43 protein-coding genes, 1 pseudogene and 2 riboswitches (1 of these 46 running past the window's edge) are annotated in these 57,671 nt (G+C 59.2%); of the genes and pseudogenes, 20 read left to right on the top strand and 24 right to left on the bottom strand.

Annotation, left to right across the window (positions count from 1 at the left end):
* Positions 1 to 1,551, bottom strand: the 5' portion of a protein-coding gene (locus tag ROTMU0001_RS08450) for a hypothetical protein (RefSeq protein ID WP_005509217.1). It extends 420 nt beyond the left edge of the window; the window shows 1,551 of its 1,971 coding nt (coding positions 1-1,551); it begins with the start codon at positions 1,549 to 1,551; the stop codon falls past the left edge of the window.
* Positions 1,552 to 1,898: 347 nt separating this feature from the next.
* On the opposite strand from ROTMU0001_RS08450, the gene ROTMU0001_RS08445 reads away from it, so the two are divergent.
* The 4 genes from ROTMU0001_RS08445 (at position 1,899) to ROTMU0001_RS09055 (ending at position 6,711) form a co-directional block, all read left to right on the top strand.
* On the top strand, positions 1,899 to 3,365 hold the full coding sequence (locus ROTMU0001_RS08445; RefSeq protein ID WP_005509216.1) for an NCS2 family permease: 1,467 nt from the start codon (positions 1,899 to 1,901) through the stop codon (positions 3,363 to 3,365).
* Between the two features lie 321 nt (positions 3,366 to 3,686).
* Positions 3,687 to 5,135, top strand: coding sequence for an NCS2 family permease (locus ROTMU0001_RS08440; protein WP_005509215.1), 1,449 nt, complete (start codon positions 3,687 to 3,689; stop codon positions 5,133 to 5,135).
* A gap of 140 nt (positions 5,136 to 5,275) precedes the next feature.
* The gene (locus tag ROTMU0001_RS08435; protein WP_044143869.1) at positions 5,276 to 5,959 is read left to right on the top strand and encodes a hypothetical protein; all 684 of its coding nucleotides are present in this window, start codon (positions 5,276 to 5,278) and stop codon (positions 5,957 to 5,959) included.
* Between the two features lie 2 nt (positions 5,960 to 5,961).
* Entirely contained in the window at positions 5,962 to 6,711 is a 750-nt protein-coding gene (locus ROTMU0001_RS09055; RefSeq protein WP_005509213.1) for a hypothetical protein, read from the top strand.
* Between the two features lie 91 nt (positions 6,712 to 6,802).
* On the opposite strand, the gene ROTMU0001_RS08425 is transcribed toward ROTMU0001_RS09055, so the two are convergent.
* The gene (locus ROTMU0001_RS08425) at positions 6,803 to 7,231 is read right to left on the bottom strand and encodes a YchJ family protein (protein ID WP_044143867.1); all 429 of its coding nucleotides are present in this window, start codon (positions 7,229 to 7,231) and stop codon (positions 6,803 to 6,805) included.
* Between the two features lie 121 nt (positions 7,232 to 7,352).
* Entirely contained in the window at positions 7,353 to 8,780 is a 1,428-nt protein-coding gene (locus ROTMU0001_RS08420; protein ID WP_005509210.1) for an LLM class flavin-dependent oxidoreductase, read from the bottom strand.
* A 114-nt stretch (positions 8,781 to 8,894) separates the two neighbouring features.
* Positions 8,895 to 9,003: riboswitch (SAM riboswitch) on the bottom strand.
* A gap of 175 nt (positions 9,004 to 9,178) precedes the next feature.
* A riboswitch (SAM riboswitch) is annotated at positions 9,179 to 9,275 on the top strand.
* A 4-nt stretch (positions 9,276 to 9,279) separates the two neighbouring features.
* Here ROTMU0001_RS08420 and ROTMU0001_RS08415 point away from each other — a divergent pair.
* The 4 genes and pseudogenes from ROTMU0001_RS08415 (at position 9,280) to ROTMU0001_RS08400 (ending at position 14,654) form a co-directional block, all read left to right on the top strand.
* Positions 9,280 to 10,116 (top strand): annotated as a pseudogene (locus ROTMU0001_RS08415) (ABC transporter ATP-binding protein).
* 64 nt (positions 10,117 to 10,180) lie between these two features.
* Positions 10,181 to 11,245 carry an aliphatic sulfonate ABC transporter substrate-binding protein gene (locus ROTMU0001_RS08410; protein WP_005509207.1) on the top strand — a complete coding sequence of 355 codons (1,065 nt, stop codon included), beginning with the start codon at positions 10,181 to 10,183 and terminating at the stop codon, positions 11,243 to 11,245.
* Positions 11,245 to 12,087 carry an ABC transporter permease gene (locus ROTMU0001_RS08405; RefSeq protein WP_005509206.1) on the top strand — a complete coding sequence of 281 codons (843 nt, stop codon included), beginning with the start codon at positions 11,245 to 11,247 and terminating at the stop codon, positions 12,085 to 12,087. The genes ROTMU0001_RS08410 and ROTMU0001_RS08405 overlap by 1 nt, the downstream gene beginning before the upstream one ends.
* A gap of 443 nt (positions 12,088 to 12,530) precedes the next feature.
* The gene (locus ROTMU0001_RS08400) at positions 12,531 to 14,654 is read left to right on the top strand and encodes an AMP-binding protein (RefSeq protein ID WP_005509205.1); all 2,124 of its coding nucleotides are present in this window, start codon (positions 12,531 to 12,533) and stop codon (positions 14,652 to 14,654) included.
* Positions 14,655 to 14,808: 154 nt separating this feature from the next.
* On the opposite strand, the gene ROTMU0001_RS08395 is transcribed toward ROTMU0001_RS08400, so the two are convergent.
* Positions 14,809 to 15,894: a hypothetical protein gene (locus tag ROTMU0001_RS08395; protein WP_005509204.1), complete on the bottom strand. Its 1,086-nt coding sequence runs from the start codon at positions 15,892 to 15,894 to the stop codon at positions 14,809 to 14,811.
* 233 nt (positions 15,895 to 16,127) lie between these two features.
* On the opposite strand from ROTMU0001_RS08395, the gene ROTMU0001_RS08390 reads away from it, so the two are divergent.
* On the top strand, positions 16,128 to 16,979 hold the full coding sequence (locus ROTMU0001_RS08390; protein ID WP_005509202.1) for a hypothetical protein: 852 nt from the start codon (positions 16,128 to 16,130) through the stop codon (positions 16,977 to 16,979).
* 103 nt (positions 16,980 to 17,082) lie between these two features.
* On the opposite strand, the gene ROTMU0001_RS08385 is transcribed toward ROTMU0001_RS08390, so the two are convergent.
* Entirely contained in the window at positions 17,083 to 18,210 is a 1,128-nt protein-coding gene (locus tag ROTMU0001_RS08385) for a zinc-dependent metalloprotease family protein (protein ID WP_005509195.1), read from the bottom strand.
* A 336-nt stretch (positions 18,211 to 18,546) separates the two neighbouring features.
* Positions 18,547 to 20,130, bottom strand: a complete 1,584-nt coding sequence (locus ROTMU0001_RS08380; RefSeq protein ID WP_005509194.1) for a DHA2 family efflux MFS transporter permease subunit — start codon at positions 20,128 to 20,130, stop codon at positions 18,547 to 18,549.
* Between the two features lie 265 nt (positions 20,131 to 20,395).
* Between ROTMU0001_RS08380 and ROTMU0001_RS08375 the strand changes: the two genes are divergently transcribed.
* Entirely contained in the window at positions 20,396 to 20,713 is a 318-nt protein-coding gene (locus tag ROTMU0001_RS08375) for an acylphosphatase (protein WP_005509193.1), read from the top strand.
* Positions 20,714 to 20,778: 65 nt separating this feature from the next.
* Here the strand turns inward: ROTMU0001_RS08375 and ROTMU0001_RS08370 are convergent, their stop codons facing one another.
* Positions 20,779 to 21,411 (bottom strand): GNAT family N-acetyltransferase, encoded by a 633-nt coding sequence (locus ROTMU0001_RS08370; protein WP_005509192.1) that lies wholly within the window; start codon positions 21,409 to 21,411, stop codon positions 20,779 to 20,781.
* Positions 21,412 to 21,637: 226 nt separating this feature from the next.
* On the opposite strand from ROTMU0001_RS08370, the gene ROTMU0001_RS08365 reads away from it, so the two are divergent.
* From ROTMU0001_RS08365 to ROTMU0001_RS08355, 3 genes are all read left to right on the top strand, one after another.
* A complete protein-coding gene (locus tag ROTMU0001_RS08365; protein WP_005509190.1) occupies positions 21,638 to 22,219 on the top strand; it encodes a peroxiredoxin in 582 nt (193 codons plus the stop codon).
* A 3-nt stretch (positions 22,220 to 22,222) separates the two neighbouring features.
* Positions 22,223 to 22,753 (top strand): alkylhydroperoxidase, AhpD family, encoded by a 531-nt coding sequence (gene ahpD, locus ROTMU0001_RS08360; RefSeq protein WP_005507263.1) that lies wholly within the window; start codon positions 22,223 to 22,225, stop codon positions 22,751 to 22,753.
* A gap of 159 nt (positions 22,754 to 22,912) precedes the next feature.
* On the top strand, positions 22,913 to 23,353 hold the full coding sequence (locus ROTMU0001_RS08355) for a GNAT family N-acetyltransferase (RefSeq protein WP_044143866.1): 441 nt from the start codon (positions 22,913 to 22,915) through the stop codon (positions 23,351 to 23,353).
* Positions 23,354 to 23,493: 140 nt separating this feature from the next.
* Here the strand turns inward: ROTMU0001_RS08355 and ROTMU0001_RS08350 are convergent, their stop codons facing one another.
* Together ROTMU0001_RS08350 and ROTMU0001_RS09160 are read right to left on the bottom strand one after the other, a co-directional pair.
* Positions 23,494 to 24,144, bottom strand: a complete 651-nt coding sequence (locus ROTMU0001_RS08350; protein ID WP_005509189.1) for a hypothetical protein — start codon at positions 24,142 to 24,144, stop codon at positions 23,494 to 23,496.
* A gap of 97 nt (positions 24,145 to 24,241) precedes the next feature.
* Positions 24,242 to 24,415 carry a hypothetical protein gene (locus ROTMU0001_RS09160; protein ID WP_005509188.1) on the bottom strand — a complete coding sequence of 58 codons (174 nt, stop codon included), beginning with the start codon at positions 24,413 to 24,415 and terminating at the stop codon, positions 24,242 to 24,244.
* Positions 24,416 to 24,685: 270 nt separating this feature from the next.
* Here ROTMU0001_RS09160 and ROTMU0001_RS08345 point away from each other — a divergent pair, with 270 nt between their 5' ends.
* Positions 24,686 to 25,477, top strand: coding sequence for a trimeric intracellular cation channel family protein (locus ROTMU0001_RS08345; protein WP_005509187.1), 792 nt, complete (start codon positions 24,686 to 24,688; stop codon positions 25,475 to 25,477).
* Between the two features lie 99 nt (positions 25,478 to 25,576).
* Here the strand turns inward: ROTMU0001_RS08345 and ROTMU0001_RS08340 are convergent, their stop codons facing one another.
* From ROTMU0001_RS08340 to ROTMU0001_RS08305, 8 genes are all read right to left on the bottom strand, one after another.
* Positions 25,577 to 26,326 (bottom strand): amino acid ABC transporter ATP-binding protein, encoded by a 750-nt coding sequence (locus ROTMU0001_RS08340; protein WP_005509186.1) that lies wholly within the window; start codon positions 26,324 to 26,326, stop codon positions 25,577 to 25,579.
* Positions 26,319 to 26,993, bottom strand: a complete 675-nt coding sequence (locus tag ROTMU0001_RS08335; RefSeq protein WP_005509185.1) for an amino acid ABC transporter permease — start codon at positions 26,991 to 26,993, stop codon at positions 26,319 to 26,321. The genes ROTMU0001_RS08340 and ROTMU0001_RS08335 overlap by 8 nt, the downstream gene beginning before the upstream one ends.
* Before the next feature lie 22 nt (positions 26,994 to 27,015).
* Positions 27,016 to 27,834 (bottom strand): transporter substrate-binding domain-containing protein, encoded by an 819-nt coding sequence (locus ROTMU0001_RS08330; RefSeq protein WP_005509184.1) that lies wholly within the window; start codon positions 27,832 to 27,834, stop codon positions 27,016 to 27,018.
* A 493-nt stretch (positions 27,835 to 28,327) separates the two neighbouring features.
* Positions 28,328 to 28,834 carry a CoA-binding protein gene (locus tag ROTMU0001_RS08325; protein ID WP_005509183.1) on the bottom strand — a complete coding sequence of 169 codons (507 nt, stop codon included), beginning with the start codon at positions 28,832 to 28,834 and terminating at the stop codon, positions 28,328 to 28,330.
* Entirely contained in the window at positions 28,834 to 30,294 is a 1,461-nt protein-coding gene (locus ROTMU0001_RS08320) for an O-acetylhomoserine aminocarboxypropyltransferase/cysteine synthase family protein (protein WP_005509182.1), read from the bottom strand. The genes ROTMU0001_RS08325 and ROTMU0001_RS08320 overlap by 1 nt, the downstream gene beginning before the upstream one ends.
* Positions 30,295 to 30,483: 189 nt before the next feature.
* A complete protein-coding gene (locus tag ROTMU0001_RS08315) occupies positions 30,484 to 31,953 on the bottom strand; it encodes an ApeA N-terminal domain 1-containing protein (protein ID WP_005509181.1) in 1,470 nt (489 codons plus the stop codon).
* A 349-nt stretch (positions 31,954 to 32,302) separates the two neighbouring features.
* Positions 32,303 to 33,223, bottom strand: coding sequence for a YwqG family protein (locus ROTMU0001_RS08310; protein WP_005509180.1), 921 nt, complete (start codon positions 33,221 to 33,223; stop codon positions 32,303 to 32,305).
* A 49-nt stretch (positions 33,224 to 33,272) separates the two neighbouring features.
* Positions 33,273 to 34,184, bottom strand: a complete 912-nt coding sequence (locus tag ROTMU0001_RS08305) for a YwqG family protein (RefSeq protein WP_005509179.1) — start codon at positions 34,182 to 34,184, stop codon at positions 33,273 to 33,275.
* Positions 34,185 to 34,605: 421 nt separating this feature from the next.
* Here ROTMU0001_RS08305 and ROTMU0001_RS08300 point away from each other — a divergent pair, with 421 nt between their 5' ends.
* Positions 34,606 to 35,289 (top strand): hypothetical protein, encoded by a 684-nt coding sequence (locus ROTMU0001_RS08300; protein ID WP_005509177.1) that lies wholly within the window; start codon positions 34,606 to 34,608, stop codon positions 35,287 to 35,289.
* 37 nt (positions 35,290 to 35,326) lie between these two features.
* Here ROTMU0001_RS08300 and ROTMU0001_RS08295 read toward each other — a convergent pair whose 3' ends face one another.
* The 7 genes from ROTMU0001_RS08295 to ROTMU0001_RS08265 form a co-directional block, all read right to left on the bottom strand.
* Positions 35,327 to 36,364, bottom strand: coding sequence for a magnesium and cobalt transport protein CorA (locus ROTMU0001_RS08295; RefSeq protein ID WP_005509176.1), 1,038 nt, complete (start codon positions 36,362 to 36,364; stop codon positions 35,327 to 35,329).
* A gap of 171 nt (positions 36,365 to 36,535) precedes the next feature.
* Entirely contained in the window at positions 36,536 to 37,828 is a 1,293-nt protein-coding gene (locus ROTMU0001_RS08290) for an adenylosuccinate synthase (RefSeq protein WP_005509175.1), read from the bottom strand.
* 235 nt (positions 37,829 to 38,063) lie between these two features.
* Positions 38,064 to 38,534 carry a DUF4870 domain-containing protein gene (locus ROTMU0001_RS08285; RefSeq protein WP_005509174.1) on the bottom strand — a complete coding sequence of 157 codons (471 nt, stop codon included), beginning with the start codon at positions 38,532 to 38,534 and terminating at the stop codon, positions 38,064 to 38,066.
* 277 nt (positions 38,535 to 38,811) lie between these two features.
* The gene (locus ROTMU0001_RS08280; RefSeq protein ID WP_005509173.1) at positions 38,812 to 40,017 is read right to left on the bottom strand and encodes a hypothetical protein; all 1,206 of its coding nucleotides are present in this window, start codon (positions 40,015 to 40,017) and stop codon (positions 38,812 to 38,814) included.
* A gap of 183 nt (positions 40,018 to 40,200) precedes the next feature.
* Positions 40,201 to 41,172, bottom strand: coding sequence for a magnesium transporter (locus tag ROTMU0001_RS08275; protein ID WP_005509172.1), 972 nt, complete (start codon positions 41,170 to 41,172; stop codon positions 40,201 to 40,203).
* Between the two features lie 116 nt (positions 41,173 to 41,288).
* On the bottom strand, positions 41,289 to 42,122 hold the full coding sequence (locus ROTMU0001_RS08270; protein WP_005509171.1) for a hypothetical protein: 834 nt from the start codon (positions 42,120 to 42,122) through the stop codon (positions 41,289 to 41,291).
* Positions 42,119 to 42,757 (bottom strand): hypothetical protein, encoded by a 639-nt coding sequence (locus ROTMU0001_RS08265; RefSeq protein WP_005509170.1) that lies wholly within the window; start codon positions 42,755 to 42,757, stop codon positions 42,119 to 42,121. The genes ROTMU0001_RS08270 and ROTMU0001_RS08265 overlap by 4 nt, the downstream gene beginning before the upstream one ends.
* A 363-nt stretch (positions 42,758 to 43,120) precedes the next feature.
* On the opposite strand from ROTMU0001_RS08265, the gene ROTMU0001_RS08260 reads away from it, so the two are divergent.
* From ROTMU0001_RS08260 to nadE, 5 genes are all read left to right on the top strand, one after another.
* Complete coding sequence (locus tag ROTMU0001_RS08260; RefSeq protein WP_005509169.1) at positions 43,121 to 47,068, top strand: S8 family serine peptidase; 3,948 nt, start codon at positions 43,121 to 43,123, stop codon at positions 47,066 to 47,068.
* A 234-nt stretch (positions 47,069 to 47,302) separates the two neighbouring features.
* Positions 47,303 to 51,289, top strand: coding sequence for a S8 family serine peptidase (locus ROTMU0001_RS08255; protein WP_044143864.1), 3,987 nt, complete (start codon positions 47,303 to 47,305; stop codon positions 51,287 to 51,289).
* Between the two features lie 386 nt (positions 51,290 to 51,675).
* Entirely contained in the window at positions 51,676 to 55,716 is a 4,041-nt protein-coding gene (locus ROTMU0001_RS08250; protein ID WP_005509166.1) for a S8 family serine peptidase, read from the top strand.
* A 521-nt stretch (positions 55,717 to 56,237) separates the two neighbouring features.
* The gene (locus ROTMU0001_RS08245; protein ID WP_005507293.1) at positions 56,238 to 56,543 is read left to right on the top strand and encodes a hypothetical protein; all 306 of its coding nucleotides are present in this window, start codon (positions 56,238 to 56,240) and stop codon (positions 56,541 to 56,543) included.
* Between the two features lie 237 nt (positions 56,544 to 56,780).
* On the top strand, positions 56,781 to 57,614 hold the full coding sequence (nadE, locus tag ROTMU0001_RS08240) for an ammonia-dependent NAD(+) synthetase (protein WP_005509164.1): 834 nt from the start codon (positions 56,781 to 56,783) through the stop codon (positions 57,612 to 57,614).
* The last annotated feature ends 57 nt before the right edge of the window (positions 57,615 to 57,671 follow it).

The raw sequence follows: 57,671 nt of genomic DNA, 5'->3' as shown, positions 1-57,671 counted from the left end.
CTCAGCGTTGTAGGCTGCCCGTACAGACGCAGGCTGAGAAACCATGACGTTACCGGTAGTCAAGGCCGCAGAAATAAAGGCAGGTTGTAGATTCTGAGTCGCCGATTCGGTCACCACAAGAACGGGCTTTTTATAGTTCAGAAGCCGTGAATCCTGAGAGCTCAAAGCAGGCACCGTTACCCCCGACGAGTTGGTTTTATCCTCCACAGTGAGCAGAGTAAATCCTCGATCCTCCCGGTCTTTCTGGTGGAAAGAATACTCTGCACGCAAAGACTGAGATCCAGGGAAGTTGCTATCCTCAACGTTCTTGAACGACAATCCAAGACGTTGCTGAAGAAGGTCCACATAGGCGCGGTTCACCATAAGAGCGCCATCGTATCCGCTACCCTCCAAACCCTTAACGTTTTCCAACGCATAGGACAGGAGGACACCGTTCCGTGATTCAAGAGAACCTAAAGCACGCACTGTAGCCTGGTCGTAGGAGGCGAGCGCCTGTTCATCCCGTATCGTCGCTTCAGGCACGTTCACCCGTAAGGTGTACTGGTCAGAAAGAAGAGACCAGCCAGCCGCCGAATCGCTCCTACCTAAACTCACTTGAGCACTTGAGACCAGACCCGGAATAGTGCACGCCACTAAAACCACCACAGCATACTTAGCGATTGCACTCGGAACTGTAAAACGTCGATACGCCGGTTCCCTACGTCCCACAGCATTAATGCTTGGCCAAGTCATGAGGTTGATAAGCAGTAGAGCAACCAGCATGAGAACGGTAAACACGGCAAAAATCAGCGCCGTAACCCCCATCAGTTGAGGAAGATGCGCCACGCCGTACACGAACCCCTCTACGCATCCCATGCACAATGCTGTTACCGCTGCAGGAGGTAGCGCCAGGAGCAGGAGGTCTTGTGCATCCCTTAGCTGCAGGCGCTGCGGGGAGTATCCGTTCAGAAGCAGAATATTCTGAGTTCGCGAACGGACCGACAACCACCCCATGATTGCGGTACAGAAGAGCACAGCCAGGCAGATAAGGCTCGTCAGAGAGCCCGAAGAAGTAACTGCCCCGTATACAACACGCACCGGGTTAACGGAGGTAACTTTAACATCCATGCCTTGTTCACGAGCAAGGTTTTCAAAAGCACGCACAAATTCTTGGCTACCCGCTAGCGCGTATTGGCCGTCAAGCGAAGAATCCCCAAGTGCTCGTGACGGATATTTTTTCCCGTGCTTATCCGGGTCGAACCAATCGATAGTTTCACCGTCAGAACTCAGTGAATTTGCCCCAAAAACGTAGATGGATTTTCCGTGCCAGAAATCTTCGGGGTCGGCGACCACCTTGAGCAGCTGGGCGCCATCGGCGGCGTAGCGATCCACCAGAGTATCAAAGTTCTGAATCAGCTCAGACTTAGACTGTTGCGAAGCACGGAGAGAAAGCTGTGCCTGCGCATTGGTACCCAGAGGAGTCTGCGTCTCCAGGACAGAGATGAGGGCGCTACCCAGCAGAAAGGTCAGAACCGTGCACAATACTGCGCACACTCTCAGAGCATTTTTCATCGTTGAATCCCCGTCTGTAGCGGGCGGGTATAAAACTTCACCGCCCCAGGCCTGGTGCTAGAAGACTACCACCTTCATAACCTAAATGGTATAGATTTTCGAATTATTTAGATTCATGACATATATTTTTTTACTAGTCAGCGGATTTTAGAGTTTTTACCGTGCCTTATTAGGCCTCCTGAACGAAAGCTGGGAATTTCCTGGATTAACGCTTAGAGAAACTTTAACCGTAGAATATTTCGGTACAACAGTGTCACCTCCCCAACACACCGGGAAGTGGCACTTTTTTATGCGGGCTCGGAACCCCGAACCCCGCCCCGACTATGAGTATCTACGGATTTTCACGAATGTCTTCTGAGAACACCGCGGCTCCCCAGACCCCCAAGGCAGAAGCCAAGGGCGCACTGGACCGTTACTTCAAGATCACTGAGCGAGGCTCCACCATCGCCGCAGAATTCCGCGGCGGCCTCGCCACCTTCTTCGCGATGAGCTACATCGTCGTGCTGAACCCCCTCATCATCGGCCTCGGCAAGGACGCATCCGGCAACGCCCTCGGTGTACCGCAGGTCGCAGCAATGACCGCACTGGTCGCAGGCGTCATGACCATCCTCATGGGCGTCGTCGCCAAGCAGCCCTTCGCCATGGCGGCAGGCCTCGGCGTGAACGCACTGCTGGCAACCACCATCGCCTCCACCCCCGGACTGACCTGGCCCGCCATCATGGGCCTCGTCGTATGGGCTGGTGTGCTGATGACCATCCTCGTGCTGACCGGCTTCCGCACCGCAGTGTTCAACGCGGTCCCCGAATCGCTCAAGGTCGCAATCGTCGTCGGTATCGGCTTCTTCATTGCCTTCATCGGCCTCGTCAACGCAGGTATCATCCGCCGCATGCCTGACGCAGCAGGCACCACCGTGCCCGTCTCCTTCGGCGTGAGCGGCCACCTGCTCGGCTGGCCCACCCTGGTCTTCCTCTTCGGCCTGTTCCTCACCATTGCGCTGTTCATTCGCAACGTGAAGGGTGCAATCCTCTACGGTGTGCTCGCCTCCACCGCCCTCTCCATCATCCTGGAGAAGGTCGTGCCCTCCGGCAGCTCGGTTAAGTCCCCCACCGGCTGGTCCCTGAACGTCCCCGTCTGGGACTCCAACACCAGCAAGCTGCCCAATTTCTCCCTGTTCGGCTCCGCTGACCTGTTCGCTGCCTTCGGCACCCTCGGTGGCATGGCAGCTATTCTGCTGATCTTCACCATCCTCATCTCCGCGTTCTTCGACGCAATGGGCACCTCCGTCGGTCTCGCAACCGAAGCAGGCACCATCAAGGACGGCCAGATCGAGAACGTCGACAAGGTCCTGCTCGTGGACGCCCTCGGCTCCGTAGCCGGCGGTGGCACCTCCTCCTCCGCAAGCCAGATCTTCGTGGAGTCCGCAACCGGTATCGGCGCGGGCGCACGCACCGGCTTCGCGAACGTCGTCACCGGCGCACTGTTCCTCGTCGCGATCTTCCTGTCCCCGCTGGTCACCATCGTGCCCTTCGAAGCTGTTGCACCCGCAATGGTGTTCGTTGGCTTCCTGATGATCCGCCAGGCAGTGAACATCGACTGGAACGACTGGGGTCTGGGTATCCCCGCGTTCATGACCATCATCTTCATGCCGCTGGCATACTCCATCGCGGACGGTATCGGCGCAGGCTTCCTGTCCTACGTCTTCATCCGCCTGGTGCAGGGTCGCGGCAAGGAAGTTCACTGGCTCATGTACGTGGTTTCCGCAGTGTTCCTCATCTTCTTCGCTAACGGCCTGATTACCGGCTGGATGCACTAAATACATCAGGTGCCCCACCCTCCCACGTGGAGGCGCGGGCGCCATCAGGGCGGGGTATCGGCACCTTTGGGGGTTGCCGGTACCCCGCCCTGCGCTATTCTTCCCTCTACCCCAACTGCCCAATTCTGGTTGCAGGGGTCGGGGAAACACCACATCACCGACTGGACCGCCGCACACAACGCGTTTCAACGGCACAAGCTAGGAGGCGGCGCCTACAATGGTTGAACCATTGTGGCGCCCAACCCGGGACTTACCCGCGAGCTTCACCCGCGAAACCGGCGGCGCAACAGTACACACCGAACAACATCAACGGATCCTCACATGTCTGAACCCCAGAAGGCGGCAGCGCCCACCAGCGCACTCGACCGCTACTTCAAAATTTCCGAACGCGGCTCCTCCATCGCCGCAGAATTCCGCGGTGGCCTCGCCGCATTCTTCGCCATGAGCTACATCGTGGTGCTGAACCCCCTCGTCATCGGTACCGGTGCTGACGCATCCGAACGCACCCTCGGTATCGCACCCGTCGCGGCTGTGACCGCGCTGGTTGCCGGCGTGATGACCATCCTCATGGGTGTTATCGCCAAGCAGCCCTTCGCCATGGCGGCTGGCCTGGGCGTGAACGCGCTGCTCGCCTCCACCATTGCCACCACCCCGAACCTGACCTGGGCAGACATCATGGGCCTGGTCGTTCTTGCCGGTCTGATTATGACCGTTCTGGTGCTCACCGGCTTCCGCACCGCGGTGTTTGAGGCGGTCCCCGAGTCACTCAAGACCGCGATTGTGGTCGGTATCGGTTTCTTCATTTCCTTTATCGGTCTGGTCGACTCCGGTATTATCCGCCGCATGCCTGACGCAGCTGGCACCACCGTTCCGGTGAGCCTCGGCGCGGGCGGTCACCTGCTCGGCTGGCCCACCCTCGTCTTCCTCTTCGGCCTGTTCTTCACCATCGCCTTGTTTATCCGTAATGTGAAGGGCGCGATCCTGTGGGGCGTGCTCGCCTCCACCGCGCTGTCCCTGATTCTGGAGGCGGTTGTCCCCTCCGGTTCCGTGAAGGAGTCGGCAACCGGCTGGTCGCTGAACGTGCCTTCCCTGGCGGACATGAAGTTCACCACCCCGAACTTCTCCCTCATCGGTTCCGCTGACCTGTTCGGCGCATTCACCCACATCGGTCCGCTGGCTGCCTCGCTGCTGGTGTTCACCATTCTGCTGTCCGTGTTCTTCGACGCGATGGGCGTTTCGGTGGGTCTTGCCGCCGAGGCTGGCACCATGAAGGACGGCAAGGTTGAGGACATCGACAAGGTCCTGCTTGTGGACGCTTTCGGTTCCGTTGTTGGTGGTGGCGCGTCCGGTTCGGCGAACCAGATTTTCGTGGAGTCCGCCACCGGTATTGGTGCAGGCGCACGCACCGGTTTCGCGAACATTGTGACCGGTGTGCTGTTCCTGCTGGCGATTTTCATTTCGCCGCTGGTCACCATCGTTCCTTTCGAGGCGGTTGCTCCGGCGCTGGTCGTGGTCGGCTTCCTGATGATTCGCCAGGCCGTGAATATTGACTGGACCGACTGGGGTCTGGGTATTCCGGCGTTCCTGACCATTATTTTCATGCCGCTGTCGTACTCGATTGCAAACGGTATTGGTGCCGGCTTCGTGGCGTACACTTTCATTCGCCTGGTGCAGGGCCGCGGTAAGGACGTGCACTGGCTGATGTACCTGGTCTCCGCAGTATTCGTGATCTACTTCGGTATGGGCATCATTAACGGCTGGACTAGCTAAGTCCGACAGTCTACATATTTGCTGAAGGCAGGTTCCTGATGCGGCTGAGAATGTAAGTTTTCAAGCTGCCGAGGGGCCTGCCTTTGGCGTATCTGGTTCGCCCTTGCATGTTCCTTATCGCTTCCAGGTGCGAGAAAATTATGGCAGAATCGTTCCGTTTTCGGTATGATTCTGCCATGATGTCCGTTCAAGAGTATGCTCAAGAAGCTAAGGTTTCAGAGCGAAGCGTGCGCGCCCGCTTAGAACGTGGAATGCTCCAAGGTCGTAAATTGGGAAGCCGCTGGGTTGTCGATGCTCTTCCCGCTGCGCACCGCAGTAATGCTGGCCGTCCTATTTCCTTCGATGCATTCAACGCTTTGGCGCGTTACTGCGATGGTCAGTCATCTGTTCTATCTGCTGAGGAACGCCGCAGGGCAAAAGAACGCGCCTCAGCAATTCAGGTGCAAGGACCTGCGTCTGTTGAGCGATACCGAGCTCGCCGCGGCCTGAAAGTGCATCATCTGCAGGCCCCTCCCGCTGAGATTCCTGCAATTTTGGAAGACCCTGCATTGTCGCTTACCGGCATTAGTAGCGATATTTCGCAGGTGTACGGCTCAATGGTTGATGCATATGTTTCAAGCCAGGATTTAGAGAACATCATTTTTCTGTACAACCTGCTTCCGGCGTCTGTAGATTCGGCGAACATTATCTTGCGTGAATGCGATGAGCCGCCCCATATTCTGCCCTTGCATGTGGCGGTAGATCTTCTAGATTTGGGGGATCCGCGAAGCTCCGCTGAGGCAGAGCGCATTCTTCAAGATTCTGTTTTCAAGAAAGCGTCTTAGTCATGACCGCATCCCCTATTTTGATTCCTGCTATTGGGGCAGAGCGTGCCTCTTGGCTTGGTCTGGCTGATATCTCAGAGATTATGCCGCAAGGATGGTCCCTGGCAGGCGGAAGCATGATGCGTCTGTTGGCTGCAGAGCGAAGCTACGCTGGTTCTCGATCCACTCACGATATCGACGTTATTCTTGATATCCGCGCATCACGGGCGTATGTTCGTCAGTTCCATGAGGCTCTTAGCAATGCCGGATTTTCAATTGCCGGATTCAACGCATCAGGTCAAAATCACCGATGGGTTCGCGGTGAAGCTCAGATAGATATCCTCATCCCTTCGGGACAGTCGGAGGCCGCTCGCACCTATGAGTATCCGGGGTTTGGCCGCCTGTTAGAAACTCGTGGTGCCCAGTTTGGGCTTGAGCGTACCCGTAAAGCATCTGTACTCTGCGCTGACCGCCAATTTACAGTCAATGTTCCTGATGGTTTGGGCGCTCTTTACGAGAAGGTATCAGCCCTGCTCAACAATGGAGATTCCGATAAAAGTCGACATTTCCGAGATATTATTCTTTTGTCTTCGGTTCTTAATTCTCAAGAGCGTCGAGATATCCCGACGCTTTCTGGAAAACAGATATATCGCCTTCATGATGGTGTCTCCAGGTCAGTTCACGAATATACCGGCATTATTTCTGACCATGAGCTGGAGGTAGCCTCTCGTTTAGAGAACTATCTTGAAAAGCTTCTAAAAGACAGAAGCTAACTAAAACAAGGAACGGCAGAATCGTTCCGGTTTCGGAATGATTCTGCCATTTCTTTATGCGCCCTCCCCACAGGAGGCGAGAGCGGGAAAGCTAACGAACGTCGCCGTCCACGTAGAACCAGGCGCCGCCCACCTTCTCAAAGCGCGACAGCTCATGCATGCTGCCCTTCACCCGCTCCTCCGCAGGAACACCCGGCACCGAACGGTAATACGCAACGAACTCCACCGTACCGGACACATCAAACGGGCCACCCGAAGCACCCAGAATATCCAGACGATACCAGCGGATATCATCCTCCAACTCCAGCGTCGCCGGGCGAGTACTCGGATGCCAACTCGCCAGCAAGTACGCCGCATCGCCAATCGCAAAGGCGGTAAAACGCGAGCGCATCAGCTGCTCCGGCGCGGGAGCAGTCAGCGTGCCGGAGGCGGCAAACTCGCCCAGGAACCTGCCGCAGCAGGCGCCGTACACCTCGCCGCTCGAGCAGGGGCAGCGGTCATCATGGTTAAGTTCAGTCATGCCACCCAGTATAAAGAAACGCCCGCTCCGCCGAGGATACAAATCCTCCAGCAGAACGGGCGTTCTTGTTTTCAATCGTTAAGTTTGAGCGAACCTACACGGTACGCATCAGCGGCAACGCTTATTCAGCGATTGCGCGAGCCGGGGTGTCAGCAGCCGAAGGCTTGCCCACGTATGCGCCGCGGTACTTAGCGGCCGGGTGGGAGTCAGCAACCTTGGTGTGGCCCTTACCGAAGATATTCTCACGCAGGGTGTTGCCTTCGTACTCGGTGCGGTAGCGGCCGCGCTTCTGCAGCTCGGGAACAACGTACTCGATGAAGTCCTCGAAGGAACCCGGGGAGACGTGGTACGCCAGGTTGATGCCGTCCAGGCCACCCTCGTCGATCCAGCGCTCCAGCTCGTCAGCAACCTGAACCGGGTCACCAACAATGACATCGCCCATGCCGCCGAGGGTGGTGTGCTCAGCGATGGCCTTGCGGGTCCACTTCTTGTCCTTCGCCTGCAGGGTGAAGGGGGTCAGGAAGGACTGAATCGACTCGGTCTGCACGTAGTTCAGGACCTCGTCCTCGTCGAACTGGGACAGGTCAACACCGGACCAGCCGCCGATGATAGCCTGTGCAGAGTCGAGGTTGATGTACTTCTTGTACTCCTCGTATTTTGCCTTTGCCTTCTCTTCGGTCTCATCCACGATGACGGAGAGCATTGCGAGGATCTTGACGTCGTCGCGGCTACGGCCCTGCTCCTCGGCAGCGGCGCGAATACGGTCGGTCACAACGCGGGTCAGGTCCGGGCGCAGGGCGCTGATGAACACAGCCTCAGCGTGCTTACCGGAGAACTTCTGACCGCGGCTGGATGCGCCAGCCTGGAAAATCACGGGGGTGCGCTGCGGGCTCGGCTCGGTCAGGGAGATGCCGGGCACGGAGAAGTACTTACCCTTGTGACCAATCGGGTGGACCTTGGAGGGGTCAGCATAGACGCCGCGCTCACGGTCCTTGATGACTGCGCCGTCTTCCCAGGAGCCTTCCCACAGCTTGTAGCAGACGTCCAGGAACTCGTCCGCGATCTCGTAACGCTCGTCGTGCGGGATCTGGGTGGGCAGGCCCTGGTTCTCAGCAGCCGACGGCAGGTAAGAAGTCACCACATTGAAGCCGACGCGGCCCTCAGTGAGGTGGTCGAGGGAGGCGTAGCGGCGAGCCAGGGTGTAGGGCTGCTCGAAAGTAGCGGCAGCAGTCACACCGAAGCCGAGGTGCTCGGTCACTGCAGCCATTGCAGAAATCTGGGTTGCGGGGTCATTCACGGGAACCTGAGCGGCACCCTCAATGGCGGGAGCGGCAGAGTTCTTGTACACGTCGTAGATACCAACAACGTCAGCGATGAACACGGCGTCAAACAGGCCGCGCTCAAGGGTCTTAGCCAGGTCAGTCCAGTACTTGATGGTGTTGTACTCGGTTGCGCGGGAGCGCGGGTGACGCCAGAGGTCGAAGCTCTGGTGACCGATGCAGGTCATCTCGAATGCGTTGACTACGATGCGCTTCTTCTGCTCAGCCATCGATTTTCCTTTCGCGAATGATCGGGGACGATCGGGTTTGTGCCCTGCACCCCGCGCGCCGCCTCCTTCTTGCCTTCTGCGTTCGGTGGTGGCCTTCGTGCAGGTGGCGCGTTCGCGCCGTACTTGCCTCGTAACGTTGAGGCCAGATCATCATCTGGGGCACCCCGCTACGGGAGAGGGTTGCCGCCCGGCTAGCCAGAGCTTAGCGCCGGGACTCATGATCTCGTGGTTTGAGTGTACGGGGCGCGCGGGAGGGAGGTCACGTTTGTGACGAAAAAATATTTTTGTGACGTGGAACCGAAATATTTCGTGATAAATGCGAAATATACGGTCATAGAAATTCATACGCGCCCGCCGGGTTGATTGAGGCACGCCACAGCCCATAGGGTGGGAGAAGCAAACCATCCAGAGCGACTGAGAGACCTGGCTCCACGACGTCGCAGCAACCGGCACGGATTCTTCCGCCCCCGGTGCTAACGCCAGGAACGATGGAAGTGACATGACACTCAACAGTGCAGTAACTGACGTACCCACCAGTGAAAAGAACGGCCGCCGTGCCGTATCCACCGCCGCCGTCCCCTTGAGCTTTGAAGACGTCGGACAATCTTTCCCCGTGCCCGGCGGAACCCACGAAGTTCTTCGTGGAGTCTCCTTCACCGCAGCCCCCGGCGAGATTATCTCCGTCATCGGCTCCTCCGGATGCGGCAAATCCACCCTCCTGCGTGCAGCAGCAGGCCTGAACCGCATCACCGCAGGTACCGTACGTATCGGCGAGAAGGCAGTGACCGGCCTCGACCCCCGCGTAGCTATCGGCTTTCAGGAACCGCGCCTGCTCCCCTGGCGCACCGTCGCCGACAACGTGGCGCTCGGACTGCCGCAGGGCACCAAAAAATCTGAAGGCGCAGCATCCGTAGCGCGCCTGCTCGACCTGGTCGGCCTGGGCGAATAAGCAACCCACCGTCCCAAGGAAATTTCAGGCGGTATGGCTCAGCGCGTGTCCCTGGCGCGAGCGCTCGCACGCAACCCCGGCGTGCTGCTGCTCGACGAGCCCTTCGGTGCTCTGGACGCGCTGACCCGCATCAACATGCAGGATTTGCTGTTGGACGTGCACCGTCAAGACCCGACCACGATTCTGCTGGTCACCCACGATGTGGAAGAGGCGCTGTACCTCTCTGACCGGGTCATCGTCCTCGGTAAGGACACCCCGGAGGCGCCCGCCACCATCCAGCGCATTGTGACCGTTGACCGTTCTCACCCGCGTGACCGCGCCGATGCAGAGATCACGGCGCTGCGTAGCGAACTGCTGGCTGAGCTCGGCGTGGAAGATAACGCCTAAAGCCGCCACGAAACGCATTTCTTACACATCACATCATCATCTTCAGAAGCGAAAAGATTTCATCATGACTTACTCCCCGTCTCGCCGTACCGCCCTCAAGTCCCTTGCCGCAGCCGCCGCTTTTGCTACTCTGCTCAGCGCCTGCGCCGGTGAAGGTTCCGGTTCCGCTAACGCCTCCGGTGCTGCCGGTGGTGGCAATCAGAACACCGTGACCGTTGACTACGCGACCTACAACCCGCTGTCCCTGATTATCCGCAAGAAGGGTTGGCTTGAGACCGCCCTCGCCGCCGAGGGTAAGAAGGTTGAGTGGGTCAAGTCGGCCGGCTCGAACAAGGCGAATGAGGCGCTGCGTAGCGGCAATATTGATGTTGGCTCGACCGCCGGTTCGGCGGCGCTGCTGGCACGCGCTAATGGCTCCCCCATCAAGGTCATTAGCCTCTACTCGCAGCCGGAATGGTCGGCACTGGTGACCCGCAAGGATTCGGGCATCACTAAGGTTGCGGACCTGAAGGGTAAGACCGTTGCCGTGACCAAGGGTACCGACCCGTACTTCCTGCTCCTGCAGGCACTCAAGCAGGAGGGTATTTCCGCTTCGGACCTGACCATTCAGAACCTGCAGCACGCCGACGGCCGCACCGCCCTGGATAACGGTCAGGTCAACGCGTGGAGCGGCCTGGACCCGATCATGGCTGCCGCCGAGGTGGAAAGCGGCGACGTGCTCTTCTACCGCAACCTGAACTTCAACACCTACGGCTTCCTGAACGCGACCGAGAAGTTCATTCAGTCCAACCCGACTGCCGCACAGACCATCGTGGACGTGTACGAGTACGCTCGCGCCTGGGCTAAGAAGAACCCCGAAGAGGCAGTGAAGATTGTCGAAGAGGAGTCCGGCATTAAGCACGAGACCGCCCAGGTCGTCATGGAGCGCACCCACCTGGATATCGACCCGGTTCCGGGCGCTAAGCAGGTTGAGGTTCTCAAGGGTGTCGGCCCGATTCTGGTCGAGTCCGGCGACGTTCCCTCCCAGTCCGACGTGGACAAGGCACTGAACAGCATTGTGGACGACCAGTTCGCAAAGAAGGCTGACAGCGCAGCCGTTGAGAAGATCGCAAAGGTGGTTGAGAAGTAATGACCGCCGCAACGATTACCGCCGCCTCCAGCGCTCGCACTGAGCGTGCCGAGAAGCGTGTCTCTTCCGTGAAGCTGCCGTCGAACCCGTTCGCCGGTAAGCAGTACCTGGGCCTGATTCTTCCCCTGGCGCTGATTGCCCTCTGGTATATTCTGAGCACAAACGGCGTGTTCACCCAGGTTCAGCTGCCCTCCCCCGACCGTGTGGTCAGCGCCGGTGTTGAGCTGGCGCAGCGCGGCGAGTTGGGCCGCCACGTGGCGATTTCTACTCAGCGTGTGCTGATTGGTTTCGGTATTGGTGCCGTGCTCGGCCTGGTGCTGGGTGCGCTGATTGGCTTGTCTGCGCCGGTGCGTCTGATTGCCGCACCGACCATTGGTGCGCTGCGTGCCGTGCCGTCCCTGGCGTGGGTTCCGCTGCTTCTGCTGTGGATCGGTATTGGCGAGAATTCCAAGGTGACCCTGGTTGCTATTGGTGCATTCTTCCCGGTGTACACCACGGTTTCTGCGGCTCTGGCGCACGTTGACCCCAAGCTTGTGGAGGCGGCACGCGCCTTCGGTCTGAAGGGTCTGCGCCTGTTCACCACGGTTCAGCTTCCCGCGGTTCTGCCGTCGGTGGTCTCGGGTCTGCGTCTGGCGCTGGCTCAGGCGTGGCTGTTCCTGGTCGCCGCCGAGCTGCTGGGTGCATCCATGGGCCTGGGTTACCTGCTGACCGACTCGCAGAACAACGGTCGCACCGACCGCCTGCTGCTGGCTATTGTGGCGCTGGCGGTGCTCGGTAAGATTACCGACGCGCTGGTGGGTGTTTTCGAGCGCTGGGTGAAGGCGAAGTACCCCAGCAACTAACGCCACCAGCAATTAGCACCACAGCTAAACGCAACACTCAGCACGCGCTGAGTTTTAGGAGAGATGTCCGCCGCGTGGCTGCTCCCCGAAGGTGAGCTAATCATCGCTACGCTCCGGAGAAAGAAGTCGGCGGGGAAACCTGTCGCCTACTGAATGATGATGATGAATCCCGCCCCGCGCCCGACAGCAGTGAGCGCGGGGCGGGGTCTTTAAATATTTCGGAATATTACGAACCGATACACAGCATGCCGAATATGACGGTCCCCTTTGCTTCCTGGCCCGGAGCGCGCTTTACTAAGAAGGCAAACCATCCAGAGCGACCGAGAGACCTGGCTCCGTGACGTCGCAGCAACCCCCTCGCCAACGCACACACAGACCCCACGGTCACACAGACAGCGGCACGGCGAGCAAGGGTGCTAATGCCAGCAACCGATGGGAGAATAATGGGACTGCCCACCCCCTACTCGTTCACCGACCCGCTGAACCCCACCCCGAACCCCGCCCTCGAATCTGACGAGGCACGCGTCGCGTTCTGGGAGAAGCAGGCGCAGCGACTCACCTGGGCTGAGCCCTGGCACACCGCGCACCGCTTCGAGAAGCCGAAGTCCCTCGGCTTCGACGAGGACGGCATCGAACAGTTCAGCATCCCCGAAATTAAGTGGTTCGAGGACGGCAAGCTGAACGTCGCCTACAACTGCGTAGACCGCCACGTGGAGGCGGGCCGCGGCGACAAGGTAGCCCTCTACTTCGAGGGTGAGCCCGGCGACCGCGAAGCCATCACCTACGCCGAATTGCAGCGCCGCATCGCGAAGGCAGCGAACGGCCTGTTGTCCTTGGGCGTGCGCAAGGGTGACCGTGTGGTCATCTACCTACCCGTCATCCCCGAAACCATTATTTTCACCCTCGCCTGCGCGCGTATTGGCGCGATCCACTCCCTCGTCTTCGGTGGTTTCTCCGCCGAGGCGCTGAAGTTCCGTGTGGAAGACACCGGTGCGAAGGTTCTCATCACCACCGACGGCCAGAACCGCCGCGGCAAGGTCGTTCCCGTGAAGGTGAACGCCGACGAAGCTTGCTCCGGTGAGAACAACATTGAGCACGTTATCGTGGTGGACCGCACCAGCGCCTCCGACCCGGTTGCGCACGCCGCTGTGCCGTGGACTGAGGGCCGCGACGTCTGGTACCACGACCTGGTGGACGACCAGCCGGATACCCACGCCTACGAATTGCACGACGCAGAAGACCCGCTGTTCATCATTTACACCTCCGGCACCACCGGTAAGCCCAAGGGCCTGGTGCACACCATGGCTGGATACCTGGTGCAGACCGCGTACACTCACGCGCTGCTGTACGATCTGCTACCGGATTACGTGGACGAGAACGGCGTGCTGCGCCCCGACGAGCTGTCCGCCGTCAACGACCCCAAGAAGGTAGAGTCCACCGTTCACTGGTGCACCGCCGACCTGGCGTGGGTTACCGCGCACACCTACGAAATCTACGGTCCGCTGGTCAACGGCGTCTCCGAGGTGATTTACGAGGGTACCCCGAACACCCCGCACTACGGTCGCCACTTCGAGGTCATCGAACGCTACGGCGTGACCAACTACTACACCGCGCCGACCCTGATTCGCTCCCTCATGGGTGCGTTCCCGAACGGCCCGGAGCCCGGCAAGTACGACTTCTCGACCGTGCGTCTGCTCGGCTCGGTGGGTGAATCCATTAACCCGGAGGCGTGGCGCTGGCTGCGCGAGCACGTGGGCGGTGGCACCGCGGCGTTCATCGACACCTGGTGGCAGTCGGAGACCGGTTCGACCGTGTGCTCCCCGCGCCCGCACGACCCGGCATTCGCACCCGAGGGCACCTACCCGGAGGGCACCCCGCACTGCACTCCCCTGCCCGGTTGCGCTACCCGCGCCGTTCCCGGCGTGTCCACCCGCGTGGTGGATGAGCACGGCGACCCGGTGGAACCGGGTAAGCAGGGCTTCATCGTGGTCGATAAGATTGGCCCCTCGATGGCTCGTACCGTGTGGCAGAACCCGCAGCGTTACCTGGATTCCTACTGGCGCCACTACGGCGAGCGCGGCTGGTTCCTCGCTGGCGACGGCGCGAAGGAAGACGAAGAGGGTAACGTGTACATCCTCGGCCGTATTGACGACGTGATTAACATTTCGGGTCACCGCCTGTCCACGATTGAGATTGAGTCGGCTCTGGTGACTCACCCGGCTGTGGTTGAGGCTGGCGTCTGCCCCGTGGAGGATGAGCTGACCGGTCACCAGGCGGTCGCCTACGTGACGCTCACCGATGAGGGTAAGGACCTGACTGAGGATGAGCTGAAGGCGGCGCTGACCGCACACGTGCGTGAGCACATTGGCCCGATTGCTAAGCCGAAGGATGTTGTGGCGGTTGCCGATATCCCGAAGACCCGTTCGGGTAAGATTACTCGCCGTCTGCTCGGTGAGCTGTACCAGGGCCGTTCTTTGGGCGATGTTTCTTCGCTGCAGAATGAGGAGGCGCTGGGCCACATTGCGCAGGTGCTGGTGGATACCGGCCGCGTGAGCGAGGCTGTCTAGGCTCTGTTGCTGAGCTGCACGCTGCGCTGAGCACTGAGCTGAGCTAAAAGCTACATAGAGTAAAGGTGCGGATACCGAATGATGATTCGATATCCGCACCTTTTGCTATGCCATTTTACTGAGCTGACAAGGCTCTTTGTTGGCGTTGCGCCGCTTAAATCAGACCCAGCGAACGAGCGTGTTCAGCGGTAATGCCGCTCGGTTCAATGTGCTCGGGGCCCTTATCCTTCTCGGGGTGCTCGGTCGCCTGGAAGCGGATCATCTTCACATCGCTTGCCGCGCCCAGGTTCGTGATCATGCCGTCACCGTTCAGGTCCACGGACACCGGCTCGGTGTCGATCTTGCCGTTGCCGTTGAAGTCAATCGGCTGGTCGGCGGGCTTGCCCTTGTACAGGAAGCCAGCCGCGCGGGGACCGAAGCCGCGCGCCTCGTACAGCTTCGCCTCGTTGAGCATGCGGTACTCGGCGGTGGAGTAGCCGAAGTAGCGGCTACCGTCAGCCATGGGCACACCGGTGAGGGTGTACTGGTAGTTCATGACGCTGTAGTAGTTGGGCTTGTAGTTGATTTCGTCCCAGCCGCCGTGGCTCAGCGCGAGGTTGTGGCCGAGCTCGTGCACGAACACTGCCACGCGGATATTGCTGCTTGCCTCGCCCCAGAAGTGCGGGCCGACGGTGACCATAAAGTTACGACCGCCAAAGTTAGCGATACCGGAGGAGTAGCTGTTGTCGTAGTAGTCGCCCCAGATCATGTAGTGGAAGGTGCCTTCACGGGCGGGGTTGAACTTACCTTCAGTCGCCTTGATTCGGTGGAGCGCCTTGAATTCGCTGTCGAGTGCCTGGTAGCTGATTTCGTTGCCGCCGCCGAGGTTGTACTTGGCACTGCGGGCGCTACCGGCGTCCAGGTGGATGTTCACACCGGTGGTGCCGTCGGGGTTGCGCATGGGCAGGTCGGCGTAAATCTTGGTGATGCGGTCCAGTTCGTCTTCGCTGGGCAGCAGGCCTGCCATGTAGTCCATCTCTACGAAGATGTCCTTGTGCTTGGGGTCTGCACCCATTGCGGGGAAGTCGACGTCGATTTTGCCGTCGCCGTCAGCGTCGTAGCCCTTCATCTCCCAGGTGTTGGGGATGCCGTCGCCGTCGATGTCGGGGCTGTAGGCGTTTGCTGCGGGGGCTGCGATAGTGCCCAGGCAGAGCACTGCAAGGGAGGCAAGCGTGACGCGTGCACTCTTCATAAATGCCATGTTGTGTTCCTTAAGTGTGTGGTGACCGGTGGTGTTTCTGTGGAGTTTTCCGGGAGGACGTTCTCCTCGGTTTCCATGATGCTCCCGTTTCACGTGTTAGGTGAGCTGGGTGCCGTAACATTCATACTTTAAGGTAAAAGTTGAGATAATTTTGAAGATGAGCTGAATTACATTAGAGTATCAGTAATTCAACTCACATGCATCACCACATTCTTAATGACAAGAGAGATCCCATGACTTCTTCCTCGAACACCACTAACGGACTAAACCGCCGCGCCCTCATCAAGGGTGCCGCGTGGAGCACCCCCGTCATCGCAACCGCAGCGGCGGTACCCGCCTACGCGGCGTCCACCGATGCGCAGGAAACCCCGACCCTGAAGTTCGGTGTCTTCACTCAGGCGTTCAACTCGAACCCCGCCAACGACTTTGATACCCGCTACGGCCTGGACTCCTACACCGTGCAGGTACCCAACATCACCGCAACCTCCACCACCCCGCAGAGCCGCGGCGGCGGCACCTTCACCCCCGGCGGTAGCGTCGGCGCCGGCCTGTACGGTGGTGCGGGCCTGTGGATTTCCGCACCCATCAACTCCAAGGGCGAGTTCCAGGGCAGCTCCTGGCTGTACCCTCAGGCGCACCTGCAGGTGACCTTCGAATTCACCTTCCCCACCGCCGAGGACGTCACCGACCCGCTGCTGTGGGACACCGAGAACGACGTTGAGATCCCGGCACTCGCCAAGAGTGCGGGCGGCGCAAAGACCAACAACCCCGCCGTGGCGGCGTTCAACGGCATCGCATACACTGCGAAGTTCTACGAGCCGGTCATCGAAGACAACGTCTGGACCGGCGTACTGGACATCCGCACCTCCGACTACCTGGAAGCCACCGCGAAGGACGGCGTGAGCTACGCGCAGGTTCTGGCTTCGCTGGTTCCGGTGTACTTCACCGAGGTGACCTCCAGCTACACCCTGACCACCACCGCTCAGATCACCAGCGGTAACGTCGCAATGCAGCTGACCGAGGGTGGCGAGTACACCTTCCAGGACCTGGCTGGTTTGCGCGCTTCGGCAACCATCACCCGCTAAAGTACCGAGCATAAACAAGGGGGCCCGGCATCCATAACGGATGCCGGGCCCCTCGCCGTGTTTAAGGCTTATCCTACTGGGCACCGCCGGTGACTGCTACCGCTTAGTCCTTCGCGGGAACCAGGCCCTCAGCACGCGCACGGTCGGCGGTCATCTCGTTCTCTTCAATCTCTCCAGAGAACTTCTGTTCGGAAGGCATCCAGTAGTCGTCGTCATAGTTCCCAGCAGTAGCCGGTAGCTTTATATTCTTCATGTCATTCGGTGCGGTCAGGATGGTTTTCTCACCATCACGGTTAAGGTCGACCGACACCGGCTCGTCATCAATCTTGCCGTTGCCATTGAAGTCAATAGACTCCCAGGCGGGAGCTCCCTTATAGAACAGGCCGTATGCATTGCGGCCAAAGCCGGTCTTCTCATCCAGCTTGTTCTCGTCCAGGTCCTTGTAGACGCGGGTCGAGTAGCCGAAGTACTTCGTACCGTCCGGGCGTTCTATGCCCCTAAGCTGGTAACGGTAGTTCATGATGCTCATGTAGTTCGGCTTGTAGTTCACATCCTCGGTACCACCGTGACGCAAGCCGAGGTTGTGACCCAGCTCGTGCACGAAGGTCGCCACGCGCACGTCGGAGGTTGCCGACTTGCCCCAGAAGCGCGGGCCCACAGTCACGACGAACCCTGGAGCGCCTATGTAACCCAGCCCCGAGGAGCCGTATTCATCGTGAGCGTCACCCCAAATCATGTAGTGGAAGGAAGATCCACGGTCCGGGTCCATGTTAGCCCTTCGGATCTCGTGCCACTTCTCCATGGTGCTATCCAGTTGCTGATAGGGGACTTCGTTACCACCGCCGAGGTTATACTTGGCGCTGCGGGCGCTACCGGCGTCCAGGTGAATGTTGATGCCGGTGGTGCCGTTGGGGTTGCGAATCGGCATATTCGCGAAGATTTCGGTGATGCGGTCGAGCTCTTCTTCGCTAGCAAGCAGACCGGGCATGTAGTCCATCTCGACAAAGAGGTCCTTCTTCAGCGGGTTGGCGCCCATGCCTGGGTAGTCAATCTCCAGTTTGCCATCACGGTCGCCGTCATACCCCCTCATCTCCAAAATATTACCGATTCCGTCGCCATCAATATCGGGGTTATACGCCTGCGCTGCGGGGACAGCAACCAAGCTGAGCACAAGCATCGCCGCCGAGGCGAGCGCGGTACGTGCCGCGCGGGTAGAAAATGAGAAAGCCATTTGTATCTCTTCTCGTATTCGTTCGCATAAATGCGCGCGAGGACCCTCGTGATTATATGTTTGCCGGAGGCAGCGTTGAGTGAATTATTGGATCATTGGGCACAGTCTATGCGGAGAGTGTATATATGTGCGCTGCGGCGAGGCATCCCGAACACATATGGTGGTACGGGATGCCGCTTAAAGAACAGCGGATCATTGCGCCCTCACGAGGTTTTGACACCTCAGAGCAACAATAATCCGCTTCATCATACACAGAGTGCATCTAGATTTTCCCGGTATAACACCATTTTTCAGGTTTATGCACCAAATATGACGTAAAACCGTTCTGATAAGCCTCTATTTAGTGTTTTCTGCCTCAGTGTTCCGTGCAGCGTTCTGCGCGGCGCCCTTCGCCTCAGAAGTCTTCATGGAGGCGTAGAACAGGCACACGACCGCACCCACTGCCGCCGCGACCAGCGGAAGCATCATGGAATCCGCCATTGCCGCCGCGTAGGGTTCACGCAGAATCTGCGGAAGTACGCCGCCTCCAGCGCCGCCGTGAGAGCTACCGCCCGCTGCAGCAGCCGGACCCAACGCAGACAGGTGCGAAGTAATTGCAGAAGCCATAATCGTGGTAATCGCAGCCGAACCGAGCACCGACGCCATCTGGCGAGTCTCGTTGTACACGCCCGAACCGGCACCGGCACGCTGCGGCGGCAGGTTACGGGTCGCCGACACCGACAGCGGACCCCAAATGCAGGCATTCGCCGCACCCAGAATAATCATCGGGCCAACCATCAGCCACAGGTTGCCTTCCGCAACCATCGTCGGGCGCAGCAGAGCAAAACCAACAACCATCAGCGTAAAACCAATTACCGCAATCCACTTCGGGTCGTTACGGTTCAGACGCGCACCCACCACCGGCGCCAACGCGCCCGAGAACAACGCCATCGGGGCGGTCATCAGCGCAGCCTGGGTCGGGTCCAGGCCCTCCACCTGCTGCAGGTACAGGGTCAGCGGGAACGCCATACTGATAGCGACCACACCCATAGCCGAAATAGCCACATTCGACACGGAGAAGTTACGGTCACTGAACAGGCTCAGCGGAACCAGCGGCTCACGCGGGTTAATGGCCTGCCACCCGATGAACAGGCCCAGCACCAGAATGCCGGCAATAATCAGACCCCACACGCTCACCGCAATACCGGTACCCATGAACGAGTCAGTGATGGTGCCCCAGTCGTAGGTGGCACCTTCCTGAATACCGAAAACCAGCAGGAACAGACCGACCGCCGAAAGCACCACGCCCAACCAGTCGAAGCTGTGCTTCTTCTGCTCGAACACCGGCACATTACGCCACGCCAGGAACAAACCAACCAGGCCAACCGGAATGTTGATGAAGAAGATCCAGCCCCAGCTGAGGGTATCCACCAGCACGCCGCCCAGAATCGGGCCAACCAGCGAGGCGACACCCGCAGTCGCACCCCAAATACTCATGGCGACACCACGCGCATTTGGCGGGAACATCAGCGTAATCAGAGACATGGTCTGCGGGGTCATCAGCGACGCGCCAAGGCCCTGCACCACGCGGGCGGTAATCAGCGACTCAACATTCGGCGCCAGACCACACCACAGGGAGGCGAGCGTAAAAATACCCATACCAATCATGTACAGGTTCTTCTGACCGAAGCGGTCACCCATACGACCGGTAATGAGCAGCGGCACCGCATACGCCAGCAGGTAGGCGCTCGTCACCCACATACCCGCCGACAGGGATGCATCCAAATCCTGCAGCATGTGCGGCAGGGCGATGGTGACGATATTGCCATCCACCAGGATCATGAAGAAGCCAACAACCAGGGACCAGAGAGCAGGCCAGGGCTTGTAGGGTGTCTTCGCCGGGTTACCGACGAGAGGCGCTTTTTTAGGGCGTGAACTCAATGATCCTCCAGGGGATGGGTTGTATGCGGGTAGATGTCTGTGTGTTCAGCATTGCCGCTAAGTGAATGCCCCTAATGTTACTCCTTTTCAGGCCGCGGCTTCGGTTGCTTTACCCTTATTCAGCTCTTCACGGCGTGTGCGCGCGGCAACCAGGCGACAGGCACCCCGCACCCTCTAGACTGAAGCTATAGAAGCTAATCCGGGCGCCGCCACCGGCGCTCACCCCCATCAGACCACCCTCAATGAGACGACCCCGGGAGGACCCATGGGTTTCTTTGATTTCTTCACCGATCGCACCCCGGCAGAACCCGCCGAAATCCGCCTCGTCGCTTTCGTCAGCGGTAAAGTGCAGGGCGTGGGTTTCCGCTGGTGGTGCGCCGGAACCGCCAAGCCCATGGGCCTAACCGGCTACGCCGAGAACCTCGACGACGGACGCGTGAAGGTCGTTGCGGAGGGTACCGCTGCCTCCTGCGCTCGCCTGGTGGATGTGCTGCGCGGTGACGACACCGCCGGGCGCGTGGATGAGGTTCTCGTCGAGTGGGAGGAGCCGAACGGCTCGTTCCGCGGCTTCGGCATCAGGTAGCTAGATTGCGGGGCTTTCTCATGGGCTCCCGCTCAACCCCGTGCACGTTACGTCCAGAGCGCAGTTTAGTTAGCCCAGAGCGCCGCAAATTGCGCGCGGGTCATATCGGCGCGGCGCACCCGATGCTGCACCGGGTGACCGTTCTCATCGGGGCGACCGGAGTTCGGGTCAATATCGTCGTAGATGCCGGTGAAACCCGCTTTAACCGCCACACGTTCGGAGGCCTCGTTACCCGCCAGGGTGGTCCAGCGGACAGTCTCGAGACCCAGCCCGAGCGGGTCGAAAGCGTAGCCGAGGACGGCTCGCAGCGCCTCGGTCATATAGCCCTTGCCGCGCGCCTTCGGGGCGGTGTAATAGCCCAGTTCGGCGCGGGTTCCGGGGCTTTCGGGGGTGCCGTCAGCCAGACGTAATTCAATGGTTCCGGCAAACACGCCGGAGGCGTCAATCGCCCAGCGCTGGATTTGCCCGGCGGCAATCTGGCGGGCAGTGGTGAGCAGGGAGTCCTCAGCGTCGGCGCGCGTGTAGTTTAGCGGTACGCGGGTGTAGCGAATCATTTGCGGGTCGCGGCAGGCTTCTACGATGTCGGGGATATCCGCCTCGCGCAGGTGGCGCAGGGTGAGGCGTTCGGTAATGAGTTCGGGCTGGTTGGGCTCTACATATTCACTGTGTTCTGAGAAGTCACTGTGTTCGGGGGTCATGATTCGAGCTTAAACCCTCAGGTTTGTACGCCGGAAAAGCTTTTGTGAGCATCCTAGAATGCTCGGTGATGCAAATCATAGTTAAACACTTCTGTTTTAATGCGTCATCACTTGATTATTATGAATTATTCATAATAAAATAGTTATCGAGCCCGCCCAATGGGCACCACTTAGAACAAGCGCCGCGCAACGAATCCGCGCGGCACGAAGCAGAAAGAAGAACACTATGGCAGTTCTGACCATCGGCGACCAGTTCCCCGCATACGAGCTCACCGGCGTTGTCCCCGGTAAGCTGGCTGACATCGAAGCAACCAAGCCCGAAGACTACTTCACCACCGTCTCCTCCGAGGGTCTGGACGAAGACACCTGGCGCGTCGTCTTCTTCTGGCCGAAGGACTTCACCTTCGTTTGCCCCACCGAGATTGCAGCATTCGGCAAGCTCGCTGACGAGTTCGAGGCACGCGACACCCAGGTAATCGGTGTTTCCGTTGACAACGAGTACACCCACTACGCATGGCGCCGCTCCCACGAAGAGCTCGTGGACCTGCCCATCGTCATGGCATCCGACCTCAAGCGTGAACTGACCGCAGCACTGGGCATCCTGAACAAGGACGGCGTTGCAGACCGCGCAACCTTCATCATCGACCCCCACAACACCATCCAGTCGGTCTCCATTACCGCTGACTCCGTCGGCCGTAACACCGACGAGGTGCTCCGCCAGCTGGACGCACTGCAGTCCGACGAGCTGTGCGCATGCAACTGGAAGAAGGGTGCAGCAACCATCGACGCATTCAAGGAGATGAAGTAATCCATGAGCATCGATAACCTGCGTTCGGCTCTGCCTTCCTACGCGAAGGACATGAACCTCAACCTGTCCTCCCTGCCCCGCATTAGCTCTCTCACCGAGCAGCAGCTCTGGGGCGCAATCCTCGCAACCGCAGCAGCAACCAAGGTTGACTCTGTTGTTGTTGAGATTGCTGCAGAGGCTAAGGAGCACCTGAGCGACACCGCTTACGAGGCTGCTCTGGGTGCTGCATCCATCATGGGCATGAACAACATCTTCTACCGCACCCGTGGCTTCCTGAACGGTGCATACGATGACCAGCGCGCAAACCTGCGTATGCAGATCATCGGCAAGAACGGTGGCATTGAGAAGCTGGACTTCGAGATGTTCGCTCTGGCAGTGTCCGCAGTCAACGGCTGCTCCCACTGCGTTGAGGCTCACGAGCACACCCTGCGCGAAGAGGGCGCAACCAAGGAGCAGGTCAACGACCTGATCCGTATTGCCGCAACCCTCGGTGGCGTGGCACAGGGCATTCAGCTGGCTGAGGCACTGGGCTAAACCCACTAAGCGTTAGAGCTTACACAGAAGCGGCGCATCCACCCCTTTACGGGTCGGATGCGCCGCTTACTTTATGCCCAGATTATACCCTGCACTAGCTAAAAACGTGTTGGACGGTAGTTCCCTAAATCCCCCGATTTGGCGCTATACAATGCCTGTATGCGGTACTGTATTTTGGACTCCACCAGCCCCCTTCCCAGCGTAGAAGAACTTACTGAGCTTTACGATTCTGTCGGCTGGAGCGCCTATACCAAAACGCCCGAACGTCTCATCCCGATGGTGGAAGGGTCGCGGTATCTCTACACCGCACGAGAGGCAACCACAGACGGAACGGGACGGCTCGTCGGGCTAGTCCGCGCCGTCGGGGATGGACATTCTATCGCCTACATTCAGGACCTCCTAGTGCATCCGCACGTCCAACGACAGGGCATTGGTTCTGCGCTTCTAAAGCGTGTCATTGAGGACTTTGACCGAGAAAACATTCGACAGCGACTCATTACCACCGATGTCGGTACTGAACACGCCGTTGCGCTCTACAAACGCTACGGTTACGCCCCCGTAGAGGCGGCAGGATGCATCACCCTTGCATGCTATCGATAAGGCAATATCGCATGCGGCTTGATACGGCTCAACTCGTTCAAACTGGCTGAGGTACTGGGCTAAACCCACTAAGCGTCAGAGCTTACACAGAAGCGGCGCATCCTTCCCTTTTCCGGGTCGGATGCGCTGCTCTGTTTTAACTACTTTTGACTGTCCGCAGAGACAGCGCGCAGGGCGGCATCCCAGCCGCTCGCCAGGCGCGTCGCCGCGACCACCAGAGCCACCAGATCCTCGGCGTACACCGGGGTCGAGCGAACGCCCGCACACCAGTCAATCGTGCCCAAACCCAGCCAGGGCTTACCCGGAAAGAACTCGCGCCGCAGCGCCACACGGCGCTTACCCAGGGCGCGGCGACCCGGCACGTACCCGCCGCGGCTGATGAACAGCGCCTCGCGGCCCTCAAACTCCACCAGCACCTCCAGGGCCCTCAGCGCAGGAACCCAGCTCGGCTCCCCCACGCTCGCCAGGTCGGCCAGCTCGGGATACTCGCTCTCGTGCTCCGCCACGCTCACGCCCAGAATGTACTGGTAGCGCACCTGCCCGAGCTCCTGCGGCAGGCCGCGGTCGGCGGTCTGAATCGTACCGCACAGGTGCCGAACGACCGGCTCACCCTCGGCGTTCACGCCGGCCAGGGGCTCGCCGTCCCGGTAGATTGCGGGGCCGTCCAAGTAGAGCCCCACCGCGCCGGTACCCGTGATGTTGGGGCGCACCGACCAGCCGGGAAGCGCCTCCTCCAGGCGGGGCACCACGCCCCGCAGGATTTCGAAAACTTCGTCACGCGTTACCGTCACGGCGGCTCCTTTCACCTTACGCAGATAACGATTTGCGATGTGGCCCGGTCTATCAAACGACCGGGCCACATGCCTCTAGTATTCGTCTAGCTCCAGCTTAGCGAGCGCTCAGCTTACGGGAGGGTAGCCACACCATGAGCGCCGACAGCGCCGCACCGGCAAACATCATGACCGCCATGGACTCCACCGCATTCAGGGGGCTCAATGCCAACAGTAGCGAAGAAATGATGCCGCTACCGTACTGGAAAGAACCCAGCGCAAAAACAATCATGACAGAGCATTGGGGGTGGAGATTCACTCATTCTACGCCCATCTTTTAGCGCGCCCACAAGCTTCTCCGTTACGTCTCAGAGCTCGTCATGAGAACCTTTCAACTAGGAGCAGAGGCGGCGGCGGGTCTACAATAAATCGGTGCCATTTCAGGTACGCGCACAGGCAAACAGAGCCGGATGCGGTGATAACGTCGTCACCCGACCCCCCCGTTGCGCGCACTTTCCCTACCGGCACCCACAGCACACGCATCATGCACGCAGGAGAGCCCATGCACGAGTTCTTTGACCCGGATCAGGTATTCCGCATCGTCGACATTGCCGCCGTTGTCGCTAACGGCCTGCTCGGCGGTGCTGTGGCGCGCGCCTTCCGATTCGACATTGTGGGCTTCCTGCTGCTCGCGGTCGCCTGCGGCATGGGCGGCGGTATGATTCGTGACATCCTACTGAACTCCGGACTGCCCGTGGCACTCACTGACGGCGGCTACTGGGTGGGTGCTATCGTTTCTTCCATCCTTGCGTACAGCATCGATTTGAGTGCCCGTTGGGCGACCCGAACCATGCTCGTTGTCGACTTCGTGGGCATGGGATGCTGGGCTGCAACCGGCACCATTAAGTCCCTGAACTTGGGTCTGCACTGGCTGCCCGCTATCGCCCTGGGCATCACCACCGCGGTTGGTGGTGGCGTTATCCGTGACATTATGGTCAACCGCATTCCGGCGATCTTTGGCGGTAACTCCCTATACGCAACGGTCGCGTTTATGGGTGCTTCTGAAACCGCTCTGGTAACCGGCTTGTTCCACCGCCCTAACCTGGCGATGGCACTGTCTATTCTCCTGTGCCTGGTATTTGGTGTGCTCTCCCATATGAAGAATTGGCAGTTGCCGACCACCCCGGGCGGCCTGCAGGTGCACCGCCCCCGCCTGCTCACCTTCTTCAACCGTGAAGAGAACTCGGTTCAGGATGAGGGCTGGTCACCAGGTGACCCGCTCACCGACCAGCTACAGGTGGTCAGTCCTGAGCAGCTGGATGAGTATCGTCGTTCTAAGAGGCCTTCAGAGTAGAACGAATATATGCTGAATATAGAATATGGGCTGGTTTCCGCACGTCAGATGATTATCTGACCGGCAGAAACCAGCCCATATTTGCTATATGCAGTACGACTAAATCGTGTACTCGGTGCTGTCGTACACCGTCAAGAACTTACGGATACGCTCATCATCCGAAGCAAAGAAACCGGCCGGCTCACCGTTATAACGCAGGGTACCGTTCTCCAGGAACACGATACGGTCCGCAACCTTCTTCGCAAACGCCATATTGTGCGTCACGATGACCAGGGAGCGGCCCTCCTTCGCCAGCTGCATGAGCACGCGGATCACCTCCGCCTCCAGCTCGGGATCCAGCGCACTCGTCGGCTCATCAAAGAGCAGGTAGGAGGGTTCCAACGCCAAGGCGCGGGCAATCGCCACACGCTGCTGCTGACCACCCGAGAGAGCGTCCGGGTAGGAATCCACCTTGTCGGCAAGACCCACCTTCGCCAGCAGCTCGCGAGCACGCTCCTGCGCCTGCTGAGCATTCAGGGTGCCGTTGAGGGTCGGGGCGAGCGCCACGTTCTTCAGCGCCGTGTAGTTCGGGAACAGGTTGAACTGCTGGAACACCATCGCCGACCGGGAACGAATATCACGCACCTGCGCGTCGGTGAGCTTCTGGCTGTAATCCACCTGCGCGTCGTCAATGGTGAGCGTGCCAGACTGCGGGGTTTCCAGCAGGTTCAGGCAGCGCAGCAGAGTGGACTTACCGCTACCGGACGGGCCCAGAATCACCGTGGTCTCACCGTCGGGGATGTCCAGGCTGATGTTCTTGAGCACCTGCGTATCGCCAAAGCTCTTCGACAGGGAATCAACGCTAAGCATTGTTGCTCCTCACGTAACGGTTGCTGTACTTCTCCAGCGCCGACTGTGCGGCGGTCAGCAGAGTGAAAATCACCAGATAAATGATGGCGACCTCGGAGTACATTGCCAGCGGCTCGAAAGTACGCGACGCGATCTGCTTACCGGTCTGGAACAGGTCAACCATCGAAATGACCGACACCAGCGAAGTGCCCTTAATCAGGTCGATAAAGTTGTTGCCCAGGTTCGGCAGCGCAATACGCACCGCCTGCGGAATGACCACGTGGCGCAGGGTCTGCATGCGGGTGAAGTTCAGGGTTGCCGCCGCCTCAAACTGGCCGCGCGGAATAGCCGCCACCGCGGAACGGAACGTCTCCGCCACGTACGCGCCGGTGTGCAAGCTCATCGTGATGATCGCGGCACTCCACACGTCCAGGGCAATACCGACCTTCGGCAGGCCGTAAAAGACGATGAACAGCTGAACCAGCAGCGGAGTGCCGCGGAAGACCCAGATATACAGCCAGGCCAGCCAGTTCACCGGGGCGAAGCGGCTCGTACGCGCACCAGCAGACACAATGCCCACCAGCAGCGCCAGCGCGAAGGAAATCAGCGACAGCGGAATAGTCACTGCCAGGGTCGAGCCCAGCAGCTGAGGCAGGGACTCAGCCCAAAGATTCAGGTAGCGTTCCATGAACGGAACTCAGCTCCTTTAATTAGTTCTTCGGGGAGAGGTCTTCGCCCACGTACTTCTCGTAAATCGCCTTGATGTCACCGTTGCCCAGGTGCTTCTTCAGCGACTCGTCGATAGCGTTACGCAAGGCGTCCTGGCCCTTAGGCAGCAGGATGGAGGAGTTGCTACCGGTGCCCAGGTCACCGGAGAGCAGGCGCAGGTTAGCGTCCGGGTGCTCCTTGAAGTACTCAGCGAAGGACACGGAGTCGTTCGCGGTCATCTCTGCACGGCCCGAGAGGACCTGCTCGATAGCCTCGTCGAAACCGGAAACAACCACGATCGAGGCGCCCTTCGCCTCCACCATCTTACGGAAGTTCGAGGTCTCAGACTGCGCCGAGGAGTGACCGGAAATCTCGCTCACGTTCTGCAGGGAGGAGTCCTTCTTCACGGCGACCTTCGGCTCGGAGTACAGGTAGGGTACGGAGAAGTCGTACTTCTGCTTACGCTCGTCGGTTGCAGAAACGTTGTTGATGACGATGTCGTAGCGGTCAGCGTCCACGCCGGCGATCAGCGAATCCCAGGGGGTTTCGGTGAACTCTGCGGTCACACCCAGATCCTTAGCGACCAGGTCGATGATTTCCTTCTCGAAACCGACCAGGGCGCCGTTCGAGTCGTGGAAAGAGAAGGGGCGGTAGGTGCCCTCCAGGCCCACACGGATCTTGCCGGCAGACTTGATAGCCTCCAGCTTGTTGGTGCTGGATGCGGTGCTGCTGCTGGACGAACCGCACGCTGCGAGCAGTGCAGCCAGGCCGGTGAAAGCGGAGCCTGCGAGGACGGTGCGGCGGTTAATCATTGCGGACATATTGTTCTTCTTTCGTGTGGTGGTTGATGCTCTTGTAGCTGCGGGTTGTCACCCTGCGGTAACCCGGGGGCATCGTGCGGTGTGCCCCTCTCTGCGGGTGCAACGCTGGCTATCCTACAGCTATTCCCGGTGGGAAAGAATTCAACGTAATATTCCGTCACAATCTGCAAGAGAGGAAAACCCGGCGGTCGGTACACGTGTGTGCTGAGTACCGGCCGCCGGGCTCCACACTAGGATACCGGCTCAGCACCCCAGAACATAAGGGTAGGTTTACCTTAAAGCTGAACTTCCCTCCACTAGGGGCGATGCTGCGCCCTCAATCTCGCCCAAACACACCGGATGCCCTGCCGGACACTACACCCGGCACTACACCGGGTATAGAAGGAGGGGCGCACCCGGGAATCACCCCGGGTACGCCCCTTCCGCTCAAACGCTTGCAAGCGCCTGATTTTTTGTAATTACAAGCCACAACGGCTTACACAGCACAGGCTGCTTACTTCGACAGCACCTGACGCTTCGAAGAAATCACGCCCGTATTGAAACCAGCCAGGTGCAGGCCACCGTGGAAACGCGCATGCTCAATCTTCACGCACTTATCCATCACCACGTTCAGGCCGGCAGCCTCACCAATCGCAGCAGCCTCCTCGCTCCAGGAGCCCAGCTGCATCCACACGGTCTTAGCGCCCAGGTCCACAGCCTCCTGAACCACGCCCGGCAGGTCCTCATTACGGCGGAAAATCTCCACCAGATCCGGGACCTCCGGCAGGTCCTGCAGCGACGGGTACACCGGCTGACCCAGTACAAGCTTGCCCTTCGCCGCCAGAATCGGGTTCACAAAATACAGCTTGTACGGCGACGCCGACTGCAGGTACGTTGCCACAAAGTACGAGGCACGCGAAATCTTATCGCTCATACCCACAATCGCGATCGTGCGGGTATTACGCAGAATGTTCAGACGCTCAGGGGCGGAAGGACCCACCCAGGTACGCTTCTCAGTCATTACTTCTCCTCCTGAGTGGTAGTAGGCAGGGAGCAGGATGCGCCAGCAGCAGCCTCAGCGGCGGCAGCGTCCTCGGCGGCCTTAGCGGCGGCGACCGCCTCCTCAGCCTCCACAACCTTGTCTGCGCTGGACTCGCCCACACGCTCACCGGCGTGGTTCAGGCCGGTCGCGTAGGTCAGCGCCTGATCTAGGTCCCAAATGATATCTTCAACGTCTTCCAGACCCACCGAAATGCGAATCAGGTCCTCACCGACACCGCCAGCAGCCAGCTGCTCAGCGGTCAGCTGCTGGTGCGTGGTCGAACCCGGGTGCAGCACCAGAGTGCGGGCGTCACCGATGTTCGCCAGGTGACTTGCCAGCTGCAGGGCACCGATAAACTCGCCGCCAACCAGACGGCCGGAAGCCTTCTCGGTCGCCTTCACACCGAAGGAGAACACAGAACCGACGCCCAGCGGCAGAAGCTTCTTCGCACGCTCGTGGTGCGGGTGGTCTTCCAAGCCAGCGTAGTTCACGTAGGCGATACGCTGATCCTCAACCAGCCAGGCAACAACCTGCTTAGCGTTCGCCAGGTGCGCATCCATGCGCTGCGGCAGGGTCTCAACACCCTGCAGCAGGTTGAACGCGGACTGCGGGCTCAGCGACGGACCAAAGTCACGCAGCTGCTCAGAACGCAGCTTAGTCAGGAAACCGAACTCACCGAAGTTACCCCACCAGGACACGCCATTGTAGGAGGGAACCGGCTCGGTCATGGACGGGAAGTTGCCGTTACCCCAGTTGAAACGACCGGACTCGACGACGATACCGCCGAGGGTGGTGCCGTGACCGCCCAGGAACTTGGTGACCGAGTGAATGACGATGTCCGCGCCGTGCTCGATGGGGCGGATCAGGTAGGGGGTGGACAGGGTTGCGTCCACGACCAGGGGGATGCCCGCCTCGTGGGCGACCTCTGCGAGGCCTTCCAGGTCGGCAACCTCACCGGAGGGGTTCGCAACGATCTCGGTGTAAATCGCCTTGGTGTTCTCGGTCAGGGCCGCCTTGTAGTCGGCGGGGTCGGTGCCGGGCACGAAGGTGGTCTCAATGCCGAAGCGGCGCAGAGACACGTCCAGCTGGGTGACGGTGCCGCCGTACAGCTGGGAAGATGCCACAATGTGGTCGCCCTGCTGGCACAGAGCCGCGAAGGTGATGAACTCGGCAGCCATGCCGGATGCAGTCGCTACCGCACCGATGCCGCCTTCGAGGGAGGCGATGCGCTCCTCCAGCGCGGCGACGGTCGGGTTGGACAGGCGCGAGTAGATGTTGCCGTACTTCTGCAGGGAGAAGAGGTTCGCGGCGTCGTCAGCGTCTTTGAAAACGAAGGAGGAAGTCTGGTAGATAGGGACCGCGCGGGCACCGTGTTCAGCGTCGGGGGTGCCGCCCGCGTGTAGTGCGCGGGTGCGGAAGCCGAAAGTGTGTTCAGCCATTGGTTTGCTCCTGGTGTATCTGCCCGCCTGTGTGCGGGGAGTCGATAGTGGCTCGACTTTATACTGTGCCACCGGCGGCGGGGTGCACCAAGTGCGGGTACCTATATGTCGTTTATTGCGGATTATGACGGGCTGGATGTTGGTGGGGCTAAAGCTTGCAGCCTCAGCCCCACCTATCCCTATACTGCACTATTCTGCAGGCTCCGACCCCTGTTCCGGTTCCTGTTCTTCTATCACGTATCCTGCATCGTCCAGAGGGAGAAGATATTTCTCCAATTTATAATTTTTATTGAGTAGACCATTTCGTATAACTTCAGGCTTACCACCAAGCCGTGTTCCAACCCAGGAGATAATAATAATTTTTAGCTTATCAATTGACTCATAAATATTGCCATAATCAATCTCTTCATCACCATAATGTTTTACCGAATTGTAGGAATTATTAATTTTATCAGCCCATTCGGGAAGGCTATTAACAACTTTTCCATTACGTGAATTTTCAAATTTTTTCACATAGGGCAAAACACCCTTTGGAATCTGGTTAATAATATTTTGCAATGCATTATGTAGATAAATTTTACCCCCTCTACCCCCGAGTGATTTATCAGGATCCTCCTGGTATATGTATCGTCCGAGCGCTTCAACACCCAAACAGAGATTAAAGAGCTTATTCTCAACTGTCCCATTGTTCGACCTAACAGTAGACAAAATTGGATTTAGCGCACGGGGATATTTTTCAGAGATTTCAAGCCACTTTCTAACTCCAACAGATTCAATGTCTTTATAGGTAAATACGAATTCCTTGTTATCAACGTCAATATCCTTAGTCGTCTCCCACCGCTCCGAAACAACATTCCTCCACGCAATAGCACCAAAGTCTCCCCTGTCGTTATCGCGAGAGACTGCAATCGAAACAAACCGATGAACACTCCATGAAGAGATCATCAGTAAATCTCTAATAGCATTATGCTCTTTCATACCTTCAATAAACGGAATACTTTCATCACGATATGATTCTAGAACATCGTGAGATTCATATATAACTTTAGTTAAAGAGCTATTAGAAACAACCGTAAAGTTGGATTTAAATTTCAGCCCACTCGACTCATTAATTAAAATCTCACCAGCAGATGAAGCTTTTGTCTCAACCGACTTCACACGAAGCAAGCCATCCACTTCCTCGTATACAGGTCGCGTTTTTATAGTATTCATCTGAAACCACTGCGAGAGATTTTCAATTTCAGTCCTATAACCATTAAAAGAATTCGTCTTATATGCGCGGGAAGAAAAAACTGCTGCCCCTACCGAAATCTTGTGCAGAATCCCGCCAAGATTCTGAAAGACTGAAATGAATTTCTCTTTAAAACCAGAACTCCTGCATTCAATAAGAAGAACCATGCCAAGATTATCAATAAAATACATGTTTTCAGGAACTTCATACTGATATTCTGTTCGCGCTAAGTCATCATCAAAGACAATCCCTTCCGTCCCCCAACGAGCTGCAGGATTTGAAGAGCGCCGGCCTTCTACCGGAATAAGTACATGGACTCGATGCCCCTCGCGCACTAAAGTAGCGGGAATCCCCTTCCCCTCTTCTACATCCTCTGGATACAGCCACCCAACTCGGACCTGGCCTATTTCAAGAGTGTTATCAGACATTTACAACCTCTTTTTCTTGGAGATGAGTAATTGGTAACGAAATTACAGATTGAGTTTTTATGCAAAGGTTATCTATCTCAAGCTGGGTCATATCAGCTGCCATAACAGAAGTTGTTATGACAACTGATATGATGCGCGGTCGAATAGACCGATAAAAATACCCGGTTTTAGCCTGCAATTCCGGGGTTTTTAAGATTCTAGGCGCGAAGAAAATACCGCATCATAGCAACATCATCGCAGAATCATAACAACATCATGACAAGTCTTGCCATGATGTTGTTATGACGTTGTTATGACGTTGCGAAGAATAAATTCACAACATTCCTGCATAAAGTTGTACCGCTAAGTTTTAGCCGCAAGCCCACTCAAAGACGACCTGCGAGAAATCGCGGGCGGCAAGCGCCTCCGGAGTAATCAGCCAGTTCGCCGCACCGGCATCACCCCACATGATCTCAATCTCCTCGTCTTCGTTCTCCTCGTTCTCCGACTCGGAGACGATAGTCAGCAGGTTCACCGTGTGGCCGCGCAGCTCCTCGAACTCGTCACGCGGGTCATTCTGCACGAAGAACGGGTATCCGCCCACGTGGGAGTACTCTTCCTCCGATTCGAAAGGCTCCGTCAACTCGTAGAGAGCTTCGCGGCGAGGCTGGTTCTTATACGGGTTCTCGTGCGCTTCGGGCAGCAACTCATCCGGGTAGGTTTCATCCCACTTCGCACCAAAAACGTCGTAGTAGTCGTAGCCGGAGGCGGTCACACCCTGCTCACGCACCTCAAAGGTCATGCCGTACTCAATTTCGAGCGGGCCGCTCTCACAGTCGAAACCGCCAATGGGCCAACCGCCTTCGTCCCAGTCCACGTTCGAGAACGGGGCATCCGGGTTCGGCTCACCCAACGTCTCGTAGTAGACAACGCGGTGATTCTTCTGCGAAAGAGGGTTCTCGTAGTCGTAACCCCACATGCACTCTTCGTCGTTCGGGTTAATCCAGAACTGCAACATACCGGTTGCCGGATAGATGTCGTTCTCGGGCAGGTCGGCGCAGTTAATCTGCGCAATCATGCCCAGCGGCTCACCCTTCTCATTAGTCGGTGCAGACTCGCCTGCGGGCAGGTACGGTCGGCCACCAAACTTGGACGCGGTCTGCGGCAAGGGCTCGGCGGGAACGAAGGGCTTCAGGGCGATAGCCTTCTTACGGGCGCCCTCCTGGTTGAGCAGGTCAATAACGTGCTTCGCCTGCTTTTCGATCTCCTCAAACGGCTTGTTGTCAAACATTTTAGGGTCTCCTCATTGATGATGTGGCGGTATGAAAGTAGTATGGTGTCTAGCCGCAAGCCCACTCAAAGACGACCTGCGAGAAGTCGCGGGCGGCAAGCGCCTCCGGAGTAATCAGCCAGTTCGCCGCACCGGCATCACCCCACATCACATACACGCCCTCCTCAGCGTCCTCGCCCCACTCCGATTCGATGGTCAGCAGGTTCACGGTGTGGCCGCGCAGCTCCTCGAACTCGTCACGCGGGTCCTCCTGCACGAACGAGGGGTAGCCGCCGATATGCGAGTAATCCCTCTCCTCCGATTCGAAGGGCTCCAGCAGGTTGTAGGAGGCGTTATCGCGTGCGTTCGGCTCCTCGGGAAGCTTCTGGTCCGGGTACATTTCATCCCAAGCATCGGCGAACTGGTCGTAGATTTCGAAGCCGCCGTCCAGGAAGCCCTGCTCCCAGGGCTCGAAGGCAAGTGCGTACTCGGTGGTTGCCTCAGAAACGTCCTTGCCCTCAGGTCCCAGAGGCCAGCCGTAATCACCCCAGTCGATGGTCGGGAATGGAACCGGGAACTGCACATCCGGGTTCGGTTCATCCAGCGTCTCGTAGTAGACAACACGGTGATTCTTCTGCGAGAGCGGGTTCTCGTAGTCAAAGCCCCACAAGCATTCTTCGTCGTTGGGGTTAATCCAGAACTGCAGCATACCGGTCGCCGGGTAAATGTCGTTTTCAGGCAGGTCAGCGCAGTTAATCTGCGCGATCATGCCCAGCGGCTCACCCTTCTCATTGGTCGGCGCAGACTCCCCGGCGGGCAGGTACGGTCGGCCACCAAACTTGGAGGCGGTCTGCGGCAGCGGGGCGTCGGGGCGGCTCACCTTCAGGCGGGTTGCCTGCTTGCGGGCGCCACGCTCGTTAAGTGCGTCGATGACGCGGCGTACCTGCGCCAGGGTCTCTTCGGAGGGCTTGTTCCTCGGCATGTCATGCTCGTTTCGTCGGTGAATTAATCGGTGTGTCAGGCGCGGGGCTACGGCACCGCTGCGCCTTCTACCCCCATTAGACCCTATTTCGGGCGGGCGCGCACCAATTCTGGTCACGAGCGCATCCGGCGGGCAAGAAGCAGGTGCGTAGCGTGCAGAAAGCACCGATTCCGGTCACGTAGGAAGGCACCCGGTTTTCTGTGTTTCACGGGGTTTCATTGGGTTTCGCAAGGTTTTACAGGCGGTTTCAGAATTTTTCAGAATTTTCCCAGTTTTACCCCGGGGTAGATTAAAAACTGCTTATCGTGTCAGGGGTCGCTCATAGAGTGTAGGTGTTGGAAGGGACGATCCTTCCGACCGGGCACGCCGTCTCCTGCGGTGTTGCCGCTAGGTTGATTCAGCATCTACGGAAGGAACGGTCATGGAAAACACCACTCACGAGAGCCAGTACGCAAACGCAGAGATTTCCTGCACCGCCGATGAGCAGCTGTGCCGTGATGCAGAGTTCAACCTGCTGATGCAGGCGGGCACCATCATCCGTATGGAGCGTTTCAACGTGGAGGAGCTCCGCGGCGTTCTGGAGCAGCTAGTGGCTGACGGTTCGTGCTTCCGCACCGCGCCGGCGTCCTCGACTATGGACCGCGTGATGCGTCACCTGACTCAGGGTGCTTCCGGTTACGAGGCGAACCTGGCTGAGCTGCGTGCGGCGGCGCAGAACGCCCTGCTGTTCGTGTTCCCCCTGGAAAAGGACCTGGAGATGTGCCTGCGCTTTGAGCGTGTGCAGGGTACCGGCCTGGCGTTGACTCGCCTGGGCGTGAGCCCGGTCAATGGTGACCTGTGGACTCAGCACTGGGCAATGCGCGCGCTGGAGTGCACCGGCGGCGTGTTCGCGGTGGAGTCCGCTCCGGGTGCCTGCAATTTTGAGCTGCGCCGCGAGATGTTCTACGCGATGCTGTCGCTGGTTGAGCTGTCGACTTTGGGTTTGTCGGCTGAGCCGGAGGACTTCTACATGTTTGCCGATTCGGAGGCTGTGTGTAAGAAGTTCAAGCGTGAGCGTCGTGATTGCCGCCGAGCAATGCGTGCCCAGTACGACCGCGCCGCATAAGGTATATCGTGTATGCCTTATGCGGCATACGCGCATATCAGAGCCATTTGTTCTTCTTGAAGAACCAGTAGAGAAGCAGGCATGAACCCACCATGAGTAGCAGCGCGGCGGGGTAGCCGAACTCCCATTTGAGTTCAGGCATGACCTCAAAGTTCATGCCGTACACGGAACCAACGATGGTGGGCACCATGAGTAGCGCCGCGTAGGCGGAGATTTTCTTGGTGTCGTCGTTCTGCTGCTGACCGAGCAGGGTGTCGTGCACGCGCAGGGCGTTTTCGAGGGAGCTGCGAAGGTCTTCGAGGCGTTCTTTTGTTTGGGTTACGTGGTCGAGCACGTTGCGGAATTGCCGGGCGAGCTCTACCGCTTCTTCGTTCTTTTCTTCGTCGGATACGCCCGGGTAGGGTGAGGGGTCGAGCGCGCCGGTGCGCATCCCTTCGATGATGCGGCCGATCATGGATTCGAGGGGTCGGCAGGCACGCTGGAAGTCGATGACCTGGTTGAGCAGTTCGTAGATGCGCTGTGCGAGGGAGTTGGCCTCTCGCCGCTCGTTGGTGGAGAAGAGGATGTCTTCGATTTCGTCGTTGTCGTTTTCGAGGCCATCGAGCACGGGTGTGTACCCATCGACGGTGCTGTCAAGGATGCGGTGCAGCAGTCGGGCGGGGGATGCGTCGGGGGTGGCGTAGAGCAGGTTGAACTGGTCGTTGATGTTGCGGTTGCTGCGTTGTTCGTCACGGACGAGTGCGAGGGTGTAGCGGGGGCCGGTGAAGAGGTGCAGTTCGCTGAGGCGCACTTCTTCTTCTTTGTCGAGGTAGATGGCGGGGCGGATGACGGTGAAGAGGGAGTCGCCGTATCGTTCTAGTTTGGCGCGCTGGTGGCCTCGTCCGGCGTCTTCGATGGCGAGTTCGTGCAGGTTGAAGGTTTTTTGCAGGGCGTGTAGTTCGTGGATGTCGGGGTTGGCGTATCCGAGGGCTACGGCGGTGTTGGGCTGCTGGTAGGCGTTGAGGGTTTCTTCTTCGGGTGTGCCTACGCGGATGCGGTCTCCGCTGGGGTAGATGGCTCCGGTAATGTAGGTCATCGTTGTACTCCTCTGAACGCTTTGGCGCCACGTGTGCGGGGCGCTCTTTCCAGCATACGGTACGCGCCCCGCCCGGTCACATGCACCGCGCGTGCACCCGGCATACGAAAAGCCCCCGGAAGGCACCTATAAGGTAGCCTCCGGGGGCTTTCACGTATTGAGCTATTGCGCTTAGTCTTCGTTGATGAGATCGCGAACCACAATGGTCTGGTCGCGGTCCGGGCCCACACCAATCGCGGAGATACGGCAACCAGAAATCTCTTCCAGCTTCAGCACGTACTTGCGGGCGTTCTCGGGCAGCTCATCCAGGCTCTTCGCATCCGAAATGTTCTCGGTCCAGCCGTCGTAGTACTCGAAAATCGGCTTAGCGTGGTGGAACTCGGTCTGGGTCATCGGCATCTCGTCGTGGCGCACACCGTCAACGTCGTAAGCCACGCAGACCGGAATCTTATCCAGGCCGGTCAGAACGTCCAGCTTGGTGATGAACAGGTCGGTGAAACCGTTGATGCGCACAGCCTGACGCGCCAGCACGGCGTCGTACCAGCCGCAACGACGCGGGCGGCCAGTGTTCACGCCGAACTCGCCGCCGGTAGTGCGCAGGAACTCGCCCATCTCGTCGAACAGCTCGGTCGGGAAGGGGCCAGCACCCACGCGGGTGGTGTACGCCTTCTGAATACCGATCACGCGGGAGATGCGGGTCGGGCCCACACCCGAACCGACGCACGCACCGCCGGCGGTCGGGTTCGAGGAGGTCACGAACGGGTAGGTGCCGTGGTCCACGTCCAGGAAGGTGGCCTGGCCGCCCTCCATCAGCAGGGTCTTACCCTCGTCCAGTGCCTTGTTCAGCAGCTGGGTGGTGTCCACAATCATCGGCTTCAGACGCTCAGCGTAGGACATGAAGTACTCGACGATTTCCTCAACCTCAACGTGGCGGCGGTTGTAGACCTTCACCAGCAGTTCGTTCTTCTGGCGCAGTGCGCCTTCAACCTTCTGACGCAGGATCGACTCGTCCAGGATGTCCTGAACACGCACGCCGAGGCGGCCAACCTTATCCATGTAGGCGGGGCCGATACCGCGGCCGGTGGTGCCGATAGCGCGCTTGCCAAGGAAACGCTCGGTCACCTTGTCCATGGTCTGGTGGTAGGGTGCGACGAGGTGTGCGTTAGCGGAAATCTTCAGGCGGGAGGTGTCAGCGCCGCGGGCCTCAAGGCCGTCAATCTCAGCGAAAAGAGCCTCGGGGTTAACAACCACGCCGTTACCAATCACGGGGACGGCGTTATCACTCAGAATACCCGCGGGCAGCAGCTTCAGCTCAAACTTCTGACCGTTCACTACCACGGTGTGACCGGCGTTGTTACCGCCGTTGGGCTTGACCACGTAGTCTACGCGGGGGCCGAGCAGGTCGGTTGCCTTACCCTTACCCTCATCGCCCCACTGGGCGCCCACAATCACGACAGCTGACATTTTTGTGCTCCTTGAAAGCCTTGAAGATACGCACCGGATTTCACGGCGCGGCGGCGACCTACCGCCTCATGATCCGGGTAGGCATACCTCTTCTAATGATACCGTGCCCGCCCCTTTAAGTCCCGTGTGATGGGGCGGTAGGCGTGCCGGATTCGGTGCCGGTGAGCCTCACCGGGCACGGCAACGCCCCCATCCGATATTCGGACGGGGGCGCTACCGGTATGAGCCGTGAAGACTACTTGATGATCTCGATGAAGGTCATCGGGTAGGTGTACTGCTCACCGCGGTTCGCAGCCATAGCAGCCAGGCTGTGGAAGATAACCATTAGGATAGCCACAACCATCGGGACAACCCACAGGATGATGCCCAGGATGCCGAAAGACACCACCATCAGCAGCCAGGAAGCCATGCTGACGAGCCACAGGGAGAAGTTGAAGTTGAACGCGCGGCGGGATGCTTCCTTAGTGAAACCGTAACCGGGCTTGTCCTTGTAGATGAACCACATGACCAGCGGCGCGAGAATACTTGCGGATGCGAAGGACAGCAGAGACAGAATTGCAGAAGCCAGGTGCGCGAGCATCGCCATGTTCTGGTCGTCCTTGGAGGAGACTACGTAACCGTTGGGCTGCTGACCCGGCGCCTGCGAGTAGGAGGGTGCCTGCTGGGAGTACTGGTTGTACTGTTCAGGGTTCGGGTTCTGGGACATCTTTCTTTTCCTTAATCTATCGATGAGTGGATACAGCTAATCGTTGAGGTGCGGCGGCAGGCTAACTCACCGTTCTTGGTGGGTGCCTGCCTCGCTCTGCTTAGTCGCAACGCTCGTGATGGTTTCACCCTATCAAGGCAAAGTAAATGGAATATTAACCCTCGCCGGACAACAGACGAAGAAACCCGAATATGACATAAAAAAGACGCCCCTGCCCCTCCACGCGGTGTTACGTGTGTGGAGGGGCAGGGCGTTATACAGTGTGGGCTGGCCGAGGTTAGTCCTGTTTCTCTTCATCAGCGAGCGCAGGATGCGCGGCGGGCTTCTGTAGTGCGGCGGCCTCGCGTAGCGCGGCGGCCTCGTGTAGCTTTGCGCGTTCCTGCTTTTTCAGAAACTCGTACACCGAGAAAGAGTCCTCTTCTTCCTTCGTGAAGCCATTGATGCCCGTGTAGCCGTCCGGCAGGCGGTTGTACACCAGGTAGTACCAGAACTCGGTAGGCGGGGCCTGCCCCTCCTCGATGAGGTCATTTATCTGATTCCGGCGTTTGAAGGTGCGAACTATGCCCATGATCCACAGAATCGGCACCACAAAGATTGACCCCACGCCGATCACTACGAAAATGAACGCGACAATATACCCGTATTCGGGGTCTACGATGCTGGCAAGAGGCGCCAATACGAAGGGGTTCAGTATCAGCAGGGCAGCAAGCCAAATGTTCGAGAGGGCAAGTTCCTTCTTCAAGCCTTCAACGCTGTACCTTGTCGGCGGCCTATTCACTGGAACGTAGCCCACCGGTTGCAGCATTGCCGCCCGCGATATGGGGTTCTCCTCAGCCTTGACCGGGTTCAGGTGGGCGGCGCACGCCTGCATGGGTGCGGACTCGTCGTGGGAGCGGTCGAGCAGGCGCATTTCGATAAGTTTCGAGTCGGGGGTGCCGAAGAGCGGGTCGGGGATGACCGGCAGGATAGCGCCCGGGCTCAAACCGAGGGATTCTAACCGAACATATTCACCGTAGGCGTGCGTCGTCTGAGTCTGCATTGCCTGCGCCCGCTCACGGGCAGAGAGTACAGGCTGGGCGGACCCAGCGGACTGGGTGGGCTGGGTGGAGGCGAGCGCTACCGGGTGGTTCGCATCGTCGTCCTTGCGGGATTCGTGAGTGTCTTCCGGGGTATCTTCTGATGCGTCTTCCGGCTCTTCGATGTCGTCGGTGTCATTGTCATCGTTGTCATGAGAGTCTTTCCGTGCGGAGTCGTAGCGCTTGGGGGCACCCGGGTAAACGTATTCATAATCGGGGTCGGGGTGCTCTAGCTCTTCGTCATCGTTGTCGGATGCTTGGTGGAGCGTAGCGTCTTCATTTTTCTGCGTCTGCTCGCCCATGAGTAGCGTCATGTATTCCGGGACGGACTGGTCGGTGTCCCAGAGGGGCTGGTACGCCTCGTCCTTCTTTGCAATTTCCTTCTTTTCAGTGGGGCGGTCTGCCATGGTTGTCTCCTTCGCTCACCAGACATACTCCTAGTGGCACCACCGTACCAGCGTGCGCTGGGCAGTCCCTTGAAACCTGCCTGATAAAAGCTGAGAAAAAGCCCCCGACAAGCGCAAACACGCACGTGTTAACACTGCCGGGGGTTCAGCGCTACAAGAGTCCAGGGACTCACGGGAAGTCGGCTACAATGCATCCGCTGAGTTTGGAACAGGGCTTGAGGTAGGGCTCGGGGCACTCGGTGGCTGAGGGGCTGGCGCCACGGAAGACATCGAAGACGCAGCACCCAGGATCCCCTGCATCTCCTCAGCGTTCTTGGGCAGACGGTCGTACACCAGATAGAACCAGAACGACCCAAGCGGCATAGCCTCCCACTTCAGTGCCCGGTACTTTCGGCTAACTCGGACTAGCGCAAAAAACAGTGCCCCACCCCACAAGAACATGGGAAGACCCATCGTCAGCAGAGAAAGCATCAAGAAGTAGTAGAAGACATACCCACCGATCTGAGGGTCCCCTGTAACGGTAGCCAACAGAAGATAAGTCAGGGGATTAAACACCACACCCACGAAGAAGAGGGCAATGAGCTCAGGCCAGGCCTTCTTCCACAGGTCTGATCCGCGCACCTTGCCCGCAAGTGGGGTTGCTGAGAGATACCCGATAGGTCGCGGAGTACCGACTACTTTCTCATCCATCCAGGCAGGAAAAGCGGTCGGCACCTGCCGGTGTGCAGATGCAGCAGCATCCGTGCCCATGGGGGACATGCGGCGCACCGTGGGGCCCGGGCGACCGTACAGCGGTCGGTTCAGCACCGGGTGCCCTGTCGCCGACGGGAAAAAGTTTGCAGCCTGCGCAGAGGGTGCGGGAGCAGAAACCGACAGAGCGGGCGCTGCAGAATCGGGCACAGCGGGACTGGGCGCTGTCAGGGCGGGTGTAACCGTATCAGCAGCCGCGGATGCAGAACGAGCCTTCTGTATCTCCATGACCTCCTTCACCGGCTCGGGGATCTCCCCGGTCGGCGGGGGAACGGGCGTTCCATGAAGAAGCAAAGCCGAGTATTCGGGGGCGGGCTGCTCCATATCCCAGAGGGGCTGATACTCGCTATCGCTCTTCTCGGTTGGGTTCTGAGGGTTTTTCGGTGCTTCGCGATGCTCCGCCACGGTGACCTCCTCCAATGCTTGTCTGCTGTTATGTGTCTGTTGTGTTGTCTACATTGTGTGTTCGATGCGCGGGGGCTCAATCCCGCAGCTGTTCTTTGAGCCAGTGGCTCATCTGCTTACGCCTCGTCCGATTCGTTAAGCCGCACAAGGCTCAGAATCCACGCCATACACCAGATGATGCCGGGAATCCCCATGAGCCCTGCGCTCACCTGATTCACCGTTGCAAAGAGAGCTGCGACGAGTTCTCCCTGCCCGAACAGAGCGGTGACGGAGAAAATCCCCGCCGCAATATACGGATTCAGGACGGAAACGGCAAAGAACAGAAACCATGCCCCCGGCTTCTGGGACGAAGTGGGCAGAGGGCCAGGGTCCATCACCGGTTGGTCGATACCATCATCGTGCTGAGGCAAAGTGTCGCCCTCCTGGTTTGTTTTAGAGGGCGGGGTGCATTCGTACACCAGCCGGAACGTGAGTTTCTCCTCGGCCTTACGCCTCCAGATGAGCTGCACCATCACACCTAAGAAATTGATGAGAGCCCACAGGGAGAAGATGAACAGTACCAGCGGAAGAATACCGATGCTTAGCATCGAAAATCCTAGGCCTGCCATAAAAAGATTTGTCAGGGTTTCTTCGCCCAGGATAGGACCTGCCAGTATATAGGCGAATGGATTTGCCGCGATAGCCAACGCCAGGCATACCACCGCCTCCACTCCATCTTTCCCTGAATCCGGCTTACGGTAAGGAACCGGCACGGGGCTGTATCCGACCAGCTCGCCACCGTATTCCTCCGGCAATTCTCCCTGGGGGAGAGTTCCCTGAACATCATCCGCGTGGATGCGCATCAGCTGCGGGTTGGGGCGACCGTAATGCACCTGCGGCGCCACCTTCAAAACATGCTGATGAGGGGAAACGGGTTGGTCGTCGATGGGTTGGTTCTTATCGTCGGTCATGATTCCTCCTCCTGGTGCGGTTCAAGGATGCGGTGCAGCAACGCCGTGGCTGAACCACCGTCAAGCGGGGTGCACTCGTACACCAGCCGGAACTGAAAATCCTGCTGAATCTTGTGCTGTCTAACGAGCAGGCGCGTCGATTCGACAGCATCCCCAACAGCATTCAGAAACTTTCCTACGCAGAGGAGCAGCAACCAGATTTCTGCGACGAGGCCGACAAAGCCCACAAGCAAAATCAGCGGAGGGAAATAAAAGAGCGGAATCAAAAAAATGACAAGTATCATCGCCATTTCCTCGCCCACTCCCCTGAAACCCAGGCTGAAAAGTATCGGGCTCATCAGCACGATAAAGAAAGATGACCAGAACACCATCCGAAGCAGCGGCCCCAGGACATACCAGGTGAAGCCGCTCCAGTCGGTGAAGAGGCTCTTCATATCCAGGGTTTCGGGTGGTTTCTCCATGGGGGCGTAGCCTACCACCTCGCCAATCTGCCAGGCGGATGAGCTGTACTCGGTGAGGGTACCCTGCACCTCTCCCCTATGGATGCGTTCCAACCGTGGACCGGGGCGGCCGTAAATAACCTGGGGGGACATCAGCAGAACAGAATCCTCAGTGGAAATGCGTCGCTTGACCATGGTTCGGTCCTCCATATCCCAGCATTTTTGATAGATGTTCAATAGATGGTTTTACAGTAACAACCGAACCTGAAAAGAACCTGAACCCGAGTGCAAATGAAAAGCGTGAAAAAGAAAAGGGTCGAACATGTCCACAATTTGATGCATTTAGAAGTAATAAACGCTTCACAAGCCATTTTGAGGTGTATCCTAGTTCACATCTAGTGTGTTCAAGCTCAGCTGGAACCCACCAGAAAAACACACCAGCCTCCCAGAAACACCCCGGGAGCCAAGCAAAGGAGCACCGTGCAACACACCGCCTCCCCAAACCCCCGCGGCCGGTCGCATCGACGCCGAATCGGCAGCGGGCTACTCACCCTCAGCATGGCGCTGAGCCCCCTCGCAGCCCTGGGCACCACAGCCCATGCCGCGGAAGACCCCGACGCCGTCAAGCAAGTACTCAGCGAAAGCATGAAGAACGCCAGCGGCACCGTCACCGCCTTCGTCCGCTTCAAGGGTAAGGGCGCCTTTGAACAGACCCAGCCCGCAGGCGTACGCGCCGGCGTGCAGGCACCCGTCAACACCAGCTCACAGGTGCAGGCAATCGCCTCCCAGGTGCAGAGCCAGGCACAGCAGGTCAGCAGCCAGTCCGGCGCGCAGGTCCTCTACACCACCCACAACGCAGTACGCGGCGTGGCAGTGCGCGGTGACGCAGAGTCCATCAAGGCACTCGCCAACCGCCCCGACGTAGAGAAAATCTCGCCCATCCTGCCCAAGTACCGCCAGAACGCGGGCGCCGCCATTGACGCAGGTTCCCTCGCCACTTGGACCGGCACCACCAACCCCGCCGGCGCGGGCGGATACACCGGCAAGGGCGTGAAGATCGCCGTCATCGACTCCGGTATCGACTACACCCACACCGACTTCGGCGGTAGCGGCAAGCTCGAAGACTACGAGAAGGCATCCAAGCTCACCGAGTTGCCCTCCGCAGACTCCGGGCTCATCAACCGCACCAAGGTTGCTGGCGGCTACGACCTCGTTGGTGACGCCTACGACGGCAGCAACACCGCAACCCCCGACGGCAACCCGCTCGACTGCACCACCGGCGGCCACGGCACTCACGTGGCGGGCACCGCGGCAGGCTACGGCGTGAACGCCGACGGCAGCACCTTCACCGGCGACTACAGCAAGCTCACCGCAGAGCAGCTCAAGACCATGAAGATCGGCCCCGGCGTCGCCCCCGACGCTGAAATCTACGCCTTCCGCGTCTTCGGTTGCAGCGGCAGCACCAACGTCGTTATCGAGGCGCTCGACCGTGCCCTCGACCCCAACGGTGACGGCGACTTCTCCGACCGCGTGAACGTGGTCAACATGTCCCTCGGTGGCGAATTCTCCCCGCAGGACGACCCCGAAGCCTACGCCGTTGACGCGCTCACCCGCGCCGGCGTGCTCTCCGTGATCTCCGCGGGTAACGCCAACGACTACAGCCTGCGCGGTGACACCTACTCCAACTCCGGTCACCCCGCCACCGCAGCCAGCGCAATCACCGTAGCTAACGCCTACGGCTCCACCCGCGCCGTCGATGCGGCAGAGCTGACCGACCCCGCCACCGGCACCACCCGCAAGGTACGCGGCGACTACAGCGTCTCCTACCCCTGGGCACAGGCGGGCACCAAGGAATTCACCGGTGAACTCACCGCAATCTCCGAGAACAACCGCTACGCCTGCAACGCCCTCAGCGCTGACGAAGCGGCAGCTGTAAAGGGCAAGTGGGTGCTCATCGACTGGGCTAAAGATGACGGTGAGCTCGCCTGCGGCTCCAAGGTGCGCTTCGACAACCTGGAGGCGGCAGGCGCCAAGGGCGTGCTGCTTGCAGGCAATGACGAAGAACCCGGCCTGGGTATTGCCGGTAACGATACCCTGCCCGGTTTCCGCCTAGCAGCATCCGCCGCTAAGGACCTGCGTGCACAGATCACCGCAGCAGAAGCGGCAGGTAAGCCCCTGACCGTGCGCCTCGGCAACGAGCTGAAGTCCTCCCTGCGCGTGGACACCGACAAGCTGGATCAGCTGAACCCCATGAGTGCCCGCGGCTTCCACGGCAGCTACGGCTACACCAAGCCCGACATTGCGGCACCCGGCTCGTACATCACCTCCGCGGCGGTGGCAACCGGTAACAACTCCGTGACCTTCAGCGGCACCTCCATGGCGGCACCCTACGTGACCGGCTCCGCCGCCCTGGTCATGCAGAGCCACCCGACCTACACCCCCGCACAGGTCAAGTCCGCTCTCATGAACACCGCAACCCACGATGTGCGCACTGAATCCGGTGCTACATACGCGGTGGACCGTGTGGGCGCCGGACGAGTCGACACCCTCGCTGCTGTGCAGTCGAAGTCCCTCGTCTACAACGCTGACAAGAGCGGTACCGTGTCCCTGAGCTTTGGTGTGCTCGAGTACGCACCGGATGCTGGCGTTCAGACCCTCACCCGCGAGGTGACGGTCGAGAACACCGACTCTGTGGCACACACCTACGCCCTGTCCTACGCTGAAAGCACCAATATTCCCGGTGTGGAATACTCCTTCCCCTCCGCGGTCACCCTCGCACCCGGTGAAACTAAGAAGTTCGAAGTCACCGTGCGCATCGACCCGTCCAAGCTGGAGAAGACCCGCGACGCAGCAATGGACACCACCCAGAACGCAACTGACTACTACACCGGCAACGAAACCGTTCCCGAACAGTACCGTCAGTACATTGCCAGCGCATCCGGCCGACTCGTCCTCACCGAAGACGGCACCAAGGCACTGCGCCTGCCCGTTCACGTGGCACCCAAGCCCGTGAGCACCATGCACGCTGCCGAAGACACCGTCACCTTCACCCAAAAGCCCTCCAGCGACGAGGCACAGAAGGCAGACACCGGCTGGACCAAGTCCCAGATCTCGCTGCGCGGCACCGAGGTCAACCAGGGCGGCTACCGCTCCCTGCTCGGCGCTTTCGAGTACGGTGCGAGCGTGGACCGTGTGGCTCCCACCTCCCTGTCGCTGAACAGCAACGTTAAGGCGAACCTGCAGTACGTCGGTGCTTTCTCGGATGCGCCCGCGCTGAAGGCAGCCGGCGGCAATGCCGATGACGGCACCCTGCGCTTCGGTATCTCCACCTGGGCGAACTGGGATGTTGTCTCCTACGAGAACACCTTTACCGTAGAAATCGACACTGACGGCAACAACCGCGCCGACTACAAGCTGGTCACCGACCGCGCTAAGGGCCTGGACTACCCGCTGGTTCGCCTCTACGGCTACAAGAACGGCAACCTCGTCGAGCTCGGCTACTACCCGCTCAACGGCGCCTGGGGTGATGTGGACACCAACATGATGGACACCAACACCCTCATCATGAGTGCACCCCTCAAGGACCTGGGCCTGACCAGCGCAAACAACCCGGACATCCAGTACCGAGTCAGCGCAACCACCCAGTACGAGTGGGGTAACGTCAGCGAAACCGGCTGGATCAAGTACCGCCCCTTCAGCCCCAAGCTGTGGTTCAGCGGCGACTCCTCCGCCGTGGCTGGCCTTCACCCGGATGCCTCCACCACCACCCTGACGGCGCACCGCTCCGCTGACGCAATCCCCGCGCTCGGCGAATCCGGTACCCCCGCCAAGGCGCTGCTGCTGCACCTGCACAACGGCACCGGCGACCTCTCCGGTACCAACGGCGCCAAGGGCAACCGCGCCGAGGTGCTGAACATCAAGGAGCAGCAGACCGAGTACATCACTCCGTCCCGCTTCACCGATGTGAAGAACACCGACCAGTTCTACACCGAGATCTCTTGGTTGGCTCAGCGCGGCATCACCACCGGCTACCCGGACGGCACCTACCGCCCGCTGGAGTCCGTGGAACGTGGCGCAATGGCGGCGTTCTTCTACCGCATGCAGGGTTCCCCGCAGTTCACTGCCCCCTCCACTCCGAGCTTCAAGGATGTGCCCACCACGCACCCCTTCTACAAGGAGATTGAGTGGATGAAGGCTCAGGGCATCACCACCGGCTACTCGGACGGCACGTTCCGCCCCTCCGCACCGGTGAACCGTGACGCCATGGCTGCGTTCTTCTACCGTGCAGCGGGTTCCCCGCACGTGGATCTGCCCGCAACCAGCCACTTCAGCGATGTTTCCACCGATAACCAGTTCTACCGTGAAATCACGTGGCTGGCTTCGAAGGGCATCAGCACCGGCTGGCCGGACGGCACCTACCGCCCGGTGACCCCCATTGCCCGCGACGCAATGGCTGCGTTCATCTACCGCTACACCGAGAAGGTTGCTAACCAGGCCGGCCGCTAGACGGTAGCGAATGGTTCGGGTCCTCTCCCACCTCCTGCATGGGGTGGGAGGGGTACCCGGAACCGGCAGGCTCCGGGGCCTGAAGACCCCGGAACCTCTCAAGTTTTGGTGGCGGTTTCACCGGCGGATGCACTCACTCGTCGTCTGCCGGTGGGGCCGCCTCCGCACATCACCGATACACAACCACAGAGCACACAGCACCATCGAAAAATAGAAAATCCGAAGGAGGATTCCATGACAACGCCTCATGCGCCACGCCGCAGAATGAAGGCTGTCGGTGCGACCGGTTTGAGTGCAGCTCTTGCCCTTACTCTCGGCGTTCCCGCCACTTTCTCTGCAGCTCACGCTCAGAGCCCCCAGCAGGTCGAAGGAAGCACTGCGAGCGCATCCGGTGACGCTGCCTCGCGTATCAGCCCGGGCCTGCAGAAGGCTGAAGGCCAAATCACCGTGTATGTGCAGTTCAAGGGCAAGGGCGCGTATGAGCAGACCCAGTCCGCGGCTGTTCTGGCACGTAAGGAGGCGCCGGCGAACCGTCAGGCGCAGGTGCAGGCTATTGCAGCTCAGGTGCAGTCGCAGGCTCAGTCTGTGGCGGCTGCTTCTGGCGCGAAGCTGATGTACACCACGCATAATGCGATGCGTGGTGCGGCGATTACTGGTGATGCTGCGCAGATTCGTGCGTTGGCGGAGCGCCCGGATGTGGAGCGTATTTCGCCGATTATCGCGAAGGAGCGTATGAACTCCGGTAGCGAGATTGATACGAAGACTCTTGCCACGTGGACTCGTGAGAATACGGGGTACACGGGTAAGGGCGTGAAGATTGCGGTTGTTGACTCCGGTGTTGACTATACGCACGCTGATTTTGGTGGCCCCGGTACGGTGGATTCGTACCTGAAGGCTAAGGCGATGACGGAGCTTCCGTCCGCTGATTCGGGTCTGATTGATCGTAATAAGTTCATTGGCGGCATTGACTTGGTCGGTGATGACTACAATGCGTCGGTGGCTGAGAAGTCGACTCCGCAGCCGGATAATAACCCGCTGGATTGCCGCCCGGATGGTTTCGGTTCTGGCGGTCACGGCACGCACGTGGCGGGTACTGCCGCCGGTTATGGTGTGACGGCGAACGGTACGACTTACCGTGGCGATTACAAGAACCTGACGGAGGAGCAGCTGAAGGGCATGTCTATTGGCCCCGGTACTGCTCCTGATGCTCAGATTTTGGCGATTCGTGTGTTCGGTTGCTACGGCAATTCGAGTGTTGTGATGAAGGCGCTCGATACCGTGATGGACCCGAATGGTGACGGTGATTTCTCTGACCGCGCCGACATTGTGAACCTGTCGCTCGGTGGCGAGTTCGCCCCGGCTGACGACCCTGAGTCGTACATGATTAATACGATGGCGCGCCAGGGTGTGTTCACTGTGGCTGCTGCCGGTAACGCCAATAACTACAACGGTGTGGGTGACACCTACTCCGATTCGGGTAGCCCGGCGAATGCTGCTGCGGCGCTGTCGGTGGCGAACGCCTACGGTTCGACTCAGCCGATTGACCGTGCCCGCGTGACCACGAAGACTGGTTTGGAGTGGTTGCAGGGTGATTATTCGGTGAACTTCGATTATTCGAAGGCATCCGCTGATCAGCTGCGCGGCGAGGTTGTTGCCGCGCCGAAGCGTAACCGTTACGCTTGCGAGGCTTTCACCGCTGAAGAGGCGAAGGCTTTGAAGGGTAAGTGGGTTTACTTCGACTGGGATCAGGACGATTTGACGTTCCCGTGCGGTTCGAAGGTGCGTTTCGATAACGTTCAGGCTGCCGGCGGTGTTGGCGTGGTGATGGCCGGTAAGGCTGAGCGCTACACGATCGGCATTGGTGGTAATGCGACCATTCCGGGTCTGCGTCTGACTGCTTCTTCAACGAAGGACCTGGAGAAGGCTCTGGCTGCCGGTCCGGTGACCGTTGAGATGAACCTGGACTACAAGGCTTCGGGCCGCGGTCCTCACTCGCACGCTTTCGATTTGAATTCCTCGAGCGCTCGCGGTCAGCACGGTTCTGATGGCTTCATTAAGCCTGACCTTGCGGCACCGGGTACTGAGATTGTCTCTGCCGCTGTGGGCACGGGTAATAAGGGTGTTTCCTTCACCGGTACCTCCATGGCGACCCCGCATGTTGCCGGTGTTGCCGCTCTGGTGATGCAGGCGCATCAGGATTACAACCCGCAGATGATTAAGGCTGCGCTGATGAACGGCGCGTCCACCCCGATCAAGAATGAGCAGGGTGCGCAGTACGCGGTGGATCGTGTGGGTACGGGCATGGTGAATGCTCGCGCCGCCGTGGACGCGAAGGTTATCGCGTACGATGCGAAGACCCCCGAGCGTGTTTCGACCGCGTTTGGTGTGCTGGAGTACACCCCCGATTCGGGTATTCAGACTGTTCAGCGTGAAATCGTGCTGGACAACACCGATTCGCAGGCTCACACCTACACTCTGAGCTACGAGGCAAGCACGACCATCCCGGGTGTGGAGTACTCCTACCCGCAGCAGGTGAGCGTGGGTGCCGGTGAGCGTAAGAACGTGACCGTGACCGTGCGTATTGACCCGTCCAAGCTGGAGAAGACCATGGACCCGGCGATGAGCGCCGACCAGGTTGCTCAGGATTGGACGACCGGTAAGACTCTGGCCGCCGGTAAGCGCCAGTACATTGCGAGCGCTTCTGGTCGCCTGATTTTCTCTGAGAATGGTCGCGAGGCGATCCGCCAGTCGATTCACGTGGCGCCGAAGCCTGTCTCGAAGATGCGTGTTGATGCGTCCCGTATTGATTACAAGGGCATTTCCGATAAGGAGTCCACGGTGACTCTGCGCGGTACGACCCTGAACCAGGGCGGTTACCGTTCGCTGCTGGGTGCGTTTGAGCTGGGTGCGGTCAGTGACCGCATTCCGTCCGGTCAGCTGAAGCTGCCGTCGAACCAGTCTGTTGACCTGCAGTATGTGGGTGCCGCCTCGGACGCACCGGCGTTGAAGGCTGCCGGCAAGAACCCGAACGATGGTTCTCTGTTCTTCGGTATTTCGACCTGGGGCACCTGGGACAGCATGCACTGGGGCCGTCAGGTACAGGTTCAGATTGATACGAACAACGACTCCACCGCAGATTACGTTCTGGAGGTGACCCGCGAGAAGGGTCTGGACTACCCGCTGGTGAAGGTCTGGTCCATCTCCGGTAACGCATCCACCGTGGTGGCTCGCTACCCGCTGAACAGCGCCTGGGGCGACACCGACACCAACATCATGGACACCAACACCATGATTCTGGGTGTGCCGCTGAAGGACCTGGGTCTGACCGCGGAGAAGGCTCAGAGCATCAAGTACACGGTGCAGACTGACACCTGGCACAACGAGGGTAACTCCTACGTGGACACCACCTCGACTATCGAGTACTCCCCCTTCAACCCCGGTGTGTGGTTCACCGGTGAGGAGTCGGGTGTGCCCGGCCTGTTTGTGGATCGTGACGGCGGTCAGCTGACCGTTCACCGCAAGAACAACAACAAGGAGCGTCAGGCTCTGTTCCTGCACATGCACAACGCGACCGGTGACCTGAGCGGCCGTAAGACCGCTAACGGTGTTGCCGCTGGCGACCGTGCGCAGGTCGTGAAGGTGGCTCGTACCATCCACGATGCACGCTTCACCGACGTTCCTGCGGATAACCAGTTCTACCGTGAAATCACGTGGATTGCTGCCCGTCAGATTGACCGCGGCTACCAGGACGGCACCTTCCGTCCGCTGAACAACATGGACCGCGCAACCATGGCTGCGTACTTCTACCGCATGAGCGGCTCGCCGCAGTACACCGCACCGTCCACCCCGAGCTTCTCGGATGTTCCGCTCAACCACCCCTACTACAAGGAGATTGAGTGGATGAAGGCTCAGGGCATCACGACCGGCTGGCCCGATGGCACCTACCGCCCGGAGGGTTCGGTGAACCGTGACGCGATGGCTGCGTTCTTCTACCGTTACGCAGGTTCGCCCGAGTACACTGCCCCCGCGCAGGCTCGTTTCACGGACGTTCCGACCGACAAGCAGTTCTACCGCGAGATCTCGTGGCTGGCTGAGCAGGGCGTCACCACCGGCTGGCCCGATGGTTCGTTCCGCCCCGTAGAGCCGGTGCACCGCGACGCTATGGCGGCGTTCGTGTACCGCTACAGCACGGGCGTGCTGAAGGAAAGCCCTGAAATCTAGGGTTCCGGAATCTAAGAACCTATAGGTTCTACCGAGGGAGCCGTACCGTTGCAGTTTATCTGCGGCGGTGCGGCTCCCTTTTTTCTGTGGTCGGGTGCTTTCTATTTACGCGTAATGTTCCGTAATACGAGTCTGACTAGGTTATATAAAGAATCGTTGAGACAATAAGTGAAGGTTTCTTCACCATCGGCATGAACCTTGACGTTTACGCCGCATGGGCACACTGGAGGCGCACTGGAAACACAGTGCAGACGCACCGTAGCACTCTCGGTGCAGAACCCTTGCCGTACAGCTCTCCGAGTAGAACTCTCGGCGTATAACTCTCCGCGCAGAACCTCGGTGCAGAAACCGCTAAGAAACGCACCATCACTAAAAAGGAGCATTCAGTGGCAACCTTCCCTGAAGCTACCCCCGCGCGAGCCGCCCGGCACACACAGCCGGGCCGCCTCAAGCAGCTGGCACGCAGCTGCGGCGCACTCACCCTGGGGCTCACCCTCGGGCTGACCGCCCTGCCGTTTGGTACCGCCGCCTACGCGGCACCGGGCGTAGTACGCGGCGCAGACCGGGATGCACCCCACCAGAACACCGGCACCGGCGAGAACAACAACGAAGTTCTCTCCCCCAGCCTGGACGGCGCCACCGGCGAACGCGCCGTGTTCGTCCGATTCAAGGGTCAGGGCGCATACGCCCAGACCCAGCCGGACGCGGTCCGCTCCCGCGCGCAGGCACCCGTCAACGCGCAAGCACAGGTGCAGGCAATCCGCGCCAGCGTGCAGCAGCAGGGCGCCTCCGCGGCGAAGGAATCCGGCGCGCAGGTCCTGTACACCACCCACAACACGATGCGCGGCGTGGCGCTCTACGGTAACGTCGAGCAGATTCGTGCGCTCGCAAACCGCGACGATGTGGAACGCATCAGCATCATTGAGGACATGGCACCGCAGAACAGCGGCACCCTCATTGATACGGACACGCTCTCCGTGTGGGCAAAGAGCCCGGCGAACCCCGCCTCCACCGGCTACACCGGCAAGGGCGTGAAGATTGTCGTGCTCGATACCGGTATCGACTACACGCACGCCGATTTGGGTGGCCCCGGCACGCAGGAAGCCTTCGATAAGGCGAAGGCTTCCGACACGATTCCCGAGGGCACCTACGATCCGAAGAAGTTCCTTGGCGGCTACGACCTGGTCGGTGACGATTACAACTCCGGTAAGAAGGAAACCTCCACTCCCCACCCGGATAACAACCCGCTCGACTGCGGCGGCCACGGTAGCCACGTGGCGGGCACCGCGGCAGGTTACGGTGTGAACGCGGACGGCAGCACCTTCCACGGCGACTACTCCAAGCTCACCGAAGAGCAGCTCAAGGACATGAAGATCGGCCCCGGCTCCGCGCCGGACGCCCAGCTGATTGGCCTGCGCATTTTCGGTTGTAAGGGCACCACCGCGTTCGTCCCCAAGGGCCTGGACCGTGTGCTCGACCCCAACGACGACGGCGACTTCTCCGACCGCGCCGACATCGCGAACCTGTCGCTCGGCAACGAGTTCGGCGTGTTCGATGAGACCGTGAACTACGCGGTCGGTTCCCTCTACCGCGAGGGTATCCTCTCCGTGGTCGCGGCGGGTAACGCCAACAACTACAACGCCGTGGGCGACACCTACTCCAACTCGGGCGGCCCCGGCACCAGCGCCTACGGCCTGACCGTGGCGAACTCCATCGGCTCGACCCAGCTGGTGGACCGCGTGAAGATTCTCGCCCCCGCGAACGAGGCAGACACCTACGGTGACTACTCGGTGAGCTTCGACTACTCGAAGGCGACCGAGGATCAGCTGCGCGGCACTGTGGTGCGTGCCGCCTCCCGCAACCGCTACGCCTGCGAGGCATTCACCGAAGAGGAAGCCGCAGCGCTGAAGGGCAAGTGGGCCCTCATCGACTGGGCGGACGCTGACGGCACCGCACCCTGCGGTTCGAAGGTACGCTTCGACAACCTGCAGGCGGCTGGCGCAACCGGCGTAGTGCTCACCTCGAACACTGAGGTCGGTGACACCGCTATCGGCGGTAACTCCTCCATTCCGGGCGTGCGCCTGGCAAAGAGCCAGGTGGAGCGCCTTTCCGTGCAGATTGATTCGGGTGAGCTGACCCTGCAGCTCGGTGAGAACCTGCGCGATTCGATCCGCGTGCCCAACGGCAAGCTGGATCAGGCGAACACCTCCACCGCGCGCGGCCTGCACGGCTCGCACGGCATCACCAAGCCGGACGTTGCGGCACCGGGCACGAACATTTCCTCTATCGAGGTTGGTAGCGGCACCGGTTCGAGCGTGAAGACCGGTACGTCCATGTCCACGCCGTTTGTTGCCGGTGTTGCGGCGCTGATCATGCAGGCGCACCCGGAGTACGGTCCGCGCATGCTTAAGACCGTCATCATGAACACCGCCGACCACCACATGCAGGACGCCTGGGGCAACCCCTACGCGGTGGACCGCGTGGGTACCGGCCGCATCAACACGCGTGCGGCGGTAGCTGACCGCGTCATGCTGTTCAACGCGGCACGCCCCGAACAGGTTTCGGACACTTTCGGCGTGCTCGAGTACACCCCGAACGCCGGTGTGCAGACCCTGCAGCACCGCGTGAGCGTTGAGAACACCGACTCGGTGGCGCACACCTATGCCCTGAACTATGAGGGCAGCACGAGCATCCCGGGTGTGGAGTTCTCCTACCCGCAGTCCGTGTCTGTGGGTGCCGGCCAGAAGGCAACGTTCACCGTGACGGTGCGCATTGATCCGTCGAAGCTGGAGAAGACCCGCGACCCGTCCATGTACCCGAACCAGGATTCGGTGAACTACTCGACCGGTACGGTGACCATTTCGGGTGCCCGCCAGTACATTGCGAGCGCTTCGGGCCGCCTGATCCTGACCGATGCTGACTCTTCGGCTGCGGTGAAAACCCTGCGCATGCCGCTGCATGTGGCACCGAAGCCTGTCTCCGCGATGCGTGTGGCTGGCTCCGATATCGCCTTCGATGCGGAGGGTTCCGGCGCGACCGAGCAGACCCTGACCCTGCAGGGTACCGCGGTGGATCAGGGCGGTTACCGCTCCCTGCTGGGTGCTTTTGAGCTGGGCGCTTCGAGCCCGCGCATCCCGACCGCGAAGCTGGGTGTGGGTTCGGATTCCCGCATGGACCTGCAGTACGTGGGTGCCGCCTCGAACGTGGCGGCGTTGAAGGCTGCCGGTGCGGACACCTCCGAGGCGCGCCTGTCCTTCGGTATTTCCACCTGGGGTAACTGGCAGGAGGTGACCCCGCGCGGCACCTACTACGTGTTCGTTGACACCAACAAGGACGGCACGAGCGACTACCGCCTGCAGACGGTGCGTGAGAAGGGCCTGGACTACCCGCTGGTGAAGGTTTCTAAGCGCAGCAACGGCAAGTGGCAGGCCATTGAGAACGCCCTGTATCCGCTGAACGGCACCTGGGGTGATACGGACACCAACATCATGGATTCGAACACTCTGGTGATGACTGTTCCGCTAAACGTTCTGGGTCTGGACCCGGACGCCGAGTCCACTGAGATTTCGTACTCGGTGACCACTTCTAGCGCGTTCTCCGCGACGACCGTGGTTGATACGACTGATTCGGTGGTGTTCAACTATGCGGCGCCGAAGCTGTGGTTCAGCGGCGATTCGGCGGGCGTGCCGAACCTGTTCGTGGATGCACCGGAGACTCAGCTGGTGGCACACCGTAACGGCGACGCGAAGAACGTTTCTGCACTGTTCCTGCACATGCACAACGCGACCGGCGACCTGTCCGGCGTAAATGGGGCTGCGGGTGAGCGCGCACAGGTTCTGCGTGTCTCGTCGAACTCTGAGGCTACCGCCGCGAGCGCGCACTTTACGGATGTTCCGGCGGATTACCCGTTCGTGAATGACATTAACTGGCTGGCTCAGCGTCGTATTACGACCGGCTACCCGGACGGCACGTTCCGCCCGAACGGCTCGGTGGAGCGCGGCGCTATGGCGGCGTTCTTCTACCGTATGGCTGGTTCGCCGCAGTTCACTGCACCGAGCACCCCGAGCTTTAAGGATGTGCCGCGTGACCACCCGTTCTACAAGGAGATTGAGTGGATGCGCGCTCGCGGTATTACGACCGGCTGGTCGGATGGTACGTTCCGTCCGAATGCTGCGGTGAACCGTGACGCTATGGCGGCGTTCTTCTACCGTTTTGCGGGTTCGCCGGCGTATTCGGCTCCTGCGGCATCGCCGTTTAGTGACGTGGCGGCCGGTAGCCAGTTCTATCGTGAGATTTCGTGGTTGGCTGAGCAGCGTATTACGACGGGTTGGGCGGATGGTTCGTTCCGTCCGGTTCAGCCGATTGAGCGTGGCGCGATGGCGGCGTTCTTGCACCGCTATAACGTGCGTGTGCTGAATAACCGCTAGTCGGATGCGGATGTGAGGGCCGTGTCGGGGTGGAGTTTTCTGCCCCGGCACGGCCTTTTCTGTGGGCTGTTATGCCTGCGGCGTAGACTTAAGTTATGCGTGAATTACAGGTTCAGAACGGCGAGGATGAGACGCTGTCAGCTGCCCAGGATGTCCTCGATCAGGAGGAGCTTCTGAACGCGGCGGCGGACTTCGTTGATCGCTATGAGAGCGTCTTTGAAAATCTAAGCCACTGATATTCCTTCGAAAGAAATACCCCGGTAAACACCACAAGTCCTTAAAACCCACATAAACCCAAGTAATTTTTATGAAAATATTTCATAAAAACCACAGAAAAGCACAAAATCAAACATATTTCAATGTAGTGCAATATGTGATATTTTCAACAGTATTTTTCCTGGATTAATCCACTCCAAATCTGCTAATCTATGAAACACAACACACCGTTAATTTTTCGATTTATTATTAGGAGGAAATTATGTCTAATATTTTTTCCAATCTTCGTTGGGGCGTTGATACTCATGGCAAAAAATAAAGAAGCCCTCTACGACGAGCTTGTTGACATACAGAACAAGATTGATCACCACCCAATGATTTCTGGGCCTCACGCCGAAGCTAGTAGCCTTGTTGAAATCATGAAAGAACAGGGTTATTCACATGAAGAGATTGAAAAATCCCTCAAAGACCAAGGACTTCCAAGTATTGTCGATATTGGCAAAAATACTATTAGCGGAATGTTTAGCCTTTGGTGGCTTAACTATAAAAAAAATAATATAGAGGCGTCAATCGAAAAAATCTCCCGCAAGGAAGATCGTCGAAAAAATTAATACACCTAAAATGATTTAATACTATTAGGGATGTAATTTATTTTTTGACGCCATTCTCATTCTAGCTAAATACCCCCGGCGGATGCTGTACGCGTCTGCCGGGGGTATTTGCTTGCCTCACCCTGCCCGAGGTGGGCTAGTTAGCGCGGGCGGGTCTGAACGCACCGTGTGGAACACTACCTTGCTTCCCTCGGCGGTTCACCGCACGGGCTATAAGGTGGAGCGTACACTTAAGTCATGCGTGAATTACAGGCACAGATCATCCGTGAAATGGGCGTCAAGCCCAACATGACCGAAGAGCAGGCACGCGAAGAAGTGGAGCGCCGCATCCAGTTCATCTGCGACTACCTGGAAGCCACCGGAAGTCGCGGCCTGGTACTGGGCATCAGCGGCGGCATTGACTCCACCCTGGCGGGTCGCCTCTGCCAGCTGGCGGTGGACCGCCTCAATGAGCGCGGCCGCACCACCGAGTTCGTGGCGGTGCGCCTGCCCTACCGTGTGCAGCACGACGAAGAGGACGCGCAGGAGGCGCTGCGTTTCATCCAGCCCACCCGCTCCCTGACCTTCAACATTGCGGAGGCTGTCGACGGTTTCGACACCGCCTACACTGACGCAACCGGCGAGCAGATCAGCGACTTCAACAAGGGTAATGTGAAGGCGCGCGCCCGCATGATCGCCCAGTACGCGATTGCTGGCGGCCCCGGCTACCTGGTGGTGGGTACCGACCATGCGGCGGAGTCCATTACGGGTTTCTTCACGAAGTTCGGTGACGGCGGCGCTGACCTGCTGCCGCTGGCTGGTCTGAATAAGCGCCAGAACCAGCTGCTGCTGCGTGTTTTGGGTGCGTCTGAGCGTCTGTGGGCTAAGCCGCCGACGGCTGACCTGCTGGACGGCGTGCCCGGCCGTACCGATGAGGATGAGCTGGGTCTGACCTACCCGCAGATTGATGACTACCTGGAGGGTAAGGAAATCGACGAGGCGGCAGCTGCAAAGCTGGAGCAGATTTACCTGCGTAGCCGCCATAAGCGCACTACTCCGGTGACGATTTTTGATTCCTGGTGGAAGAACTAGCGTCAAAACACTAGCGCCTCAACCGGCGTAAGAACTAACGTAAAAGCCNCNCTCGTC

Source organism: Rothia mucilaginosa ATCC 25296 (assembly GCF_000175615.1).
GTDB lineage: Bacteria > Actinomycetota > Actinomycetes > Actinomycetales > Micrococcaceae > Rothia > Rothia mucilaginosa.
This window is presented reverse-complemented; position numbering and strand designations above follow the sequence as displayed.

Bases quoted from the DNA above. Each gene is read 5' to 3' on its own strand.
- ROTMU0001_RS08300 (WP_005509177.1), top strand. From the start codon at position 34,606: ATGGAAAACACCACTCACGAGAGCCAGTACGCAAACGCAGAGATTTCC.
- ROTMU0001_RS08270 (WP_005509171.1), bottom strand. From the start codon at position 42,122: ATGACCGACGATAAGAACCAACCCATCGACGACCAACCCGTTTCCCCT.
- ROTMU0001_RS08280 (WP_005509173.1), bottom strand. From the start codon at position 40,017: ATGGCAGACCGCCCCACTGAAAAGAAGGAAATTGCAAAGAAGGACGAG.
- ROTMU0001_RS08395 (WP_005509204.1), bottom strand. From the start codon at position 15,894: ATGGCATTTATGAAGAGTGCACGCGTCACGCTTGCCTCCCTTGCAGTG.
- ROTMU0001_RS08345 (WP_005509187.1), top strand. From the start codon at position 24,686: ATGCACGAGTTCTTTGACCCGGATCAGGTATTCCGCATCGTCGACATT.
- ROTMU0001_RS08405 (WP_005509206.1), top strand. From the start codon at position 11,245: ATGACCGCCGCAACGATTACCGCCGCCTCCAGCGCTCGCACTGAGCGT.
- ROTMU0001_RS08265 (WP_005509170.1), bottom strand. From the start codon at position 42,757: ATGGTCAAGCGACGCATTTCCACTGAGGATTCTGTTCTGCTGATGTCC.
- ROTMU0001_RS08315 (WP_005509181.1), bottom strand. From the start codon at position 31,953: ATGTCTGATAACACTCTTGAAATAGGCCAGGTCCGAGTTGGGTGGCTG.
- ROTMU0001_RS08260 (WP_005509169.1), top strand. From the start codon at position 43,121: ATGGCGCTGAGCCCCCTCGCAGCCCTGGGCACCACAGCCCATGCCGCG.
- ROTMU0001_RS09160 (WP_005509188.1), bottom strand. From the start codon at position 24,415: ATGATTGTTTTTGCGCTGGGTTCTTTCCAGTACGGTAGCGGCATCATT.
- ROTMU0001_RS08365 (WP_005509190.1), top strand. From the start codon at position 21,638: ATGGCAGTTCTGACCATCGGCGACCAGTTCCCCGCATACGAGCTCACC.
- ROTMU0001_RS08305 (WP_005509179.1), bottom strand. From the start codon at position 34,184: ATGCCGAGGAACAAGCCCTCCGAAGAGACCCTGGCGCAGGTACGCCGC.
- ROTMU0001_RS08410 (WP_005509207.1), top strand. From the start codon at position 10,181: ATGACTTACTCCCCGTCTCGCCGTACCGCCCTCAAGTCCCTTGCCGCA.
- ROTMU0001_RS08435 (WP_044143869.1), top strand. From the start codon at position 5,276: ATGGCAGAATCGTTCCGTTTTCGGTATGATTCTGCCATGATGTCCGTT.
- nadE (WP_005509164.1), top strand. From the start codon at position 56,781: ATGCGTGAATTACAGGCACAGATCATCCGTGAAATGGGCGTCAAGCCC.
- ROTMU0001_RS08295 (WP_005509176.1), bottom strand. From the start codon at position 36,364: ATGACCTACATTACCGGAGCCATCTACCCCAGCGGAGACCGCATCCGC.
- ROTMU0001_RS08340 (WP_005509186.1), bottom strand. From the start codon at position 26,326: ATGCTTAGCGTTGATTCCCTGTCGAAGAGCTTTGGCGATACGCAGGTG.
- ROTMU0001_RS08375 (WP_005509193.1), top strand. From the start codon at position 20,396: ATGGGTTTCTTTGATTTCTTCACCGATCGCACCCCGGCAGAACCCGCC.
- ROTMU0001_RS08285 (WP_005509174.1), bottom strand. From the start codon at position 38,534: ATGTCCCAGAACCCGAACCCTGAACAGTACAACCAGTACTCCCAGCAG.
- ROTMU0001_RS08320 (WP_005509182.1), bottom strand. From the start codon at position 30,294: ATGGCTGAACACACTTTCGGCTTCCGCACCCGCGCACTACACGCGGGC.
- ROTMU0001_RS08385 (WP_005509195.1), bottom strand. From the start codon at position 18,210: ATGGCTTTCTCATTTTCTACCCGCGCGGCACGTACCGCGCTCGCCTCG.
- ROTMU0001_RS08445 (WP_005509216.1), top strand. From the start codon at position 1,899: ATGTCTTCTGAGAACACCGCGGCTCCCCAGACCCCCAAGGCAGAAGCC.
- ROTMU0001_RS08310 (WP_005509180.1), bottom strand. From the start codon at position 33,223: ATGTTTGACAACAAGCCGTTTGAGGAGATCGAAAAGCAGGCGAAGCAC.
- ROTMU0001_RS08420 (WP_005509210.1), bottom strand. From the start codon at position 8,780: ATGGCTGAGCAGAAGAAGCGCATCGTAGTCAACGCATTCGAGATGACC.
- ROTMU0001_RS08330 (WP_005509184.1), bottom strand. From the start codon at position 27,834: ATGTCCGCAATGATTAACCGCCGCACCGTCCTCGCAGGCTCCGCTTTC.
- ahpD (WP_005507263.1), top strand. From the start codon at position 22,223: ATGAGCATCGATAACCTGCGTTCGGCTCTGCCTTCCTACGCGAAGGAC.
- ROTMU0001_RS08290 (WP_005509175.1), bottom strand. From the start codon at position 37,828: ATGTCAGCTGTCGTGATTGTGGGCGCCCAGTGGGGCGATGAGGGTAAG.
- ROTMU0001_RS08245 (WP_005507293.1), top strand. From the start codon at position 56,238: ATGGCAAAAAATAAAGAAGCCCTCTACGACGAGCTTGTTGACATACAG.
- ROTMU0001_RS08355 (WP_044143866.1), top strand. From the start codon at position 22,913: ATGCGGTACTGTATTTTGGACTCCACCAGCCCCCTTCCCAGCGTAGAA.
- ROTMU0001_RS08370 (WP_005509192.1), bottom strand. From the start codon at position 21,411: ATGACCCCCGAACACAGTGACTTCTCAGAACACAGTGAATATGTAGAG.
- ROTMU0001_RS08390 (WP_005509202.1), top strand. From the start codon at position 16,128: ATGACTTCTTCCTCGAACACCACTAACGGACTAAACCGCCGCGCCCTC.
- ROTMU0001_RS08425 (WP_044143867.1), bottom strand. From the start codon at position 7,231: ATGACTGAACTTAACCATGATGACCGCTGCCCCTGCTCGAGCGGCGAG.
- ROTMU0001_RS08400 (WP_005509205.1), top strand. From the start codon at position 12,531: ATGGGACTGCCCACCCCCTACTCGTTCACCGACCCGCTGAACCCCACC.
- ROTMU0001_RS08255 (WP_044143864.1), top strand. From the start codon at position 47,303: ATGACAACGCCTCATGCGCCACGCCGCAGAATGAAGGCTGTCGGTGCG.
- ROTMU0001_RS09055 (WP_005509213.1), top strand. From the start codon at position 5,962: ATGACCGCATCCCCTATTTTGATTCCTGCTATTGGGGCAGAGCGTGCC.
- ROTMU0001_RS08440 (WP_005509215.1), top strand. From the start codon at position 3,687: ATGTCTGAACCCCAGAAGGCGGCAGCGCCCACCAGCGCACTCGACCGC.
- ROTMU0001_RS08335 (WP_005509185.1), bottom strand. From the start codon at position 26,993: ATGGAACGCTACCTGAATCTTTGGGCTGAGTCCCTGCCTCAGCTGCTG.
- ROTMU0001_RS08325 (WP_005509183.1), bottom strand. From the start codon at position 28,834: ATGACTGAGAAGCGTACCTGGGTGGGTCCTTCCGCCCCTGAGCGTCTG.